Source organism: Streptomyces sp. NPDC043867 (assembly GCF_056435845.1).
The window spans coordinates 189,076-245,506 of record NZ_JBWKDS010000007.1; the positions used below are offsets into that span (position 1 = coordinate 189,076).

The following is a 56,431-nucleotide window of genomic DNA, read 5'->3' on the forward strand; positions in this document are numbered from 1 at the left end:
CCCGGCGTCTCCCCATTCACTCTCCTCCGCTTCCTCCTCCTTTCCCCCCCCCCCCCCCCCCCCCCCCCCCCCCCCCCCCCCCCCCCCCCCCCCCCCCCCGCGGGGCTCACGCCTCGTCGTCGTTGACCCAGCTCATGAGCTTGCGCAGCTCCTTGCCGGTGGTCTCCAGGAGGTGGTTCTCGTCCTGGGTCTTGTACTCGTTGTACTTCTTCAGGCCGCCGTGGTACTCGTCCATCCACTGCTGGGCGAACGTGCCGTCCTGGATCTCCGTGAGGACCTTCTTCATCTCCGCCTTGGTGGCGTCGGTGATGATCCGCGGGCCGGTGATGTAGTCGCCCCACTCGGCGGTCTCGGAGACCGACCAGCGCATCTTCTCCAGGCCGCCCTCGTACATCAGGTCGACGATGAGCTTCAGCTCGTGGAGGCACTCGAAGTACGCGATCTCCGGCTGGTAGCCGGCCTCGGTCAGCGTCTCGAAGCCCGCCTTGACCAGCGCGGCCGTACCACCGCAGAGAACGGCCTGCTCACCGAACAGGTCGGTCTCGGTCTCCTCGGTGAACGTCGTCTTGATGACGCCGGCGCGGGTGCCGCCGATGCCCTTGGCGTACGAGAGCGCCAGCGCGAACGCGTCGCCGGTGGCGTCCTGCTCGACGGCCGCGATGCAGGGAACGCCGCGGCCCTCCTCGTACTGACGACGCACCAGGTGGCCCGGGCCCTTCGGGGCGACCATGCACACGTCGATGCCGGCCGGGGGCTTGATGAAGCCGAAGCGGACGTTCAGGCCGTGGCCGAAGAACAGCGCGTCGCCGTCGTTCAGGTTGTCCTTGATGGACTCCTCGTAGACCTGGGCCTGGATCGGGTCCGGGACCAGGATCATGATGACGTCGGCCTCGGCCGCCGCCTCCGACGGCGTCACCACGCGCAGGCCCTGCTCCTCGGCCTTGGCCTTGGACTTGGAGCCCTCGTGCAGACCGACGCGGACGTCGACACCCGAGTCACGGAGCGACAGCGCGTGGGCGTGGCCCTGGCTGCCGTAACCGATGACCGCGACCTTGCGGCCCTGGATGATGGACAGGTCGGCATCGTCGTCGTAGAACAGCTCGGCCACTGGGGATCTCCTTGGTGTGCTGGTGTTGCGTCCCACCGTACGGCGGGCGAGGGAGGGGAAGTCTTCGGGTCTCGGAATACGGGCGGTCGGCGGCTGCGAACCGTCCGTTTCCGGTCGTACCGGAGCCGGGGACGGGCCGTCCCCGGCGCCGGCGGTCAGGCGGACCGGTCGAGGGCGCGCAGCGACCGGTCGGTGATCGAGCGGGCGCCGCGGCCGATGGCGATCGTGCCCGACTGGACGAGCTCCTTGATGCCGAACGGCTCCAGCATCTTGAGCATGGCCTCCAGCTTGTCGCTGCCGCCGGTGGCCTCGATGGTGACGGCCTCCGGGGAGACGTCGACGGTCTTGGCGCGGAACAGCTGGACGATCTCGGTGATCTGGGAGCGCGTCTCGTTGTCGGCGCGCACCTTCACCAGAACGAGTTCCCGCTGAACGGCGGAACCCGGCTCCAGTTCGACGATCTTCAGGACGTTGACGAGCTTGTTGAGCTGCTTGGTCACCTGCTCCAGCGGCAGGTCGGCGACGCTCACCACGATCGTGATGCGGGAGATGTCGGGGTGCTCGGTGACACCGACCGCGAGCGAGTCGATGTTGAAGCCGCGACGCGAGAACAGGGCGGTGATCCGGGCGAGGACACCCGGCTTGTTCTCGACCAGGACGGAGAGCGTGTGCTTGGACATGGGTCTCGTTCCTTTTCCTACGGCTCTCAGTCGTCTTCGTTGTCGCCGAAGTCGGGGCGGACGTCCCGGGCGGCCATGATCTCGTCGTTCGAGGTGCCGGCGGCGACCATCGGCCACACCATCGCGTCCTCGTGGACGATGAAGTCCACGACGACCGGGCGGTCGTTGACCGAGTTCGCCTCCTCGATGACCTTGTCGAGGTCGGCCGGGGACTCGCAGCGGATGGCGTAGCAGCCCATGGCCTCCGACAGCTTCACGAAGTCGGGGACGCGGGTGCCGGCGCTGGGCTCCTTGCCGCTCGCCCCGGGGCCGGAGTGCAGCACGGTGTTGGAGTACCGCTGGTTGTAGAAGAGGGTCTGCCACTGGCGGACCATCCCGAGGGCACCGTTGTTGATGATGGCGACCTTGATCGGGATGTTGTTCAGGGCGCAGGTGGTGAGTTCCTGGTTGGTCATCTGGAAGCAGCCGTCGCCGTCGATCGCCCAGACCGTCCGGTCCGGGACGCCGGCCTTGGCGCCCATCGCGGCCGGGACCGCGTAGCCCATCGTCCCGGCGCCGCCCGAGTTCAGCCAGGTCGCGGGCCGCTCGTACCGGATGTAGTGCGCGGCCCACATCTGGTGCTGGCCGACGCCCGCCGCGAAGACCGTTCCCTCGGGGGCGAGTTGGCCGATGCGCTCGATCACCTGCTGCGGCGACAGCGAGCCGTTGTCGGGCTGCTCGTAGCCCAGCGGGTACGTCTCGCGCCAGCGGTTGAGGTCCTTCCACCAGGCGGTGTAGTCGCCCTGGTGGCCGTCGCTGTGCTCCTTCTGGACGGCCTGGACCAGGTCGGCGATGACCTCGCGGGCGTCACCGACGATCGGCACGTCGGCGGCGCGGTTCTTGCCGATCTCGGCCGGGTCGATGTCGGCGTGGACGATCTTGGCGAACGGGGCGAAGCTGTCCAGCTTGCCGGTGACGCGGTCGTCGAAGCGGGCTCCGAGGGCGACGATCAGGTCGGCCTTCTGCAGCGCGGTGACGGCGGTGACCGCACCGTGCATGCCCGGCATCCCCACGTGCAGCGGGTGGCTGTCGGGGAATGCGCCGAGCGCCATCAGGGTGGTGGTGACGGGCGCTCCGGTGAGTTCGGCGAGGACCTTCAGCTCGGCGGTGGCCCGTGCCTTCAGGACGCCGCCGCCGACGTACAGGACCGGCCGCTTCGCGGCGGTGATCAGCTTGGCGGCCTCGCGGATCTGCTTGGCGTGCGGCTTGGTCACCGGGCGGTAGCCGGGCAGGTCCTGGGTGGGCGGCCAGCTGAAGGTGGTCTGTGCCTGGAGGGCGTCCTTGGCGATGTCGACGAGGACGGGACCGGGGCGGCCGGTGGAGGCGATGTGGAACGCCTCCGCGATCGTCCGCGGGATGTCCTCGGCCTTGGTCACCAGGAAGTTGTGCTTGGTGATCGGCATCGTGATGCCGACGATGTCGGCCTCCTGGAAGGCGTCCGTGCCGATCGCCTTGGAGGCGACCTGGCCGGTGATGGCGACCATCGGCACGGAGTCCATGTGGGCGTCGGCGATCGGCGTGACCAGGTTGGTGGCGCCCGGTCCGGACGTCGCCATGCAGACGCCGACCCTGCCGGTGGCCTGCGCGTAGCCGGTGGCCGCGTGACCGGCACCCTGCTCGTGACGGACGAGCACGTGCCGCACGCGCGTCGAGTCCATCAGGGGGTCGTAGGCCGGAAGGATCGCACCGCCGGGAATGCCGAATACCGTGTCGGCCCCGACCTCCTCCAGAGAACGGATGAGGGACTGCGCACCCGTGACGCGCTCGGGGGCGGACTGATGTCCTCCGGAACGGGGCCGCGGCTGCGGATGGTGGGCCCCGGTGGCCTGGTCGGTCATCGGCATTCTCTTCTCGATGCTGAGGGTTTTTGCGAGGTTTGTACGGTGTACGACAGGTGCCTGTGCAACAAAAAACCCCTCGTGCCGTGAGGCAAGCGAGGGGAGCGCGCCGGGTGCGGTCGCTGGGTGTTTCCGGATCGTCCTCCGGTGTGCCCCAGCTTCAGCCGACGCGCTTTCCAAGTACGAGAATTCGGGTGCGCATGGCATTGACCCTCCCTCCGGCACGCACCGGCTGTCAAGTGGGTGGGACGGGAGTCTCATTATGTGAACGCAGCACGGTGCCGCCCCCGAAGCCGACGGGGAGGCCGCCGCCGAACATCGCGGCGCCCTTGCCGGCGAACGCGGGCTCCACCGGGCCGTGCGGCACCGGACAGTGGCCGCGGGACAGCGCGCGGCGCAGCCGGTACTCGTCGAGGGGCCCGGAGAAGGCCATCCCCTGTCCGTGCGTGCAGCCCATCGCGCGCAGGGCGATGACCTGCTCGGGCAGATCCACCCCGTCGGCCACGGACTGCAGCCCGAGGTCGGTGGCGATGCGCAGCAGCCCGCTGGTGATCTTGTGCAGCCGCGCGGACTCGACGACCCCCTCGATCAGGCCGCGGTCGAGTTTCAGTACGTCGACGGGGAGCCGGCGCAGGGCGGTGATGGCCGCGTAGCCGCTGCCGAAGCCGTCCAGGGCGATCCGGACGCCCATGCGCCGCAAGGCGTTCAGGCGGCGCTCCAGCTCGTCCAGGGAGACCCGGGGGTCCATGTCGGACAGCTCGACGACCAGGCCGCCCGAGGCGAGGCCGTGCCGGGTGAGCAGCGCCTCGACGGAGCCGAGCGGCATCGAGCGGTCCAGCAGCCTGCGGGCGCCCATCCGGACGGCGACGGGCACGGACAGGCCGGTGGCGGCGCGCTCGGCGGCGTGCTGGACGGCCTGCTCCAGCACCCAGCGGCCGAGCTCGGAGGTGCGGTCGCTGTCCTCGGCCACGCGCAGGAACTCGGCCGGGGTGAAGAAGACGCCCTGGGAGGAGCGCCAGCGCGCCTGGGCGGCGACCGAGGTGATCCGGCCGGTCTCCAGGGAGACCACCGGCTGGTGGAGCAGCGCGAACTCGCCGTCGTGCAGGGCGGCCCGCAGCCGTGTCGCCAGTTCCGCCTTGCGGACGACGTCCTGCTGCATCTGGGGTGCGTACAGCTCGACGCGGCCCTTGCCCGCGCCCTTGGCCCGGTACATGGCGAGGTCCGCGTTGCGCAGCAGCTCGCCCGCGCCGAGGCCCGGTTCGGCGAAGGCGACGCCGATGGAGGCGGCGACCCGGACATCGTTGCCGTCGATGGCGTACGGCTGGGACAGGGTGATCCTGAGCCGGTCGGCGAGCTCCATGATGTGGCGCTCGCGCGCGGTGCGGTCGCGGGCGCCGTCACCGACGATGAGGGCCGCGAACTCGTCGCCGCCGAGGCGGGCGGCCGTGTCGCCCTGCCGTACGGAGTCCTGGAGCCTGCGGGCGGCCTGGACGAGGAGCTCGTCGCCCGCCTGGTGCCCGATGGTGTCGTTCACCGCCTTGAAGCCGTCGAGGTCGATGAAGAGGACGGCGGTGCCGCGGTCGGAGGAGCGGCGGCCGGACAGCGCCTGCTGCACGCGCCGGGTGAACAGGGCGCGGTTGGGCAGGTCGGTGAGCGGGTCGTGCTCGGCGTTGTGCTGCAACTGCGCCTGGAGCCGCACCCTTTCGGTCACGTCACGGCTGTTGAAGATGAGGCCGCCGTGGTGGCGGTTGACGGTGGACTCCACGTTGAGCCAGCCGCCGTCACCCGACTTGAAGCGGCACTCGATCCGGGCGGTGGGTTCCTCGCTGTGGCCGGCGGCCAGGAAACGGCGCACCTCGTGCAGTACGCACCCGAGGTCCTCGGGGTGGATCAGGGCGGCCAGCTCGGAGCCGACGAGCTCCTCGGCGGGCCGGCCGTAGACCCCGGCGGCGGCCGGACTCACGTACCGCAGGATGCCGTTGGGCGCGGCGATCATGATGACATCGCTGGAGCCCTGGACCAGGGAGCGGAAGTGGTTCTCCTTCTGGGCCAGTTCCTGGGTGAGCGTGATGTTGTCGAGGAGCATGATGCCCTGGCGCACCACGAGGGCGAGGACGACCGTGCCGCCGGTGATCAGCACGACGCGGTCGACGCTGTGGCCGTTCAGCACGTTGTAGAGAATGCCCAGGGTGCAGACCGCGGCGGCCAGATAGGGCGTGAGCGCGGCCAGCGAACCGGTGATGGGCCGGGTGGCCGGATACCGTCCCCGGTCGCCGCCCGGCACGGATCCCGGGAGCGGAGCGTGTCCCGGAGCGGATGCCTGCCGCGGAGCGTGTCCCGGCGGCGGAGCGTGTCCCGGCGCGGGGAGAGGGCCCTGTCGCGGTCCGTGGACGGGACCGCCGGGACGCTGCCCGGGGACGTGCTCGTGGACCACGCGCGTGTACCCCTCGACGTCCGGGTGCCCGGGGCCGCCGCCGGCCCAGGGGGCGTAGGCGAGCAGCAGGGAACCGGCGAACCAGCCCGCGTCCAGGAGCTGTCCCGAGCGGTAGCCGTTGTGCAGCAGGGGCGAGGTGAACAGGGCGTCGCACATCACCGTGAGGGCGAGCGCGCCGATGGCGGTGTTCACCGCGGACCGGTTCACCGCCGACCGCCGGAAGTGCAGCGCGAGCACCATGCTGACCAGGGCGATGTCCAGGAGCGGGTACGCGAGGGAGAGCGCGGTGTGCGGGACGCTCGGCCCGCCCGTCCTGGCCGCCTGCGCGAGCGCCAGACTCCACGACAGGGTGAGCAGCGAGCCGCCGATCAGCCACGCGTCCAGGGCCAGGCAGACCCAGCCGGCCTTGGTCACCGGCCTCTTGGCCAGCACGAGCAGACCCACGATGGCCGGCGGCGCGAAGCACAGGAAGAACAGGTCCGCGTAGCTCGGGCTGGGCACGGCGATCCCGAGCACGACCTCGTACCACCCCCAGACCAGATTGCCCAGCGCGGCCATCACGGAGGACAGCGAGAACAGCAGCCAGGCCGGCCGGAAGCGGATGCGGCGCCTGCGGGCGTACAGGAAGCAGGAGACCGCGGCGGTCCCCGCGGCGGCGCTCAGCCCGAAGTCGCCCATGACGAGGGCGGCATGGGGGGAACCCCAGCCGAACGCGGAACCGACGGCGTACGCGGCGCACACCAGGGCCAGGGCGAGCTGCGCCCGCAGGCTCGCCCCGCCGCCCGGCGCGGGACCGCGGGTCAGCAGCGCCCCGAGGAGCCGCGGCGTGCGCAGCGGCCCGTCGAACGCGGCGGGCGGCGGCGGGGAACTCACCGCGCCCACCCGGTCCGTGCCGCTCCCGGGTCCCGCCGGTCCCGGTGCGCGGGATGTGTGTGCCTCCTGCGGCCGCTGGGCCTGCGGTGCTGGTGGTGACCGCCGCGGCCGGGTCCTCGCCTGCGCGTCATCGCGAGCCGGGGTCGCCGTCGGCGGCCCCGCCGCGTCGGATCGGTGGTCCATAGGCCGTGCATCGCCCGTCGCCCCCCTCGCAGTCCTGAACGCTCATCCCCGGCGCCGAACGGTCCGCGGCGCAGCCCCTGTCGGGACGATACACCAGTCTCGTCACTCAGGGACATAGTTCCTCTACGCTCTGTAACTACCAGCGGGAATGCCGGTACGCACCGCGTCCGGGGGACTCCGGAGGGTGCCCGAAGCGGACGGGGAGTGAACGGTACGCCGTTCAAGCGCCCGTCGTGCGGACGACGTTCACCAGCGGCTCCCCGCGCGCGAAGCGGTTCAGCTGTGCGACCAGGAGCCGCTTGGCGCGCGGCAGGAACGCGGACGTGGGCCCGCCTACGTGCGGGCTGACGAGCACACCCGGCGCGTGCCACAACGGGTGCCCCGGCGGCAGCGGTTCGGGGTCCGTCACGTCGAGGGCCGCGGTGATCCGCCCCGCCTCCAGTTCGGCGAGCAGGGCCTTGGTGTCCACGACGGGGCCGCGGGCGACGTTGACGAGGAGGGCGCCGTCCTTCATGCGGGCGAGGAAGTCCGCGCCGGCCAGGCCACGGGTGCTGTCGTCGAGCGGAGTGGACAGGATGACGACGTCGGCGTCGGGCAGCAGGGCGGGCAGATCGGTGAGCGGGTGCACCGGGCCGCGCTCCGTGGTGCGGGCGGAGCGCGCGACGCGTACGACCCGCGCGAGTTCGAAGGGCGCGAGCCGGTCCTCGATCGCGGCGCCGATCGACCCGTAACCCACGATGAGGACGGACTTGTCGGCCAGCGCCGGACGGAAGCCGGAGCGCCACTCCTCCCTGTCCTGTCCCCGGACGAAGTCGGGGATGCCGCGCAGCGAGGCAAGGACGAGCGTCAGGGCGAGTTCGCCGGTGCTGGCCTCGTGCACTCCGCGCGCGTTGCACAACCGCACGCCCGGGCGCAGGTGCGCGAGGCCCGGCTCGACGTGGTCGATGCCCGCGGACAGGGTCTGGACGGCCTGCACGGACGTCATTTGGGGCAGCGGGCGCACGGAGACCTCGGCGCCCTTCATGTACGGCACCACGTAGAAGGCGCATGCGGCGGGGTCCGCGGGAAAGTCCTGGTCGCCGTTCCAGAAGCGGTAGTCGAGGCCCGCGGGGAGGCCCTCGATCTCGTCCGCGCCGAACGGAAGCCACACATCGGAAGTCATGGTCAGGAGGCTATGCGAAGGCCGTGCCCGCCCATTGGTTAGTTTGGGGTGCCAGGAGAGGGAGGGTTCGGCCACGTGGAGCGCAGGACGATCGGTGCGGCGACGCTCGATGTGGGGGCCGTGGGCCTGGGGTGCATGCCGATGAGCTGGGCGTACAGCGGTTCGCGGCAGCGGGGTGAGGAGTCGCTGCGGACCGTGCACCGGGCTCTCGACGTGGGCTCGTCGCTGCTGGACACCGCCGACATGTACGGCCCGTTCACCAACGAGCTGCTGGTGGGGCGGGTGTTGAGGGAGCGGCGCGCCGAGGCGTTCGTGTCGACCAAGGTCGGGCTGCTGGTGGGCGAGCAGCACATCGTGGCCAACGGCCGTCCCGGCTACGTGAAACGGGCCTGCGACGCCTCGCTGCGCCGGCTGCAGACGGACGTGATCGATCTCTACCAGCTGCACCGCGCGGACCCGGAGATACCGGTCGAGGAGACCTGGGGCGCGATGGCGGAGCTGGTGGCGGCGGGGAAGGTGCGCGCGCTGGGGCTGTGTGCGGTGGGCGCGCGCTCCCGCCGCCGGGCGGGTGCCCGGCTGCACGACGGGACGATCCGGCAGCTGGAGCGGGTGCAGCAGGTGTTCCCGGTGAGCGCGGTGCAGGCCGAGCTGTCGGTGTGGTCGCCGGAGGCGCTGGACGCGCTGCTGCCGTGGTGCGCGGCACGCGGGGTGGGTTTCCTCGCCGCGATGCCGCTCGGCAACGGGTTCCTGACCGGGACGCTGACACCCGGCGAGGGCTTCGAACGGGACGACCTGCGCGCCCGGCACCCCCGCTTCACGGCCGAGATGATGGCCGCCAACCAGCCGATCGTCGTCGGACTGCGCCGGATCGCCGAACGGTACGGCGCCGGGGTGACCCCCGCGCAGGTGGCCCTGGCCTGGGTCCTGGCGCAGGGCCCGCACGTGGTGCCGGTGCCCGGCGCCAAGCGGGAGCGGTGGGTGACGGAGAACGCGGGCGCGGGGGAACTGCGGCTGACGGCAGAGGATCTGGCCCGGGTGGCGCGCCTGCCGGCGGCACAGGGATCCTGGGACTGACCGGAGTTCCCCGGCATCGGCCGCGGGTGATCGGGAACCTGTGGGCCGCGAGCGGTGTATGAACAGTAGGACCGCCGCTTCGAAGGGACCTTGATCGTGCAACGTCGAGCTGTGACGGCCGTGTTGGCCATGGCCGCGCTCCTGCTGACGGCCGGCTGTTCCTCCGGCGACGGAGGAGGGCCGGACGCCACCGCGAGCGCGTCACCGGGCAGGACGAGCCACGGGACCTCGTCCTCCGGGAAGCCCCCGCAGGACACCCCGCCCGCGAAGGGCTCGGTCGAGGTGGTGCGCACGGTCACCGAGGGTCTGAAGACCCCCTGGGGCCTGGCCCCGCTGCCGGGCGGCGACCTGCTCGTCTCCTCCCGCGACGAGGGCACGGTCACCCGGGTCGACGCGAGAACGGGCAGGAAGACGGAGCTGGGCCGGGTGCCGGGAGTGGCTGCGGAGGGCGAGGGCGGACTCCTGGGCCTCGCCCTGTCCCCCGAGTACGCCTCGGACCACATGGTCTACGCGTACTTCACCACCGCGTCGGACAACCGCATCGCCCGCATGCTGTACGAGGACAGGAAGCCGGCGGGCGAGCAGCTGGGCGCGCCGGACACGGTCTTCAGAGGCATCCCCAAGGGGTTCATCCACAACGGCGGGCGGATCGCGTTCGGCCCGGACAGGATGCTGTACGCGGGCACGGGCGAGACCGGCGACAAGGGCCTGGCCCAGGACAGGAAGTCACCGGCCGGCAAGATCCTGAGGATGACGCCGGAGGGCGAGCCGGCCCCGGGCAACCCCTTCGACGGCTCCGTCGTCTACTCGTACGGCCATCGCAACGTCCAGGGCCTCGCCTGGGACGACAAGCAGCGTCTGTGGGCGTCCGAGTTCGGCCAGGACACCTGGGACGAGCTGAACCACATCGGTCCCGGTGACAACGACGGCTGGCCCGGCGCCGAGGGCCGCAGCGACGACGGCAGGTTCAAGAACCCGGTCGCCCAGTGGCACACGGACGAGGCCTCCCCCAGCGGCATCGCCCTGGCGGAGGGCTCGGTCTGGATGGCGGGCCTGCGCGGCCGGTGCCTGTGGCGGATCCCCCTGGCGGGCGTCAAGGCCTCGGCGAAGCCGCAGGCGTTCCTCAAGGGCGAGTACGGCCGGCTGCGCACGGTGGTCTCCGCGGGCGGCGACAGGCTGTGGCTGGTGACGAGCGAGACGGACGGCCGCGGGTCCCCCGGCGCCGGGGACGACAGGATCCTGGAGCTGGAGGTGAAGTAGGCGAAGGCGTCAGCCGGCGCCGGGCCGCTCGTGCGCCGGGTCGGCGCCGGCGACCCCGTCGTCCTTCGTGGCGGCCGAGGCGGCGTCCTCGGGGGAGGCCGAGACCGCCTCCTCGGGGGAGGGTCCTTCCGCGGTCGCGTCCCGCTCCGGTGTCTGCTGCGCGCGGACGACCACCTTGCCCGAGGACAGGTCTATGGGCCCGCGCCCCGGGTCGCCGTCGTTCAGGTCGACACGGGTCAGCTCCAGCCGCTTGCGTTCGTCGTTGGTGTGCTTGCGGCCCGGTGCGAACAGCTCCTCGAACATGTTGAACACGGCGCCTCCCTCGGCCCGGATCCTTACAGCGTAGGCCCCTGTCCCACCGCGTGGGTGGCCGGTGTCTCCGGGGGGAAGAGCCGCAGCCGGTGCGCCAGCGCCGCCGCCTCGCCGCGGCCGGAGACACCGAGCTTGGCGAGGATGTTGGAGACGTGGACGCTGGCCGTCTTGGGCGAGATGAACAGCCGCTCGGCGATCTGGCGGTTGCTGCGGCCCACGGCGACCAGGCGCAGCACGTCGCGCTCGCGGCTGGTCAGGCCGAGTGCTTCGACGGGGTCGGCGGCCGCCCGGGGGGTCCCGGCGGGGGCGTGGGTGAGCGTGAGACGGGCGCGCCGGGCGAGCACGGCGACGGAGTCGGCGAGGGGACGGGCGCCGAGATGGAGGGCGGCCGCCCGGGCCAGCCGCAACAGCTCCGTGGCACGGGCCCGTTCGTCGTCGCCCGCGCCGGAGGCGAGCAGCGCCTCGGCGAGCCGGTGCCGGACGCGGGCCAGGTCGTAGGGGCGCGCCAGGGGTTCTACAGCGGTGACGACGTCGGACCAGGCATGCGGGTCCGACGCTCCTTCGGCGCGGCGCAGTTCCGCGCGCACCCACTGCTCGTACGCCTGCCAGATGGGTGCCCCGGTGGCGAGGGACCGGGCGGCCCCGCGGATGCGGTCGAGGACCTCAGCGCGGCCCGGTGCCGCCTGGGGCAGGCCGCGGGCGTCGGCCTCGGCCGTGGTGCCGGCCAGCAGCAGCGGCCAGCCGTAGCGCTGGGTGCCGGGCGGGAAACCGGCGTCCAGGGCCTCGTGCAGCGCGGTGCGGGCGTCCAGGAGACGGCCCTCGCAGGCGGCGACGCCGATGGTGATGCGCAGCAGGGGCAGGGAGTTCTGGGGCATCGGGTCGTGGGTGCCGTAGAAGCCGCGGGCGGCGGCCAGGTGGCGGGCGGCCCCGGCCATGTCGCCCCGGGCGAGGGCGATGTGGGCGAGCCGGGTGGATCCGCCGCCGCGGGGCTTGGCGCTCTGGCCGGTGGTGTGCGCGTTCGTCGCGGCCTCCGTCGCCTCGTCCCAGCGGCCGAGCGAGTAGAGCGACTCGGAGAGGTTGGTCCACACCCAGGCCTCGGAGTCCAGCAGGCCCATCCGCTGGGTGAGTTGTATCCCTTCGCGGAGGATGGCGACCGACTCCTCGGAGCGGCCGACGCCCTCCAGGACGGACGGCAGGTTCACATGGCTGCGGCCCACGACATGGGTGACGCCGCGCTCGACGACCCGGTCCCTGACCTCGTACATCTCGGCGAGACCGGCCTCGACGTCACCGGCGTCGACCATCAGGCCGCCGAGGGTGAGCCGGGCGTTCAGCTCGATGTCGTCGGCGCCGACCATGCGCGCGTACTCGACGGCGCGCTGGGCGTCGGAGAGCGCGTCGGGTCCCGGTTCGTGCAGCATGGACCAGCCGGCGACCATGGCGAGGACCTCGGCGTGCACCTCCGAGGGCGGCAGACCCCGTACCAGCTCCTGCGCGGTGGCGAGTTCCTTCCAGCCGTCGCCGCGGGCCTGGCCCTGGACGAGACGGGAGCGCTGGACCCAGAACCAGGCCGCGCGCAGCGGGTCCTGCTCGTCCTCGAGGAGGCGCAGCGCCCGCTTGGTGATCTTCATGGCGCGCTCGCGCTCCCCGCACAGCCGCCCCGCGACGGCGGCCTCGGCCATCAGGTCGAGATAGCGCAGGGGCGTGGTGGCCGGGTCGCAGCCGCAGGGAGGGTACACCTCGGTGTAGTCGACGGGACGCAGTCCGGCCCGTACGGCGTCGGGGGCGACGTCCCACAGCTCCATCGCCCGCTCCAGGAGCCGCAGTTGCTCCGAGGGGGCGTGCCGGCGGCGGGCCTCGACCGAGGCGTGGAGGACGGCCGGCAGGGCCTTGGCGGCGTCATGGGCGTGGTACCAGTAGCTCGCCAGCCGGGTGGCGCGCTGGTCGGCCGGTACGAGCTCCGGGCGGGCCTCCAGGGCTTCGGCGTACCGGCGGTTGAGGCGCGAGCGCTCGCCGGGCAGCAGGTCGTCGCTGACGGCCTCGCGGACCAGGGAGTGACGGAAGCGGTAGCCGTCGCCACCGGGCGCGGGCAGCAGGATGTTGGCGCCGACGGCCGCGCGCAGCGCTTCGATCAGGTCGTCCTCGGCGAGCCGGGCCACGGCGGCGAGGAGCGGGTGCTCGACGGTGGAGCCGCCCTCGGCGACGATCCGGGCGACCCGCTGGGCGTCCTCGGGGAGCCCTTCGACGCGGACGAGCAGGAGGTCGCGGAGCGAGTCGGTGAGACCGGCGCAGCAGTCCTCGGGGGAGGCGACGGCGAGTTCCTCGACGAAGAAGGCGTTCCCGTCGGAGCGTTCGAAGATCTGGTCGACCTGGGCGGGGTCGGGTTCGTGGGCGAGGATCCCGGCGATCTGGCGGCCGACCTCGGCGCGGCTGAAGCGGCCCAGTTCGATCCGGCGGACCGTGCGGAGCCGGTCGAGCTCGGCGAGCAGGGGACGCAGGGGGTGACGCCGGTGGATGTCGTCGGCGCGGTAGGTGGCGACGACGACGAGGCGGCCGCTGCGCAGGGTGCGGAAGAGGTAGGCGAGGAGGTGCCGGGTGGAGGCGTCGGCCCAGTGCAGGTCCTCCAGGGCGAGGACGACCGTGCGGTCGGCGGCGACGCGCTCCAGAAGGCGGGCGGTGAGCTCGAAGAGGCGGGCCATGCCGTTCTCGTCGTGTCCCCGTCCGCGGGTGGCCTCGCCGAGTTCCGGCAGGAGCCTGGCCAGTTCCTCCTCCTGTCCGGCGGCCGCCGCGGCGAGTTCGCCGGGAAGCTCGCGGCGCAGGGCGCGCAGCGCGCTGGAGAAGGGGGCGAAGGGCAGTCCGTCGGCGCCGATCTCGACGCAGCCGCCGACTGCGACGACGGCTCCCTCGGCGCCGGCCGCGGTGGCGAACTCCTCGAGGAGGCGGGTCTTGCCGACACCGGCCTCGCCGCCGAGCAGCAACGCCTGGGGCTCGCCCGCGGCGGCGCGGGCGAGCGCATCGTGCAGCGCGTCCAGTTCGTCGGCTCGACCGATGAACACCGGGCTGACAGACCTGGTTTCCACAGCGCCGAGCATCGCACAGGGGTCCGACAGAGCGGCACCGGTTATCGGTGGCGTGCCCGCGGGACGCCTCTCGCGGACGGTGTCCGGCACGCCGCCGGCAGCGGCGGGAACGGCCGTCGTCCCGGCAGCCTGGCCGGCTGCCGGGACGACGGCGTTCTCCCCGTGAGGGCGGCCGACCCCCGTACGGCCGCCCCCTCCCGCCCGGACGCTCACGCGGCCCGGGCGAACCGGTGCCCGCGGGGGCGGTCGGTATGGGACCGCCCTCCGGCTTCGTGGAGTGCCGACTCCTGCGCGGCGGCGCGGCGGGCGGCGCGGCGGCCGCGGAGGGCCTCCCGCACCAGGCGGTGGTTCTCGGCCCGGCGGATCAGGTCGGCGGAACGGGTCTGGTGGATCTCGTACTCGTACATCTCGTGTCCCCTGGTGAAGAGTCGGTCTCGGCCTCGCTCTGTGCGATGACTCAACCTTCGTCTCCCAGGGGGGTCCGGCACATCGGGAGAGTTCCGCATCTTGAACGCGCGAGGGGCCTTAGACCGGCCGTGAACGGCTCACGGCGGCTCTAAGGCCCCTCAGGTGATGCGGGCTTCGCGGTGTCTCAGCTCGTGGAGGGCAGTCCGAGCAGCAGGTCGGAGTACTTGGCGACGGCGAGCAGCAGTCCGAGGACGCCGAGCGCGACGCCCGCCCAGGCGACCGACTTGATCCAGGGGGCCTGGGGCCTGCCGGGGGCGCCGAAGGCGGGCCGGGCCAGCACCACGGCGCCGACGATCAGGGCCGCCAGCGCGAAGAGGCCGCCGATCAGCGCGGTGGCCTGCCAGGCGTCCCCGTAGACCTCCTGGACCTGCTTGGCGACGCTCGCGGACGAGGAGGTCTGCAGCTGGCCGACGAGGGTCTCGCGCGCGGCGGCCACGGTGGCGACCCAGCTGCCGGTGAGCGAGACGACACCGAGTCCGGCGGAGACGACGGCGGCGGCGCCCTGGCCCACGCCGGACGCGGGCCCGGCGGCTTCCGGGGGCTCGGCGGCTTCGGGAGTCCCGGCGGCTTCCCGGTCCTCGGCCTGCGCCTCGGTCCCGTCCCGGTCCTGCTCCTCGGTCACCACCGGCACGGCGGTCTTGGTGACGTCCACGGTCTTCTCGTCGCTCTGCGCCTCGGTGCCGGTCTCGGTCCCGGCGTCGTCGGCTGTCTTGGTTCCCATGCGGGGCACGGTACGGACGGAGTCTGAGAGGTTTCTTAATGTTGTCTGTGTCCGTACATAACGATCGGCGCACGAGGTGACGCGGCCGACCCGGCCGTCCCCCGGCGCCGTCCCGTACGTCCGTCCTCACCCGGCACGTGCCGCCGTACGTCCGTCCTCACCCGGCACGTGCCGCCGTGCGTCCGTCGTCACCTGGCGGCGTCCGCCGCGTCCTGCCGCCGCTCGGCCGCCCGTGCGCCGGTCGGCGTGCGGTCGTCCGTGCGGCTCCCCGGGACGGCCGCACGGGAGACATGGGCGGCGCGGCACTCGGGCGGTTCGATGCTGATGCGCGGCAGCCGTCTGTCGAGCCAGCCCGGCAGCCACCAGTTGGCGCCGCCCAGCAGGTGCATCAGGGCGGGGACGAGCAGGGTGCGCAGGACGAAGGCGTCGAGGGCGACGGCCGCGGCGAGGGCGATGCCGAACATCGCGATGACGCGGTCGCCGCTGAGCACGAAGGCGAGGAAGACCGAGATCATGATGACGGCGGCCGAGTTGATGACACGGCTGGTCTCGGCGAGGCCGACCCGGACGGCCCGCCGGTTGTCGCCGGTCTCCAGCCACTCCTCGTACATCCGGCTGACCAGGAAGACCTGGTAGTCCATGGAGAGCCCGAAGAGGACCGAGACCATGATCACGGGCAGGAAGGGCTCGATCGGCCCGGCCCTGCCCAGTCCGAGCAGTTCGCTGCCCCAGCCCCACTGGAAGATCGCCACCACCACGCCGAAGGCCGCGGCCACGGCGGCGATGTTCATGACGGCGGCCTTCAGGGGGATGCCGAGGGACCGGAAGGCGACCAGGAGCAGGAGGCAGCCGAGTCCGATCACGACGCCCACGAACAGCGGGAGTTTGCCGACGATGACGTCCGCGAAGTCGTCGTAGCTCGCCGTCACCCCGCCGACGTGCAGATCTAGCGAGGTGCCCGTCCCGGCGCGCGGCAGCACCTCGCCCCGCAGCCGGTCGACGAGTTCGCTGGTCCGCCGGGACTGCGGCGCCGACTCCGGGACGACGGTGAGGTACGCGGTGTCGCCCGCGGAGTTGTACGTCGCCGGTGTCACCGCCGCGACGCCCTCGGTGGACCGGAGCGTGGCGTCGAGGTTGTCGAGCGCCAGCCGGTCCGCGCCGCCGCCGACGGGCGTGACGATGGTCAGCGGGCCGTTCCGGCCGGGCCCGAAGCCGTCGCCGATGAGGTCGTAGGCCTGCCGGGTGGTCGACGACGTGGGGCCGTTTCCCTGGTCGGAGGTGCCCAGGTGCAGGGAGAACGCGGGCAGCGCGAGCAGCGCCATGACGACGACGGCGAGGCCGCCGAGCAGCTTCGGCCGGCGCTCCACGAAGGCGGACCAGCGGGCGGCCAGTCCGGTCGGGATCTCCGGCTCGGGTCCGTGCTCGGACAGTCGTCGCCGCTCGCGCCGGTTCAGGGCGCGCGGGCCGATGAAGGACAGGAGGGCCGGCAGCAGGGTCACCGAGGCGGCGACGGTGAGGACCACGGTCAGGGAGGCCGCGACGGCCACTCCGTTGAGGAAACCGAGCCGCAGGATGAGCATGCCGAGCAGGGCGATGCAGACGGTGGCGCCCGCGAAGACGACCGCCCGGCCGGTGGTGGCCACGGCGTTCTGCGCGGCCTCGGCCACCGGGAGCCCGCGTCTGAGGCCCCGCCGGTGCCGGGTCACGATGAACAGCGCGTAGTCGATGCCCACCCCGAGCCCGACCAGCATGCCCAGCATGGGGGCGAAGTCGGCGACGGTCATGGCGTGCCCGAGGAGCACGATCGCGGCGTACGCGGTGCCGACGCCGACGAGCGCGGTGGCGATGGGCAGCATGGAGGCGGCGAACGAACCGAAGGCCAGGAAGAGGACCACGGCGGCGACGAGCACGCCGACGACCTCGGCGAGATGCCCGCCCGCCGGCTCGGTGGCCGCGACGGCGGTGCCGCCCAGTTCCACCTGGAGCCCGTCGGTCGCTGCGGCTCTGGCGGTGTCCACGACGGCCTGCGCCTCGGCCTTGCCGACGGTCTCGGCCCGGCCGTCGAAGGTGACCGCCGCGTACGCCGTACGTCCGTCGGCGCTGATCTGTCCGCTGTGCCGTCCCTCGTACGGGCTGACGACCGAGGCGACGCCGGGCAGGTCCGCGATCCGGTCCAGGGCGCGGGTCATCGTCTGCTCGACGTCGGCGGAGCGCACGGTGCCCGGGGTCGTGCGCCACACCACGGTGTCGCTGTCGCCGCCGAGGCCCGGGAAGCCGTCCCGCAGGAGCTGGAACGCGCGGCCGGACTCGGTGCCGGGGACCTCGTAGTCGTTCGAGTACGCGGAGCCCGTGACGGCGGCGGCCGCGGTGGTGCCGCCGAGGGCGAGAAGCCACAGCAGGACGGCGACGAGGCGGTGCCGGACACACCAGCGCGCAAGGGCTGCCACGGACGTGCTCCCTGAATGATGTACAAGTCTTTGATCGGGAACAGCCGACAATGTAACTGAACAGCCCGCAAAGAACGTATGAGCAATGTTCAGACACTCTTACAGCCGGAAAAGATCCTTTGTCCGTTTCGTGGGCTTACTCACAGGGCGGCGAGCCACCTCACAGGCCACGTCAGCGGGCTCGGTCGCTCACCGTGACGGCCGAGGACGCACCGAGGGGGACGCACCGGGATCGGCGCGTCCCCCTCGGGTCTACGGAGTTGTGGAACTCAGCCCTCGCCGACGCCCAGCTTCTCCAGGATCAGCTCCTTGACGCGGGCCGCGTCTGCCTGGCCCCGGGTGGCCTTCATGACCGCGCCGACGAGCGCGCCCGCGGCCTGGACCTTGCCGCCGCGGATCTTGTCGGCGATGCCCGGGTTGCCGGCGATGGCCTCCTCGACGGCCGCCGTCAGCGCGCCCTCGTCGGAGACGACCTTCAGACCGCGCTTGTCGACGACCTCGTCCGGGGTGCCCTCGCCGGCGAGGACGCCCTCGATGACCTGGCGGGCGAGCTTGTCGTTCAGGTCGCCGGCGGCGACCAGCTGCGCCACCCGGGCGACCTGCGCCGGGGTGATCGGGAGGTCCTCCAGGGGCCGGCCCGACTCGTTGGCGCTGCGGGCCAGTTCGCCCATCCACCACTTGCGGGCGGAGGCGGCGTCGGCACCGGCCTCGATCGTGGCGACGATCGGGTCGATCGCGCCCGCGTTGAGGATCGACTGCATGTCGTGGGCGTTCACGCCCCACTCCTCGCGCAGCCGGTTGCGGCGGGCCAGCGGCTGCTCGGGCAGCCCCGCGCGCAGTTCCTCGACCCACTCGCGGGACGGGGCGACGGGGACGAGGTCGGGCTCCGGGAAGTACCGGTAGTCCTCGGCCTCCTCCTTCACCCGGCCCGAGGTCGTGGACCCCGTGTCCTCGTGGAAGTGGCGGGTCTCCTGGATGATCGTGCCGCCGGAGGAGAGGACAGCGGCGTGGCGCTGGATCTCGTACCGGGCCGCACGCTCCACGGAGCGCAGCGAGTTGACGTTCTTCGTCTCGCTGCGCGTGCCGAACTTCTCCCGGCCGTGCGGGCGCAGCGACAGGTTGACGTCGCAGCGCATCTGGCCCATCTCCATGCGGGCCTCCGACACACCGAGCGCCTTGATGAGCTCGCGCAGCTCCGCGACGTACGCCTTGGCGACCTCGGGAGCGCGCTCGCCCGCGCCCTCGATCGGCTTGGTGACGATCTCGATGAGCGGGATGCCGGCGCGGTTGTAGTCGAGGAGCGAGTGGGAGGCGCCGTGGATGCGGCCGGTGGCACCGCCCACGTGCGTGGACTTGCCGGTGTCCTCCTCCATGTGGGCGCGCTCGATCTCCACGCGGAAGACCTCGCCGTCCTCCAGCTGGACGTCCAGATAGCCGTTGAAGGCGATCGGCTCGTCGTACTGGGAGGTCTGGAAGTTCTTCGGCATGTCCGGATAGAAGTAGTTCTTCCGGGCGAAGCGGCACCACTCGGCGATCTCGCAGTGCAGGGCGAGGCCGATCTTGATGGCGGACTCGACACCGATCGCGTTCACCACGGGCAGCGCGCCGGGCATGCCGAGGCAGGTCGGGCAGGTCTGCGCGTTGGGCTCGGCGCCCAGCGTGGTGGAACAGCCGCAGAACATCTTCGTCTTGGTGCCGAGTTCGACATGGACTTCGAGGCCCATGACGGGGTCGTACGACGCCAGCGCGTCCTCGTACGACACCAGGTCGGTCGTGGTGGTCACGGTGAAAACTTCCCTCTCAGCCCAGCAGGACGTCGTCGTCGCCCAGGCGCTTGAGCTCCCGGTAGAGGATGGCGAGGCCGGTGACGATGGCGGCGGCGGACACGGCCGCGTCGATCAGCCGCAGGGTGTCGCTCTCGAGCCGGGCCTTTTTGGCCTGCTTGGCGACACTCAGGGCGCCGAACGCGGTGGTCGCGATGGACAGGTACGTGCCGGACTTGGACTTCTTGAAGCCCTTGGCCTTGGTCAGTGCGGTCACAGCGACGGAGCCTCCTCGATCAGTGGGTGCCCCCACCTTTCCACGAAGGCGGCCTCGACGGCGGCGCCGACCTTGTACAGCCTGTCGTCCTTCATCGCGGGGGCGATGATCTGCAGGCCGACCGGGAGGTTGTCCTCCGGCGCGAGACCGCAGGGCAGGGACATGGCCGCGTTGCCCGCCAGGTTGGTCGGGATGGTGCACAGGTCCGCGAGGTACATCGCCATCGGGTCGTCGGCGCGCTCGCCGATCGGGAAGGCGGTGGTGGGCGTGGTCGGCGAGACGATCACGTCGACCTGCTCGAACGCCTTCTCGAAGTCGCGCGTGATGAGCGTGCGGACCTTCTGGGCGCTGCCGTAGTAGGCGTCGTAGTAGCCGCTGGACAGCGCGTACGTGCCGAGCATGATGCGGCGCTTGACCTCGTCGCCGAAGCCCGCCTCACGGGTGACGGCGGTGACGTCCTCGGCCGAGCGGGTGCCGTCGTCACCGACGCGCAGGCCGTAGCGCAGGCCGTCGAAGCGCGCGAGGTTCGAGGAGCACTCGGAGGGCGCGATCAGGTAGTACGCCGACAGGGCGAGGTCGAAGGACGGGCAGTCCAGCTCGACGATCTCGGCGCCGAGCTCCTTCAGCAGGGCGACCGACTCGGTGAACCGCTGGACGACACCGGCCTGGTAGCCCTCGCCGGAGAACTGCCTGACGACACCGACACGCATGCCGGCCACGCTGCCGTTGCGGGCGGCCTCGACGACCGGCGGGACCGGCGCGTCGATGGAGGTGGAGTCGAGCGGGTCGTGCCCGGCGATGACCTCGTGCAGCAGGGCCGCGTCCAGGACCGTACGGGCGCAGGGGCCGCCCTGGTCGAGGGAGCTGGAGAAGGCGACCATGCCGTAGCGCGAGACGCCGCCGTACGTCGGCTTGACGCCGACGGTGCCGGTGACGGCCGCAGGCTGGCGGATCGAGCCGCCCGTGTCCGTGCCGATGGCCAGCGGCGCCTGGAAGGAGGCGAGCGCCGCGGACGAACCGCCGCCGGAGCCGCCCGGGATGCGGGTGAGGTCCCACGGGTTGCCGGTCGGGCCGTACGCGCTGTTCTCGGTGGAGGACCCCATGGCGAACTCGTCCATGTTGGTCTTGCCGAGGATGACGACGTCGGCGTCCTTCAGCCGCTTGGTGACGGTCGCGTCGTACGGCGGGATCCAGCCCTCGAGCATCTTGGAGCCGACCGTGGTCGGGACGCCCTCGGTGGTGAAGATGTCCTTGAGCGCGAGGGGCACGCCGGCGAGGGGGCCGAGCCGCTCGCCCCGCTCCCGCTTGGCGTCGACGGCGCGGGCCTGGGCCAGCGCGCCCTCGCGGTCGATGTGCAGGAAGGCGTGGACCTTCTCGTCGACCGCGCCGATGCGGGCGAGGTGGGCCTCGGTGACCTCGACGGCGGTGAGCTCACCGGCGGCGATCCTGCCGGCGATCTCCGCGGCGGTCAGCCTGATGATGTTGACGTTGGTGTCCGTCATGGTGATTAGTCCTCCCCCAGGATCTGCGGCACCTTGAAACGCCGCTGCTCCTGGGCCGGGGCGCCGGAGAGCGCCTGCTCGGGGGTGAGCGACGGACGGACCTCGTCCGCACGCATGACGTTCGTCAGCGGCAGCGGGTGAGAGGTCGGCGGTACGTCTTGGTCGGCGACCTCGCTGACGCGGGCGACCGCGCCGATGATGTCGTCGAGCTGGCCTGCGAAGTGGTCGAGCTCTTCGCCCTTCAGCTCCAGACGCGCCAGCCGTGCGAGGTGGGCGACCTCCTCGCGCGTGATGCCAGGCATGCAGATCCTCTGGGGTGAGTGAGTGTGGTGTGGCCCCAATCCTATGGCGCCGGTACGGGTGCCCGCGCACGGGTTTCCCCGGGACCCCGGCAGGGACACGGAGGCGGCACGGACGCAGGCCACCGACGACGGACGGACGCCGACGGCGAGCAGGCCCCCCGAGAGAGCCCGACCTGTCGGGAGACGGTCAGGGGCGGCGCGCGGGACAAGACCACTCACGAACGGACGGACGCCGACGGCGATGAGGCCCCACGAGAGAGCCCGACCTGTCGGGAGACGGTCACGGGCGGCGCGCGGGACAAGACCACTCACGAACGAACGGACGCCGACGGCGATGAGGCCCCACGAGAGAGCCCAGCCTGCCGGAAGTCGGTCACGGGCGGCGCGCGGGACAAGACCACTCACGAACGGACGGACGCCGACGGCGATGAGGCCCCACGAGAGAGCCCGACCTGTCGGGAGACGGTCACGGGCGGCGCGCGGGACAGGACCACTCACGAACGGACGGACGCCGACGGCGATGAGGCCCCACGAGAGAGCCCAGCCTGCCGGAAGTCGGTCACGGGCGGCGCGCGGGACAAGACCACTCACGAACGGACGGACGCCGACGGCGATGAGGCCCCACGAGAGAGCCCGACCTGTCGGGAGACGGTTACGGGTGGTGCGTGGGCGGGCAACAACCCGGCCGAAGGCCGGCAGGACGCGCACCCGCGGACAAGGGAGACCTACTCCGCCGCGGGCAACGCGGCGCGAGGCCGCTGCCACCCCCGGACCCCCCGCGCGAGCAACCACGCCGTGGCCTCCTCCGGAGGCATCGCCGCAGCGACCAGCCACCCCTGAACGGCATCGCAGCCGAGGTCCCGCAACCGCTCCCACGTCTCGTCGTCCTCGACCCCCTCGGCGACGACGAGCAGCCCGAGCGAATGCGCGAGGTCCACGGTGCAGCGCACGATCGCCGCGTCCTCGGCGTCGACGGCCAGCCGCGCGACGAACGACCGGTCGATCTTCAGTTCGCTGACGGGCAGCCGCCGCAGGTGCACCAGCGAGGAGTAGCCGGTGCCGAAGTCGTCGAGCGACATCTTCACGCCGTGCCCGGTGAGCGCGGCCAGCGTGTCGGCGGCACGTTGCGGGTCCTCGAGCAGCACGTGTTCCGTGATCTCCAGCTGGAGAGCCCCGGCGGGCACCCCGTGCCGGGCGAGCCGGGCGGCGACCGAGCCGGCGAACCCGGGCGTGTGGACGTCGCGCGGCGACACGTTCACCGCGACCGGCACGTACAGTCCCTGCGCCCGCCAGCGCGCGACCTGCGCGAGGGCCGTCTCCAGCACGTACTCCGTGAGGTGCGGCATCAGCCCGGACGACTCGGCGATGGCGATGAACTCGTCCGGCGGCACCTTCCCCCGCTCGGGATGCACCCAGCGGACCAGGGCCTCGAGCCCGGCCACCTGCCCGTCGAAGCGGACCTTGGGCTGGTAGTGCAGTTCGACGTCACCGGTGTCCAGGGCCCGGCGCAGGTCGCCCAGCAGGCCCAGCCGGTCCGGGGTGTTCGAGTCCCGCTTGGACTCGTAGACCTCGACGCCGGTGCGGTCCCGCTTGGCCTGGTACATCGCGACGTCCGCGCGGCGCAGCAGCCCCTCCGCGTCGAGTGCGTGGTCGGGGAAGACGGCGAGGCCGGCGCTGGCCTCCAGGACGAGGGTGAGCCCGTCGAGGTCGAGCGGCGAGCCGAGGGCGGCGACGAGCCCGCGGGCGACCCGCGTGGCGGACGTCGTGGAGTCCGCGACCGGCAGTAACACGGCGAACTCGTCCCCGCCGAGGCGTGCGGCCTCCGCGCCGCGCGGCAGGGCGAGCCGCAGCCGGTCGGCGATCTGCAGCAGCAGCCGGTCCCCGGCGAGATGCCCCAGCGTGTCGTTGACCGAGCGGAAACGGTCGAGGTCGATCAGCATCAGGGCGGCACGGGCCCCGATCCGCTCGGCGTCGTCCAGCGCGGTCCAGGTCCGTTCGAGGAGCCACTGCCGGTTGGGGAGCCCGGTCAGCGGGTCGCGCAGCTGCTCCTCCGCGCGGGCGCGGGCGATCCACAGGGTGGAGTCGAGCGCGATGAGCGGGATCGAGAACAGCGGCAGCAGCAGCGGGAGTGCTTGTGCGACCACGCATATGAGGGGTGCGATGCCCAGCAGGGCGACCGCGACGAGACCCTGCCGGGCCAGGGCGGTGCGCGCGACGGTGGGCAGCCCGCCGGTGCGGGGCGCGTGCAGGTACCAGAGCAGGGCGCGGGTGACGGCGAGATAGCCGCCGGCGACGAGGACCACCTGGGGTGCCGCGTAGAGGGTCCAGGTCTGCGGGTCCCAGGGCGTCTCGACGGACGGGACCCGGCCGAAGGCGGCCAGGACCAGGGCGCCGGCGCCGATGCCGAGGATGTCGATTGCGCCGTGCAGGACGCCCTGCCGCCAGCGGTTGCGGCGGGCGATGCCGACGAGCACGACCACGGTGAGGCTGACCATGCCGGCCGGCACCCAGCCGTACAGCAGCAGGACGGCGAGGGTGAGGGCGGCGCCGGAACCCGTGCCGCCCCACCAGCGGGAGCGGCCGAGGGCGACGAGGTGGCCGACGATGACACCGGTCAGCACCGCCAGCGACCAGCCCGCGGTGCCGGACGGGAAGAGGGCGTGCTGCCCGCTGAACGCGCGGTAGAAGCCGGCGCCGAGGACGAGAACGGCCACCGCGACGACCGCGGGCGGCAGGGGCGGCCAGGACCGGTGTCGCTCGGTCTCCTGGCCGGGCAGGCCGGTGCCGCGCGCGGTGGTGTGCCCGTAGGAACTCGGGGAGTCCCCGACGGTGAGCTGGGCGACGCCGCGGGCGTCCGTGCTCGCACCCGCCGACGGCCGCCCCGTCCGGAGTCCGGCCAGCCAGGCGCCGGACATCCGGCGCAGGCGCAGCCGGGAGCCCGGAGCGGCGCTCTCGGTCGGTTCCATTCCCGTCCCTCTCACAGCCGGCGGTGCCCACGCCACGCGGTCCGGTGCGGGCGAACCCCAGCGGTACCGCGTCGGAAAACCCTTCCCCGGCTCCTGAGGAGCGCGGGGACGCGCCGGCCGCAACCGGGCACGGCGGGCGCGCATCTCAACAGTAGGCCGCGGAAGGCTTCCACGGGCAGCGGTCGTCGACGGTTGCCCGAATGCGACCCGGCCACCCGTATGCATCTGATATGCGCCGAACGGGTGGCCCTCAACCGCTACTCCTCGGTCGGAAGTGCGAGTTCAGCGGCGGCTTCCGGCCCTTGTCCGAGCAGGACCGCGAAACCTTCCTCGTTCAGAACCGGAACCTTCAGCTGCATTGCCTTGTCGTATTTCGACCCGGGGTTGTCGCCCACCACGACGAAGGACGTCTTTTTCGAGACGGAACCGGTCACTTTCGCGCCCCGGCTCTGCAGTGCCTCCTTCGCGCCGTCCCGCGTGTGGTGTTCGAGGGTGCCGGTGACGACGACCACCAGGCCCTGCAGGGGGCGCGGCCCCTCCTCCTCGCCGGAGCCCTCCTCCTCCATGCGCACCCCGGCGGCCCGCCACTTGCGGAGGATCTCCTGGTGCCAGTCGACCGCGAACCACTGCTTCAGCGAGGCCGCGATGATCCCGCCCACGCCGTCGGTGCCGGCCAGCTCCGCCTCCGTGGCCTGTTCGATGCGGTCGATCGAGCGGAACTCGCGGGCCAGGGCCTCGGCCGCGACCGGTCCGACATGACGGATCGACAGGCCGGTGAGCACGCGGGCGAGCGGGCGCTGCTTGGCCGCGGCGATGTTCTCCAGCATGGCGAGGGCGTTCTTCTTCGGCTCGCCCAGCTGGTTGGCGAAGACGGTGACGACCTTCTCCTCGCCCGTCTTCGGGTCGCGCTTGGGCAGACCGCTGTCCTGGTCGAGGACGTACGCCTTGATGGGCAGCAGCTGCTCGATGGTGAGGTCGAAGAGGTCGCCCTCGTCCACGAGCGGCGGCTCGGCGGGCTCCAGCGGCTTGGTGAGGGCCGCGGCGGCGACGTAGCCGAAGTTCTCGATGTCGAAGCTCTTGCGACCGGCCAGGTAGAAGAGGCGCTCGCGCAACTGGGCGGGGCAGGTGCGGCTGTTCGGGCAGCGCAGGTCGATGTCGCCCTCCTTGGCGGGCGCCAGCGGCGTGCCGCACTCGGGGCACTCGGCCGGCATCACGAACTCCCGCTCGCTGCCGTCGCGCAGGTCGACGACCGGCCCGAGGATCTCCGGGATCACGTCACCCGCCTTGCGCAGCACCACCGTGTCCCCGATGAGGACGCCCTTGGCCTTCACCACGTCCTGGTTGTGCAGGGTCGCGAACTCGACCTCGGAACCGGCCACGGTCACGGGCTCGACCTGCGCGTACGGCGTGACGCGTCCCGTGCGGCCGACGCCGACCCGGATGTTGACGAGCTTGGTGTTGACCTCTTCGGGCGCGTACTTCCAGGCGATGGCCCAGCGGGGGGCGCGCGAGGTGGAGCCGAGGCGTCCCTGGAGCGGGATCTCGTCGAGCTTGACGACCACGCCGTCGATCTCGTGCTGCACGGAGTGGCGGTTCTCGCCGAAGTCCGCGATGAACTCCCGTACGCCGTCGAGGTCGTCGACCACCCTGTTGTGCTGGGCGGTGGGCAGGCCCCAGGTCTTCAGCAGCTCGTACGCCTCCGACAGACGGGTCATGCCGTCGAAGCCCTCGAGGGCGCCGATGCCGTGCACCACCATGTGGAGCGGCAGGGTCGCGGTGACCTTGGGGTCCTTCTGGCGCAGCGAACCCGAGGCGGAGTTGCGGGGGTTGGCGTACGGCTTCTCGCCCGCGGCCAGCCGGCGGGCGTTGAGGTCCTGGAAGGCCTCCATCGGGAAGTAGACCTCGCCGCGGATCTCCACGAGCCGTGGGACGCGGTCACCCTTCAGCCGGTGCGGGATCTCCGAGATCGTCATCACGTTGGGTGTGATGTCCTCGCCGGTCCGGCCGGTGCCGCGGGTGGCCGCGCGGGTGAGCCGGCCGTCCTCATAGGTGAGGTTCACCGCGAGGCCGTCGACCTTGAGTTCGCACAGCAGGTGGTAGTCGGGCGTACCGACGTCCTTGGCCACCCGCTCGGCCCAAGCCGCGAGCCCCGCGTCGTCGAAGACGTTGTCGAGGGAGAGCATGCGTTCGCGGTGCTCCACCTCGGCCAGTTCGGTCTCGTACTCGACGGCGACCTTCTGGGTCGGGGAGTCCGGCGTCCGCAGCTCCGGATACTCCTCCTCCAGCGCCTCGAGGGACCGCAGCAGCTCGTCGAACTCCGCGTCGCTGACGACGGGAGCGTCCTTCACGTAGTACCGGAAGCGGTGCTCCTCGATCTGCTCGGCGAGCTGCGCGTGCTTCTCCCGTGCCTCGGTGGGCGGGGCTTGCGCGGTCGAGGCGGTCTGTGCGTCCTGGTCGCCGGCCACCGTGTCGTCCTCCCGTTACTCAGGGTTGTCCGCGAGGGATCTCGCCGCCCGGGCGCAGTGGGCGAGCGCCGTGCGCGCGTACTCGGGGGAGGCCCCCGCGAGCCCGCACGACGGAGTGATCGTGACCGTCTCCGTGAGAAGCCCCGGATTCAGTCCCAGCCTGCGCCACAGCGTCCTGACACCCATGACGCTACCGGCAGGGTCCGACAATGGGGCGTCCGTGCCCGGCACGACGCCGGCGAAGAGCCGGGTGCCGCCTTCCACCGCTTCCCCGATCGCGTCGTCGTCACGCTCGGTGAGCAGCGAGAGGTCGAAGGAGATCGCCGCGGCGCCCGCCCGGCGCAGGAGCGCGAACGGCACGTCGGGTGCGCACGCGTGCACGACGACCGGTCCCCCGTCGTGCACGCCGATGACGTCACGCAGGGTGGACTCGATGACCTGGCGGTCGACGGCGCGGTGCGTGCGGTATCCGCTGGCGCTCTTCACCCGGCCGCGCAGTACGGCGATGAGGGAGGGCTCGTCGAGCTGGAGGACGACGTCGGCGCCCGGTACGCGCCGCCGGACCTCGGCGAGGTGTGTCCGCAGCCCCTCGGCGAGTGATCCGGCGAGGTCCCGGCAGGCTCCCGGGTCGGAGAGCGCCACCTCGCCGTTGCGCAGTTCCAGCGCGGCGGCCAGGGTCCAGGGCCCGACGGCCTGCACCTTCAGCGGCCCCGTGTAGCCCTGGGTGAACTCCTCGAAGGCGTCCAGGTCCTCGCCGAGCCAGGACCTCGCCCGCCTGGTGTCCCGTCCGGGCCGGTCGCCGATGCGCCAGCCGCTGGGCTCCACGCGCGCGTACAGCTCGACGAGCATCCCGGCGGTCCGCCCGATCATGTCGGCGCCGGGGCCCCGCGCGGGCAGTTCGGGCAGGAACGGGAAGTCCTCGGACGACCCGACGACGGTCTTGGCGGCCTCTCGGGGGTCGCCGCCCGGCATGGATCCGACGCCGGTCGCCGGCCCGGACCTGAACACGCTGTTTTCGCTCACCCCGGCAGCCTACGGAATCCCTCTGCCGAGGTCAGCGGCCCGGTCGTACCGTCAGGTCGTTGACCTCGGCATCGCGCGGAAGGTCGAGGGCCATGACGATCGCCGTGGCGACCGACTCCGGGTCGATCCAGCGGGCGGCCTCGTACTCCTTGCCCTCCTGCCGGTGCACCTTGGCCTGCATGGGGCTGGCCGTGCGGCCGGGGTAGACCGAGGTGACGCGGACGCCGTTGTCGTGCTCCTCGTGCCGCAGGGCGTCGGCCAGCGCCTTCAGGCCGTGCTTGGAGGCCGCGTACGCGGACCAGTCGGCGTGCGCGCTCAGTCCGGCGCCGGAGTTGACGAACACCACGTGCCCCTGGGCGAGCCGGAGCTGGGGCAGGAAGTGGCGGGTCAGCTCGGCGGGGGCGATCAGGTTGACGTTGAGCTGGTGGCGCCAGGACTTGGGGGTCAGCTCGCCGACGGGGCCGAGGTCGACCACGCCGGCGATGTGCAGGAGCGAGTCGATCCGGTCGGGGAGCGACTGGTGCGAGAAGGCCCAGGAGAGCTTGTCCGGGTCCGCGAGGTCGCCGACCAGGGTGCGCGACCCCGGGTACTCCCCCGCGAGTTCCTTCGCGCGGCCCGCGTCGCGCGCGTGCAGCACGAGTTCGTCCCCGCGCGCGTGGAGGCGGCGCGCGACGGCCGCGCCGATGCCGGAGCCCGCCCCGGTGATCAGATGTGTAGGCATGTCCGCCATGCTCGCATCACTGCGTGCCCAGGCTCTCCTCGAGGTAGGCGAGCGCGCCCACCGGCTCCTCGGCGAAGAAGACCAGGTCGGTGAGGGGCCGGGGCAGGAAGCCCTCGTCCTCCATGCGCCGGAACTGCTCCTTGAGGCCGTCGTAGAAGCCCGCGGTGTTGAGCAGCACCACCGGCATCTCCGTCATGCCGTGTTTCTTCATCTCCAGGATCTCGGTCGCCTCGTCGAGGGTCCCCGTGCCGCCGACCATGATCACGACGGCGTCCGCCTTGTTCAGGAGCAGCGCCTTGCGTTCGGCGAGGTCACGCGCGACGACCATCTCGTCGGCGCCCTCGCGTGCCTTGGCCGACAGGAAGCCGACGGAGACGCCCAGCAGCCGCCCTCCGGCCTCCTGCACGCCGTCGGCGACCACCTTCATCAGGCCGACGTCGGAGCCGCCCCACACGAGGGTGTGGCCGCCCTTGCCGAGCAGTTCCGCGAACTCGCGCGCGGGGCGGGTGTAGCGGTCGTCGAGGTCGGCGGCGGAGAGGAAGACGCAGATGTTCATGGGTCCACCGTACGAGGGGGAAGAACTCCGGTCCCGCGGGTGCTGTCCGGGTATGACTGAAGGACACACGATCACGATCGAGCAAGGCACGGAACGCGTACGCGTCGTGCACGGCGGCCGGGTCCTGGCGGAGAGCGAACGGCCGCTGCTGCTGCGCGAGACGGGCTGTCCCGTGCGCTACTACCTCCCGCCGGAGGACGTCCGCCTCGACCTGCTGACGCCCTCGCGGACCCACACGCACTGCCCGTTCAAGGGGACGGCGTCGTACTGGTCGCTGCCTGACGCGCCCGATCTGGTGTGGGCGTACCCCGATCCCAGGCCGGAAGTCGCGCGGATCAAGGACCACCTCTGCTTCTACGAGGTGGAGGCCGGCTGACCCGGGAGGGAACGGGACCGGCCGCCCGCGGGTCGGTCCGCGGGCGGCCGGCGATCATGGGGGAGCGGGGCGGCCGTCAGACGGCGGCCCTCGTCGCGCGCGTGGTCGTCGCGATCGTCGCCGAGCCGACCACGCGTGTGCCGTCGTACAGGACGACGGCCTGGCCGGGCGCGACGCCCCGGACGGGCTCCGTGAACGTGACCTCCAGCGTGCCGTCGACCAGTTCGGCCGCCACCTCGGTCTCTCCGCCGTGGGCGCGGAGCTGGGCGGTGTACGTGCCGGGGCCGGCCGGCGCGGCGCCGCACCAGCGGGGCTTTATGGCCGTCAGGGCGGTGACGTCCAGGGCGTCCGCAGGGCCGACCGTCACCGTGTTGTCCACCGGCGAGATGTCCAGGACATAGCGGGGCTTGCCGTCGGGGGCCGGGGTGCCGATGCGCAGGCCCTTGCGCTGGCCGATGGTGAAGCCGTACGCGCCCTCGTGCGTGCCGAGCCTGGCGCCGGACTCGTCGACGATGTCGCCCTCCGCCCTGCCCAGGCGGGCGGCCAGGAAGCCCTGGGTGTCGCCGTCGGCGATGAAGCAGATGTCGTGCGAGTCGGGCTTCTTGGCCACCGCCAGGCCCCGGCGCTCGGCCTCGGCGCGGATCTCGTCCTTCGTCGTGACGGTGTCGCCGAGCGGGAAGAGCGCGTGCGCCAGCTGGCGGTCGTCGAGCACACCGAGGACGTACGACTGGTCCTTGGCCATGTCGGAGGCGCGGTGCAGCTCGCGCGTGCCGTCCTCGCGGACGATCACCTGGGCGTAGTGGCCGGTGCAGACGGCGTCGAAGCCGAGGGCGAGGGCCTTGTCGAGGAGCGCCGCGAACTTGATCTTCTCGTTGCAGCGCAGGCAGGGGTTCGGGGTGCGCCCGGCCTCGTACTCGGCGACGAAGTCCTCGACCACGTCCTCGCGGAAGCGGTCGGCGAGGTCCCACACGTAGAACGGGATGCCGATGACGTCCGCGGCGCGGCGGGCGTCGCGCGAGTCCTCGATGGTGCAGCAGCCGCGCGCGCCCGTGCGGAAGGACTGCGGGTTCGCCGACAGGGCGAGGTGCACTCCGGTGACGTCGTGCCCGGCCTCGGCGGCGCGGGCGGCGGCGACGGCGGAGTCCACGCCGCCGGACATGGCGGCGAGTACGCGAAGGGGGCGGGGGCGCTGCGGGGTCTCAGTCATAGCTCCTCCAGGGTACGGGGCGCCGGGAACCGAAGCTCGCGCGTATCCGTTGAAGATCGCATGGGGGAGACGAGCGGCGGGCCCGGCGGGGGCCGCGCGGACGCAGACCGGCGCCTGGGGCGCCGGGCCCTGCTCATCGGCGGCACGGCGGCCGCGGTGGGCAGCCTCGCGCTGGCCCGCGACGAGCTGGCGCATCTGTGGTGGCGGCTGCCCGGGGTGGAGAAGCCGCGCGAGGCGGGCGCGGTCGACTTCGCGGGCGCCCGCTGGGTGGCGGCGTCACCGGCGAACTGGCGGCGCGCCGACCGGCCCGACGACTACGGCATCGACCGGGTGGTCGTGCATGTCACGCAGGGCAGTTTCCGGGACGCGGTGAAGGTCTTCCAGGATCCGGGGCACGGCGCGGCCGCGCACTACGTGGTGCGCAGGGACGGGCAGGTCACGCAGATGATCCGCGAGCTGGACGTGGCCTTCCACGCGGGCAACCGCGACTACAAGGAACGCAGCGTCGGCATCGAGCACGAGGGGTTCGTCGACCGCGCCGCGTCCTTCACGGACGCGATGTACGCCGCCTCGGCGCGGCTGGCGGCCGGGATCTGCGAGCGGTACGGGATACCCGTGGACCGGGAGCACCTCGTCGGGCACGTCGAGGTCCCGGGCACGGATCACACGGACCCGGGGCCGCTCTGGGACTGGGACCGGTACCTGCGGCTGGTGCGGCGCGCGCGGGCGGCGACGGCCTGACGCGCGCCCCTCGCTGCCGGCCGGGGTCTCTAGGGCCTGTCGTTTGGATCATGCCGGCGTCGCGGGGTCTGGCACGCACATCTGCGGCGTTGTCGTCGGTCGCCGACGCTCCGCGTCGACTCCCTCCTCCGCCTTGCAGCTGCACGCGCCAGACCCCGCTCGGGTCGGTCAGGACGAACCGGCGGTCACAGCCAGCCTGATCCAAACGACAGGCCCTAGCTGAGTCCCGCCGTACGGGCGCGTTCCACCGCCGGGCCGATCGCCCGGGCCACGGCTTGGACGTCGGCCTCCGTCGAGGTGTGGCCGAGGGAGAAGCGCAGGGTGCCGCGGGCCAGGTCGGGATCGGTGCCGGTGGCCAGGAGGACGTGGCTGGGCTGGGCGACGCCCGCGGTGCACGCCGAACCGGTGGAGCACTCGATGCCCTGGGCGTCGAGCAGGAGCAGCAGAGAGTCGCCTTCGCAGCCCGGGAAGGTGAAGTGCGCGTTGGCCGGCAGCCGGCCGGCGGCCGCGGGGTCGCCGCCGAGCAGGGCGTCCGGCACGGCCTTGCGGACGGCGTCCACGAGGTCGTCGCGCAGGGCCCCGATCTCCCGCGCGAACCACTCACGCCGCTCGGCGGCCAGCCGCCCGGCGACGGCGAAGGAGGCGATGGCGGGCACGTCGAGGGTTCCGGAGCGCACGTGCCGCTCCTGGCCGCCGCCGTGCAGGACGGGTACGGGGGTGTACTCGCGGCCCAGCAGCAGCGCGCCGATGCCGTAGGGCCCGCCGATCTTGTGGCCCGACACCGTCATCGCGGCGAGCCCGGAGGCGCCGAAGTCGACGGGGACCTGACCGAAGGCCTGGACGGCGTCCGCGTGCAGCGGGACGTCGAACTCGGCGGCGACGTCGGCCAGTTCACGGACCGGCATGACCGTACCGATCTCGTTGTTGGCCCACATGACGGTGGCGAGCGCGACGTCGTCGGGATTGCGGGCGACGGCCTCGCGCAGCGCGTCGGGGTGGACGCGGCCGTACGCGTCGACCGGGAGGTATTCCACGGTGGCGCCCTCGTGCTCGCCGAGCCAGTGGACGGCGTCGAGGACGGCGTGGTGCTCGACCGGGCTCGCGAGAACGCGGGTGCGGGCGGGGTCGGCGTCGCGGCGGGCCCAGTACAGGCCCTTGACGGCGAGGTTGTCGGCCTCGGTGCCGCCGGCGGTGAGGACCACCTCGCTGGGGCGTGCGCCGAGGGCGTCCGCCAGGGTCTCGCGGGATTCCTCGACCGTCCGCCGGGCGCGGCGGCCGGCGGCGTGCAGGGAGGAGGCGTTGCCCGTGATGCCGAGCTGGGCGGTCAGGGCCTCTGCCGCCTCGGGAAGCATCGGGGTGGTCGCGGCGTGGTCGAGGTAAGCCATGGTGGGCCCGATTCTACGGGCCCGTCGTCCGGCGGCTCGGTCCGGCGGTGTGCGGCCGTCCCGGTGGGCGCTCAGAAGCTCCAGGACACCGTGTTGTCGGCGTGCATGAACGCCAGCAGGACGATCAGGTCGGCGGCGCCGAGGCCCAGGCCGAGCAGGGCGCGGCCCTTGCGGGCGGTGCCGCGCCACAGGGCGACGGAGGCGAGGATGATGGCGATCGGGCCCAGGAAGAGGTTCAGGACCAGCAGGCCGACGAGGCCGAGGATGAACGAGGCGACGGCCATGCCGTCGGTGTCCCGGGCTCCGGTGCGGTGGGTGGGTCCGGCGGTGAGTTCCATGAGGTGGGTCAGCTCCCAGCGGTCGGTGGGCGGGGTCGGGGCGCGGCCGGTCGGAAGGGCGCTCGTCAGTGGGCGGAGGTGCCGCGTCGGCGGGAGTGCCGCTCGCGGGCCGCGAAGACGGCCAGCCAGAGGCCGATGACGGCGGCGGCGACGAGGGTCAGGGACAGCGGCGCGTGGGCCACGGTGCCCATGACGACGCCGAGCAGCAGCAGGGCGGCGACGAGGATCAGCATGACGTTCCTCTCGTGGGGTGGGGCAACACCGCGGATGTTTCGCGGACTTGACGCTCCAGTGAACAGTTGTAGTTACAGTTGTTCACTGACTTAGGAGTCTAGCGCGTCCGGCGGCTTTTCAATTCCAGAGAACAGTTGTTAACTGCATGGCATGAGTCACACCCTCGGCATCCGGCAGGCGCAGAAGCAGAAGACCCGGCAGGCGCTCCTGGACGCGGCGCTCGGCCTGCTGGAGGAGCAGAGCCTGAGCAGCCTCGGGCTGCGCGAGGTCACCCGCGCGGTCGGCGTCGCCCCGACCGCGTTCTACCGGCACTTCCGCTCCACCGCGGATCTCGGGGTGGCGCTGGTGGAGGAGGCGCTGGGCAGCCTGCACCCGATGATCGGGCACACGGTGTCCGCGGCCGACGACAGCGACGAACGCATAGCGCGCGCGGTCGGCCTGATCGCCCGTCACGTGGAGTCGTTCCCGGCGCACGTCCGCTTCATCGCGCGGGAGCGGCACGGCGGCGTGCAGCCCGTGCGCGAGGCCATCAGCAGTCAACTGGCCCGTTTCTCGGAGGAAGTGCGGACGGAACTGGCCAAACACGCCGAGTCCGCGGGGTGGAGCGATGACGACCTGCTGATGCTCGCGGCGCTGTACGTGGACCAGATGCTGATGACCGCCTCGCTCTTCCTGGAGGCGCTGGAGGCGTCCGAGGAGGAGCGGGACCGGGTGGCGCGCGTCGCGAGCCGTCAGATGCGGCTGATCAGCATCGGCCGCCGCCACTGGCTGGGCTGACCGCCACGGGCGGCGCACCCCGGGCACGCCGCCCGCTGCTCGCCGCCGCCTCCTCGCCGCCGGTCCCGGTCTCGTGCCCGTGCCCGCGTCCGCGTCCGGGCACGGGCACGGGCACGAGTACGGCTACGGGTACGGGTAGCGGTCAGCCCTGTCCCGCCTGGCCGCCCTGCCCCTGCTGCCCGCCGCCGGGACCCCCGCAGCCGCCGCCGGGGCCGCCGCTCGGCGCACCGGACGGCATGCCCGTCGGGGCACCGGAGGGGGCCTTGCCCGTGGGGGTGCCGGTGGGCGCCCCGGACGAGGCACCCGAGGGCGCCTTGCCGGTGGGCGCCCCGGACGGTCCCCCGCCCGGCATGCCGGGAGGCCGACCGCAGCTCTGCTGACCGGAGTCGCCCTTCGTCGAGGACGACGAGTCGTCCGAGCCGCAGGCCGCCAGCAGGGGCGACAGCACGAGCAGGGTGACGGCGGGGACGAGGCGTAGGCGCTTCATGTGGAGCAACCCGGAAGATGAAGGGTTTCTGAGAGGCGTATGCAAGCAACCGCCCATGGGCCCGGGATGGGTTCGCGCTGTGCCCGGCCTGTGGTTCGGGCAAAGCCGGTCCCAACAGGCCCGGTTGACCTGCCCCTTTACGAACCCGCCCCGCTCTCCGTCCGGTACAGCTCCGTGACGGCGGCCGCCGCGGCGGCCAGCTCCGCACGCACCTCGGGCGGTGACAGCACCTCGATCCGGTCGGCGAAGGCGAGCAGGGAGCGGGCCTCCTGGACGACGCCGTACGACAGTCTGGCGGTCACCCACTCGCTCTCGCCGTCGTCCTCGGGCAGCTCCCTGAGGGCCGCCGCGTGGAGACGCAGGAACATGTCGAGGCGGGACCGCAGCACCCGGACCGTGACGTCGACGCCGCCCGGCCGCTCCTCCACCTGGCGGCGCACCACGTCCCAGGCGTCGGCGAGTTCCACGCCGGGGCGGCGCCTGACCGGATCGGCCAGGAGCGTGGCCGAGCGCACCCGGTCCGCGCGGAACAGCCGCGGCTCTCCGCGCCGGTCGGCGACGAGGTACCAGACGCCCGCCTTGGACACGAGCCCGTAGGGATCGACGGTGTACCGGCTCGGCTCGGTCCGTCCGCTGTGCCGGTAGCGCAGCAGCAGCCGGCGGTCGGCGAACACCGCGTCCTGCAGCACGTCCAGGTCGACGGCCGGCTGCGGTCCGCCCTTCCAGCGGGTCGCGTCGACCAGCACGCGCCGGCTGGTGGCCTCGGCGGCCGGCCGGTGCGGGGCGGGCAGCGCCGCCATCACCTTGCGCAGGGCCGAGCCGAGCGCGGCGTCCAGCCCGAGCGCCGCGTGCGCCCCCTGGGCGGCCAGGATGAACAGCGCGCGGGACTCGTCGGCGGTCAGCCCGGTGACGTCCGTACGGAATCCGGCGAGCAGTTCGATGCCGCCGTGCCGGCCGCGCTCGGCGTACACCGGGACACCGGAGGCCGACAGCGCCTCGATGTCCCGGTAGATGGTGCGCACCGACACCTCCAGCCGGCCGGCGAGTTCGCGCGCGGGGACCCGGCCGCGGGTCTGCAGCAGCAGCAGGATGGAGAGCAGGCGGTCCGACTTCACCGGCCCAGGATTCCGCGCCGCCCGGTCCGCCGCAAATGCTGACGGAGACTGTCAGGTTATGCGGGGAGAGTCGGCACATCGGCTCCCGGAGCCGGTACATCGGGCCCCGGTGAGATCCGGACGGTCCCTGCGGCATCCACGGCACGCCGAACGGCACCCGCGGAGCACGGCGGGATCACACCGGCCCGACGTCATCCGAACGCGACACGACGAGAGGTGCGCCATGAACGCCGCCCCCGACCCCCGCCCCCTGTACGCCCGCGCCGCGGAGCAGATCGCCGCGCTGATCGGGACGGTCGGCGCGGACCGGCTGACCGGGCCGACGCCGTGCGCCGAGTACGACGTGCGGCGGCTGCTGTCGCACATGGTCGGCGGCACCCGTCGGATCGCCCTGATCGGTGAGGGCGGCGACGGACTCGCCCTGAGCCCGTACGCCGACGAGGTCCCGGACGACGGCTGGAGCGCCGCGTACGCCGAGGCCGCCGAGCGGGTACGGCGGGCCTGGGCCGAGGACGCCCGTCTGGACGCCGTGGTGCGGGTGCCCTGGGGCGAGGCTCCGGGACGCGCCGCCCTGTCGGGTTACGTGATGGAGGCCGTCACGCACGCCTGGGATCTCTCGGAGTCCCTCGGCCGCCCGCTCGAACTCGACCCGGAGCTCGCCGAGTTCGCCCTCGCCGTGGCCCGCCGGGTGCTGCCCGAGGGGCAGCGTGCGGACGGCGAGCACTTCGGGTCGGCGGTACCGGTCCCCGAAGGAACCGACACCTACGGGCAGTTGGCGGCCTGGCTGGGCCGCCGCCCCCTGGTCACCGCGTGAGCGGGCTCAGCCGAGCCTGACGCGGGCGAGCTGACGGGACTGCGCGACCAGCCGGTCCGCGCTGTCCCACACCTCGGCGTCCTCCTCCAGGAAGCCGCCGGCGAGGTTGCGGGTGGTGATGGAGACCCGCAGGGGTCCCGGCGCCGGAAGGCACCGCACGTGCGCCGTCAGCTCGACCGTCGGCACCCAGCCGGACAGGCCCAGCTCGAAGGCGGTCGGCGGCAGCGCGTCGACCGCGAGGAGCAGCGAGAAGGGGTCGGCGTCGCGGCCGTCGGCGAGACCGAACCAGGACCGCATCTCCCCCTTGCCGGACGGCGATCCGAGGGCCCAGCCCAGCGTCGAGGGGTCGAGCTTGAGCATCAGCCGGTCGGTGATGGCGGAGCTGCCGGGCACGGGCGCCGGACCGTCCTCGGGCCCGAAGCACTGCTCCATGGGCGGGATGGCGGGCGGTCGCGCCGTCGTGCGGACGTCCTCGGGCAGCGCGCCCAGGTCCCCGTACGAGGCGAGCACGCGGATCCGCTCGACCTCGCGCCCCTCGTCGTCGTACTGGAAGAGGGAGGCCTGGCCGGTCGACAGGGTGCGGCCGGTCCGTACGACGTCCGTGCGGACGACCGCCGGGCCCGGCTGGGACGCGGTCAGGTAGTGCGCGGAGATCGTGAACGGGTGGGGGTGCGGCAGGGCGTCCCCGAGCGCGCGGCCGAGGACGGCCAGCAGATAACCGCCGTTGACGGCGCTGATGATCGTCCACCCGGCGGACAGGTCGATGTCGTAGACGCCGGGTTCGCGCAGGGTCACCGCGGTGTCGCGGTCGAACTCGCTGTCGCCGACCGTGGCTCGCGTGGCCTGTACGGAAGCTGCTTCTGACATACCTGAACCGTACAACAGGAGATTACTAAGCAGTAGCTTTTTCGTTGAGATCCCGTGGAACGTGCACTCAGTCGTCCGTCTCCTGCACGGTCGAGCGCCGGTTCCAGGCGCGCGGCGCCCGCCAGTGGAACCGCATCGCGAGCAGCCGCAGCACGAACGCGGTCACCACGGCCAGCCCGCTGGTGAACGGCGACAGCGCGTCGTAGCGGATGCACAGGGCCACCATCGTGGCGCCGACGATGGCCGGCACCGCGTACAGGTCGCGGTCCCAGCGGAGCAGCGAGGGCACCTCGTTGGCCAGGACGTCGCGCAGCACGCCGCCGCCGACCGCCGTGGCCAGCCCCAGCGCCGCGGACGGCGTGAGGCCGAGGCCGTACGTGTACGCCTTCGTCGTGCCGGCGACGCAGAAGAGGCCGAGTCCGGCCGCGTCGAAGACGTTCACCCCGGCCTGGATCCGCTCCACCTGCGGGTGGAGGAAGAAGACGAGCAGGGCGGCGAGCAGCGGGGTGATGAAGTACCCCAGGTCCGTGAAGGCTGCCGGCGGCACCGCCCCGATGATCAGGTCGCGGAACAGCCCGCCGCCCAGCGCGGTGACCTCGGCGAGCACGGCGATGCCGAAGACGTCGAAGTTCTTGCGGACGGCCAGCAGGGCGCCGGAGATGGCGAAGACGAAGATGCCGACCAGGTCGAGCGTGTGCTGGACGGAGGGGCTGAACAGTTGCTGAAGCACCCGACATTCTTACGCACGGCGAAAGGGACGGGAGAGCGCGCCCGCGCTCTCCCGTCCCTTCGCACGCGCGGGACTACTCCTTGACGGGAGTGTCCCCGCCGTCGTCCGCGCCCGTGGCGGCCGCGGGCTTCGCACCGTCCGGCTCCCCGGTCACGGGCTTCGCCGTCGCGGGCTTCGCGGTGGCGGGCTTGCCGGGTTCCGGCTCCGTGGCGTCCGGCTCGGCGGCGGGGACCGTGGCAGCGGGCTCCGACTCCGTGCCGGGCACCGTGGCGGCGGGCTTCGCCGTTCCCGGCTCCGTGGCGTCCGGCCCAGCAGCGTCCGGCTTCGCGGCGGCGGGCTTCACGGCCGGCTCCGCGGTCGCGGGCTCCACCGTCTCCGCGTCCGCGGCGTCCGACGCCGTGAGCGCGGGCCCCGCGGTCACGGGCTCTGCCGTTTCCGTCTCCGCAGCGTCCGGCTGCACCGCCGGCCCGGGCACATCCGCCGCGGCCTTCGCCGCCACGGGCTCCGCCGTGGCGGACGGCGCCTCGGAGGCCACCGGGCTTTCGACCACCGGGGTGTCCTCGGACGGCTTCGCGGCCTCGCCGGTCGCCGGCGCGGAGCCGGCGCCCTTCAGGGAGGCCTGCACCGCGACCGACGACGTCTCCGCCAGCACCGCGTCCGGCACCAGCTCGACCGCCTCCCGCGCCACCGACAGCAGCACCGTGTCCTGCGGCGCCTGGTCCTCGGCGTTCTCCGGGTGGTGGCAGGCGACCTGCTGGCCGACCTTGAGCTCCAGGAGCGGCGGTTCGGTCGTCTTGCAGATCTCCGTCGCCTTCCAGCACCGCGTGTGGAAGCGGCAGCCGCTCGGCGGCGAGATCGGCGAGGGCACGTCGCCCTTGAGCAGGATGCGCTCGCTCTTGGCGTTGCGCCGCGCCGGGTCGGGGATCGGCACGGCCGACATCAGCGCCTTGGTGTACGGGTGCATCGGCGCCTTGTAGAGCGACTCGCGGTCCGCCAGCTCGACGATCTTGCCGAGGTACATCACCGCGATCCGGTCCGAGACGTGCCGCACCACCGAGAGGTCGTGCGCGATGATCACGTACGTCAGGCCCAGCTCCTGCTGGAGGTCGTCCAACAGGTTGACGACCTGCGCCTGGATCGACACGTCGAGCGCCGAGACCGGCTCGTCCGCCACGACCAGCTTCGGGTTGAGCGCGAGCGCGCGGGCGATGCCGATGCGCTGGCGCTGGCCGCCGGAGAACTCGTGCGGATAGCGGTTGTAGTGCTCGGGGTTGAGACCCACGACCGACAGCAGCCGCTGGACTTCCTTCTTGATGCCGCCCTCGGGCGTGACGCCCTGGAGCTTGAAGGGAGCGCCGACGATCGTGCCGATGGTGTGGCGCGGGTTCAGCGACGAGTACGGGTCCTGGAAGATCATCTGGACGTCACGCCGCATCGGCCGCATACCGGCGACGCCGAGGTGTGTGATGTCCCTGCCCTGGAACTCGACCTTGCCCGCGGTCGGTTCGAGCAGCCGCGTGATCAGCCGGCCCATCGTCGACTTGCCGCAGCCCGACTCGCCCACCACGCCCAGGGTCTCCCCCGCGCGCACCTCGAAGTCAATGCCGTCGACGGCCCGCACCGCGCCGACCTGACGCTGCAGAAGGCCCTTCCGGATGGGGAAGTGCTTCGTGAGGCCGGTCACCTTGAGCAGGGTCTCGCCGGGGGCGGCGCCCTTCGTGAGGGTCGCGCCGCCGCTCTGTGCAGGGATGCTCACTGCCTTGTCCTCTGCGTTCTCACTCACAGCTTGGGCGCAATCTCTTCGGTCCAGATCCGCTCCCGCTGCTCCTGCGTCATGTGGCAGGCGGCCCAGTGCCTGCTGCCCACCTCGGACAGCTCGGGGCGGACCGTGCGGGTGACGTTGTCCTTGGGGACGTCCGCGTACGGGCAGCGCGGGTTGAAGGCGCAGCCGGACGGGATGTTGATGAGCGAGGGCGGGGAACCCTTGACCGGGATGAGGCGCTCCGTCTGTTCGCGGTCCAGCCGCGGCATCGAGCCGAGCAGCCCCCAGGTGTAGGGGTGCCGGGGCTCGTAGAACACCTTCTCCGCCGGACCGCGCTCGACGCAGCGGCCGCCGTACATCACCAGGAGGTCGTCGGACAGCTCGGCGACGACGCCCAGGTCGTGGGTGATCACGATGACCGCGGAGCCGAACTCCTTCTGCAGATCCCGGATGAGGTCGAGGATCTGCGCCTGGACGGTGACGTCCAGAGCGGTCGTCGGCTCGTCCGCGATGAGCAGTTCGGGGTTGTTGACCAGCGACATCGCGATCATCGCGCGCTGGCGCATACCGCCGGAGAACTCGTGCGGGTAGCTGTCGACGCGCTTGTCCGGCTGCGGGATGCCGACGCGGTCGAGCATCTCGACGGCGCGGCGCTTCGCGGTCTTCTTGTCGACGTCGTGGTGGATGCGGTACGCCTCCACGATCTGCTGGCCGATCGTGTAGTACGGGTGCAGCGCCGACAGCGGGTCCTGGAAGATCATCGCCATCTCGCGGCCACGCAGCTTGCGCACGTAGTCCGGGTCCGCCGACAGCAGTTCCGTGCCGTTCAGCCAGATCTCGCCGGAGATCTGGGCCTTGCGCTTGCCGTACTGGCCGGCGGTGTGCAGGCCCATGATGCCGAGCGAGGTCACCGACTTGCCGGAACCGGACTCGCCCACGATGCCGAGGGTCTTGCCCTTCTCCAGCGTGAAGCTGAGCCCGTCGACGGACTTGACCAGGCCGTCGTCGGTCGGGAAGTGGACCTTCAGGTCGCGGACTTCGAGGAAGGCGGACGGTGCGGGCGAGTTCGTGACGGGCTCGCCGACCGCTGCTCCGCTCTTGCTGAGTTCGGTCATGCGAGCCTCACTCGGGGGTCGATCACGGCGTACAGGATGTCCACGACGAGGTTGGCGACGATCACCGCGAGAGAGGTGATCAGCGTGACCCCGAGGATGACCGGCAGGTCCTTGTCGCTGATCGCCTTCAGCACCGCCTGCCCGAGGCCGGGGAGGCTGAACGTGGTCTCGGTGAGGATCGCGCCGCCGATGAGGGCGCCGAGGTCCATGCCGAGCATGGTGAGGATCGGCGTCATCGTGGAGCGCATGGCGTGCTTGCCGATGACGGTCGGCTCGGCCAGTCCCTTGGCACGGGCGGTACGGATGTAGTCCTCGCCCATGACCTCGAGCATCGTGGCCCGGGTGATCCGGGCGTACATCGCCGCGTAGAGGAAGGCGAGCGTGACCCAGGGCAGGAGCATGCCGCCGAACCAGCCGCCGAAGCCGTCCGCGATCGGGACGTACTGGGCGTCGAGCCAGCCGAGCCCGTAACTGAAGATCGCCAGGGACAGCAGACCGGTGAAGTAGATGGGGAGCGAGACACCGGCGAGGGCGACGATCATCGCGCCGCGGTCCCAGAAGGAGCCGCGCTTGAGCGCGGAGAGCACACCCGCCGCGACACCGAAGATCAGCCACAGAACGGCGGCACCGAGCGCGAGAGCCAGGGTCACTGGGAAGCGGTCGGTGATCTGCGGCCAGATGGCCTGCTCGCTGCGGAAGGAGTAGCCGAAGCACGGCGCGGCGCAGTTCGTGACGTCACCGCCGGACGCGTACGTGCGTCCCGCGAAGATGCCCTTGAAGAACTCCCACACCTGGACGAAGATCGGGTCGCCCAGACCGAGCTTCTCCCGCACGCCTTCGATGGCTGCGGGGTCGGCCTGCTTGCCCACGAACATCGTGGCCGGGTCGACGCCCGCCCACCGTGGGACGAGGAAGAAGATGCCGAAGACCACCAGAATGATGACCACCAGCATCACTGCGGCGGCGAAGAGCCGCCTGATGAGGTAAGCGAGCACTGCTCTCGGCCCGACGGCGGGGCCGTGGGCCACCGGAGGTCTTCCGGTGGCCCACGGTTCACGCCGCTCCGGCCTTCACCTGCCTTTCGTGCCTTATGGCGGGTGCGCCGGTCGGGATTACTTCACGCCGAGGTTGACGAAGTCGAACTGACCGCTGTAGTTGTCCGTCGTGTAGACGTTGGTCAGCCGGTTCGAGCGCCAGTTGATGAACTTCTCGAAGACGAAGGGCAGGTAGTAACCGCCCTCCATGACCTTGTGGTTGATCTCCGTGGCCAGCTCGGTCTTCTTGCCCTCGTCGAGCTCGTTCACGTAGTCGTCGAAGAGACCGTTGATGGTCTTGTCGTCGATCATCGCGAAGTTGTTGTTGCCGCTCTCCAGGATGTACTTGCCGGACCACAGCGGCAGACCGAAGCCCTGGACGGTCGGGAAGTCCGGACCCCAGCCCATGATGATGATGCCGAAGCCCTTCTTCTTCACGTTCGAAGGGCTGCCGATGATGCCGGTGGTCTGGGCGCCGTCGAACTGCTCGATGTCGACGGTGATGCCGATCTTCTTCAGCGACGCCTGGAGGGACTCGGCGGTCGCGACCTCGACGGGCTTGTTGTTGCGGACCGCGATCGTGGTCTTGAAGCCGTTCGGCTTGCCGCAGGCCTTGAGCTCTTCCTTGGCCTTGGTGATGTCCGCGGCGCCGTCGTTCTTGGTGGCGCCGTACGGGTCGTACTTCTGGCCCTCGGAGCCCGGGACGGACGGCGGGAGCATGTTGGTGCCGATGTCACCGCCGGCGACCGGGCCACCGCGCGCGGTCTGCAGCGACTTGTGGTCGGCGCCGTAGATCACGGCCTTGCGGCAGTGCTCGTTGTCGAACGGCTTGACCGTCTGCGGGAAGACCGCGTAACGGATGTAGCCGGAGACCGGGTTGTCCAGGTTGCCCTTGTGCTGCTTCAGGGCGGTGGTGCGGCCCTGCGGCGACAGACCGGTCTGGGCGAGGTCCAGGTCGTAGTCGCCGGCGATCAGACGCTGGTCCAGGTCGTTGGCGTTGGTGAAGAACTTGATCGAGATCTTGTCCGGCAGCGCCTTGCGGATCGGGTCCGAGGACTGCTTCCACTCGGTGTTGCGGACCAGCGTCAGGCTCTTGTTCGGGGTGTAGCCCTCGAACTTGTAGGGGCCCGAGGAGAACGGGTGCAGGCCGTACTTGGACTTGGTGTCCTTGTCCTGGCGCACCGGTGCGGACGAGGCCAGCGCGAGCATGTCCTCGAAGTCCGAGTTCGCCTTGGGCAGCTTGAAGACGATCGTCTTGTCGTCGGGCGTCTCGATCGCCTTCAGGCCGAGCTTGTCCTTGGACTTGTCCTTGTAGGGGCCCTTGTACTCGCTCTTCGGGTCCAGGATGTCCTTCACGTAGACCGGGCCGCCCGACAGCACGTCCTGCGCCCACTGGCGCTCGATGCCGTACTTGACGTCCTTGGAGGTGATGGGCTTGCCATCCTCCCAGGTGACCCCGTCACGCAGCGTGTACGTGTAGGTCTTGCCGCCGTCCGTGACCTTGCCGAGGCCCGTGGCGAGGTCCGGGGTGAGTTCGGCACCCGCCTTGCCCGGCTCGGCCTTGCCCGTGATGAGCGTGCGGCTGTAGTAGCGCATGAAGTTCCACGCCATGCCGTAGTAGCCGCGCGTGGTGTCCCACGAGTCGGCGTCCTGGGCGCTGGCGAACTTCAGCTCGCCGCCCTTCTTCGACGAGGCGTTGGCGACCTTGTTGTTACCGGCGTTGAAGCCGGCCGCGCCGCCGCTCTTGCCGTCGTCCTTGCTGTCGCCGCCGCCGCACGCAGCCGTGCTCAGCAGTGCTGCGACCACGGCAGCTGCGGCCACGGCCTGCTTGCGCCGCCCTGAGGTGCGTTGGGTAGTCACGATCTCGGATCCTCCGAAATGATGTAGGCGGCCTGTGAATGAGTCACAGGCCCCGGGGGTACGGCTGTTCAGCGGGAAGCCTTCGGGTCCAGCGCGTCACGCACGCCGTCGCCGAAGAGATTGAAGGCGAGCACGGTGATGAAGATCGCCACACCGGGGATCACCATGTACATGGGATCCGAGTCGTAGTAGTCGATCGCCGAGGAGAGCATCTGTCCCCACGAGGCGGTCGGCGGCTTGACGCCGACGCCCAGGAAGCTGAGCGCCGCCTCGGTGAGGATGTTGGTCGGGATCATCATCGTCGTGTACACGATGATGGGCGCGATGAGGTTGGGCAGCAGCTCCTTGAACAGGATGTAGAACCGCCCGGCGCCCAGGCTCCGCGCCGCCTCCACGTACTCGCGCTCGCGCAGCGAGAGCGTCTGGCCGCGCACGACACGTCCGACGTAGGGCCAGCCGAAGAAGCCGATCACCAGGATCATGACGAACAGGCGCACGCCGGTACCCGTCAGGCCCAGCATCTCGTTCGGCATGACCGAGACGAGGGCGATGATGAACAGCAGCTGCGGGAAGGCCAGGAGACCGTCCATCACGCGGCTGATGGCCGCGTCCACCCAGCCTCCGAAGAAGCCCGCCAGGATGCCGAGGACGGTCCCGAGGACCACGGCGACCAGGGCGGACAGGAAGCCCACGAGGAGCGAGATGCGGGCTCCGTAGATGATGCGGGCGAAGATGTCGCGGCCGCTCACCGGTTCGACGCCGAAGAGGTGGTCGCCGCTGATGCCGCCCAGCGAGCCGGTGGGCGTGGAGAACAGCGGGTCGATCAGGTCCTCGTGGTGGGACTCGGGATCCTGGCCGATCAGGTTGGCGATCACGGGGGCGAGGATCGCGACCGCGATGAGCAGGAGGACGACGACACCGCCCGTGAGTGCGAGCTTGTCCCGCTTGAGGCGCTCCCAGGCGATCCGGCCGAGGGAGCGTCCTTGAACCGCCTTCGGATCGGCGCTGACCACCGCCGCTTCCTCGGCCGCGCTCGGGGCCGCTTCAGCGGTCGGCTCGTGCAATGGTGCCGTCATCTGGCAGGGACCCCTCTCAACCGGCGGTAGCCGGCCCACACGTGCCGCTGTAGCGGCATGATCAGTCCGTCGTACAAAGGGGCGAACACCCCTGGACCGGGAGTCTTTAACGCCTCGGCGATCTGTTGCCAGACTTGGCGGTGAATGGATGCCTAAACGTGATGCGGGCAGGGGGGTTCCGTTATCCGGACGGCGGGTAACGGGGGCCGGACACGGGGCAATTGGGCCGCAAGGGTCCACGAGGGCCCTTATCCCGTCGCCTCGTCCGCAACGCGGACATCACGCCCTTTCGCCTTCGGGCACGCTGGTCAGCGCCCGGTGGCACGTCGAAGGGACGCGGCCGGGCGCCGTTCTCGCGACGGCTTTCGGGGTCAGTACGGCCGCGGCTGCGGGTAGCCGTACCCGCCGGCCGCCGGCGCCTGGGCGGGCGCCGCGTGCGCCTCACGGTCGTAGAAGGGCCGCGCCTTGGCGCGCAGCCACATCGCCACCGGGTCGTACTCGTCGGACATGGCGACGGTCGACACGGGCAGCCCGTCGGGGACCGCGCCGATCGACTGCTGCATCATCGCCCGCACCGAGTCGACGGCGGACGGGGAGGTGTCGTAGACGTCGAGACCGATGGCCAGGTAGGGCGCGCCGAGGGCGGGCTGCACCCAGGCGCGGCGCAGCGAGCGCACGGCGGAGGTGCGGTGCGCGTTCTGCGTGAGGAGGGCGTAGAACTGCGGGATCTCGATGCCCGGTTCCGACAGCCGCAGCGGTCCCGTCGGCTGGCGCTCGAGGCCGGTGGCGATGCGCCGCAGGTCCAGCCAGGGGATGCCGACGCCGCCGCCGGGGGCGTGCGGGTTCAGCCAGAGACCGAAGTGGTCGGGGTAGAGGGTGCGGGCGACGTCGAGGCCGTCGACGACCTCGTACGAGCGGTTCCAGCCGCTGGCGGACAGCTCCTGGGCCGAGGTCACGCAGGGGGCGTAGCCGTAGCCGCCGACCTCCATGTTCCCGTACTGGGCGTCCGGCGAGCCCGCCTGGCCGTGCCAGAGCAGCATCCAGATCTGGCCGTTCGACGGGTTCGCGAGCGCGCTGAGGAGCGCCTCGTAGGCGTCGTAACGCCCGGGCGTCACCTGGCGCAGCATGTGCTCGACCTGCCCGGCCGCGGCCGTGCCCGACGCGCTCACCCTCAACCGCCCCTTCGCGAACAGATCATCATGAACTCCCCCATCGCCCCCGGGGCGTTCGCACGGCATCCCGTCCGGGAGCGCGTCACCACCTCGACCGAGCCATGAAACCAGCTTAAGCGGCGTTCCTGACAGGAACTTGACGCACGCCTTCGCCGGCCGGCGTGGCGCCGGGTGCGCGGTCCGGCGCGGGTCCCGCCCGCTCAGTACTCCCGCAGGTAGAAGGGCCGCACCCGGGCGCGCATCCAGTCGCCCACCGGGTCCTGGGCGACGTCGAGGAGGACCAGGTTCACCGGCCGGTCCACCGGGACCCGGCCGAGCGCCCGGCCGAGCGCGTCCAGCGGGTACGTCCGTGCCGGGCCCTCCCATTCGGACAGTTCGACACCGACGAACATCACCGGGTCGCCGCCCTCGATGCTGGCCAGGCAGCGGCGGGCGGTCAGCACCACACCGGTGGCGGCGAACTCGGCCGAGGCCGCGGACAGGAAGTCGACCGGGTCGTCCTGCCAGTCGGGTTCGAACAGCCGGACCCGGCCGCCGCTCGCGGGTCCGTCCAGTGGGGTCCGCCCGGTGCGGCACAGTTCGGCGACGGCGGGCGGCGGGAGCGGCACGCCGACCACGCCGTCCGGGTTGACCGCGAGACCGACCTGCGGGGGCAGTCCGCGCGCGAACTCGACGGCGGGCGCGATCGTGTACGCCATGTGGGCACCGGCGACCTGGCGGAACTGCTCCTCCGAGCTGAAGACCGGGACGTACGCCTGCCCCTCGATCTCCAGCATGGGCAGGTCGAGCGGGCCGCTGTGCGGGCCGCCGCCGTTCGGCAGCGGGATCCACAGGAAGCTGCGGCCGAGGACCTCGACGATCCGGGCACCGGCCGACGGCACGCCGAGGGACGCGGAGAGGACCTCCTCCAGTTCGTTGCCTGGCCATCCGCCGTGCGGATGGGGGTGCGGGTACGCCTGTGCCGGGATGTCCATCTGTCTACCGCCTGCTGTGAACCGCTGTTCCGGCTGGAAACCCTAACCGGTGGGCGCGTACGGGGGGTCAGTCGCCGAAGTCGATCCGGCGCAGCACGTCCGCCGCCGCCCGGTCGATGAGGACCGCCGAGCCGCAGCCCTTCGGCAGATCCCCCTTCTCGACGGACCGCAGCAGCAGCCCGGCCGCCCGGCGGTGGCGGAGGAACGCGTAGCGCGAGACGCCGCGGCCGCGCTCGCGCTGGCCGTCCAGGGCGGTGTCCGGCGTGACGTCGAGGAGCAGCAGGTGCAGGGTGCCGCCCCGGCGGCGGGCCTCGCGGGCGAGCCAGCGGCGCACCCAGGTCTGTGTGCCGCAGTCGTGCACGACGACGCCGGCGCCCGAGCGCAGCGTGCGGTGCAGTCCGGTGTAGTGCGCGAGCCGGACGACGGGGCGGTAGAGCGCGTACGGCAGGAAGCGGGACAGGCGGGTGTCCCAGCGGTCGCGGGCGTCCTGGGAGTCGACGCGCGCGCCGCGCACGGCCCGGCGCATCAGCGTCGACTTGCCGCTGCCGGGCAGACCGGTCACCACGACGACGTCGGCGGCGCCGAAGGACAGGCCGTGCGGGCTGTGTCCCGCGCGCTCGCGCAGATCGCGGACGACGGGTCCCGGCATCGGTCCGCACGCCTCCCGGGCCGGGACACCGGGCTGTTCGGGCACCGCGAGTCCCGAACCCGTCGCGTACGCCGTGGTCCTATTCACCCTGATCGTCCTCCCCCTCGGATCCGGAGTCCCATCCCATTCGAGTGTAAAGAGAAGGTAATGCGGGACGCCTCTCGTTTCCGTCCTCGTCCTGCCACAGACCGGTCACAGGTCTTCCGCCGCCGGCCGGACGGGCCGCCCCTGCCGGGTTTCACGGATGCGTGCAATGATGTGCCCGCCAACTGCATACCGGCCGCTTGAATCCGCGCGGGAGAGTCCCGGGGCATCGGTCCCCGGGCGCCGAAGGAGCAAGTCCCTCCCTTGAATCTCTCAGGCCCCGATACCGCGCGGGCGAGGCACATCTGAAAAGCGGGCCGCTGACCAGTGGCTCCACCCACGGTGCAAGTCACGACCACCGGTTCGCCGGGTCGTGATGAACCTCTCAGGTTCCGATGACAGATGGGGAGGAACGACCTCGCCGTCATGCCTTGGGAGCCCCACCGATGAGCAGTAACGCCCCCCGTCACACCGCGCTCGACGCCCTGCACCGGTCGCTCGGCGCGACGATGACCGACTTCGCCGGCTGGGACATGCCCCTGCGCTACGGCTCCGAGCGCGACGAGCACCTCGCGGTGCGCACCCGGGCCGGTCTCTTCGACCTCTCCCACATGGGCGAGATCACGGTCACCGGACCGCAGGCCGCCGCCTTCCTGAACTTCGCCCTCGTCGGCAACATCGCCTCGGTCGGGGTCGGCCGCGCCCGCTACACGATGATCGTCCGCGCGGACGGCGGCATCCTCGACGACCTGATCGTGTACCGGCTCGGGGAGCAGGAGTACATGGTGGTCGCGAACGCCTCCAACGCCCAGGTGGTGCTGGACGCGCTGACGGAGCGGGCCGCCGGTTTCGACGCCGAGGTGCGCGACGACCGTGAGGCGTACGCGCTGATCGCGGTCCAGGGCCCGGAGTCCCCCGGCATCCTCAAGTCCCTCACCGACGCCGACCTCGACGGCCTCAAGTACTACGCGGGTCTGCCCGGCACGGTCGCGGGCGTCCCGGCGCTGATCGCGCGCACCGGCTACACCGGCGAGGACGGCTTCGAGCTGTTCGTGGCGCCGGCCGACGCCGAGAAGCTGTGGCAGGCGCTGACCGAGGCGGGAGCCCCGGCCGGGCTCGTCCCCTGCGGGCTGTCCTGCCGCGACACGCTCCGCCTGGAGGCGGGCATGCCGCTGTACGGGCACGAGCTGACGACGTCGCTCACCCCCTTCGACGCGGGCCTCGGACGGGTCGTGAAGTTCGAGAAGGAGGGCGACTTCGTGGGCCGGGAGGCCCTGTCCGCGGCCGCCGCCCGCGCGCAGGACGACCCGCCGCGCGTGCTCGTCGGGCTCGTCGCCGAGGGCCGCCGCGTGCCGCGCGCCGGCTACTCCGTCGTCGCCGGCGGTGAGGTCATCGGCGAGGTCACCTCCGGCGCGCCCTCCCCGACGCTCGGCAGGCCGGTCGCCATGGCGTACGTCGACGCCACGCACGCCGCTCCCGGCACGGCCGGTGTGGGTGTGGACATCCGGGGCAGCCACGAACCGTACGAGGTCGTGGCGCTGCCGTTCTACAAGCGCCAGAAGTGACACCGGTCCCCGCGCGCCTCACGTGACACCGGCCCGGGCGCCGGACACGACACCGGCCCGGGTACCGGACACGGCACCGGCCATGTGCCGGAAGTGACACCGGCCCGGGCACCGGGCCGGACACCTGCCCCGGGCGCCGGAAGCGGCGCCGGGCGCGTCCGTCCGGTTCAGCTACGTCCCCGCTTCATCAGCACTCCCCCGCGTACAGGAGAATTCAGGCCATGAGCAACCCCCAGCAGCTGCGTTACAGCAAGGAACACGAGTGGCTGTCGGCCGCCGAGGACGGCGTCTCGACGGTCGGCATCACGGAGCACGCGGCCAACGCGCTCGGCGATGTCGTGTTCGTCCAGCTCCCGGAGGTCGGTGACACCGTGACCGCGGGCGAGACCTGCGGCGAGCTGGAGTCGACCAAGTCGGTCAGCGACCTGTACGCCCCGGTCACCGGCGAGATCGTCGAGGCCAACCAGGACGTCGTGGACGACCCGTCCCTGGTGAACTCGGCTCCCTTCGAGGGTGGCTGGCTGTTCAAGGTGCGCGTCACGGACGAGCCGGCCGACCTGCTCTCCGCGGACGAGTACACCGAATTCACCGCAGGCTAAGGACTCCCGACTGATGTCGCTTCTGAACACGCCCCTTCATGAACTCGACCCGGACGTCGCCGCCGCGGTCGACGCCGAGCTGGACCGCCAGCAGTCCACCCTGGAGATGATCGCCTCGGAGAACTTCGCTCCGGTCGCGGTCATGGAGGCCCAGGGCTCGGTCCTCACCAACAAGTACGCCGAGGGCTACCCGGGCCGCCGTTACTACGGCGGCTGCGAGCACGTCGACGTGGTCGAGCAGATCGCCATCGACCGCGTGAAGGCGCTCTTCGGCGCCGAGCACGCCAACGTCCAGCCGCACTCGGGCGCCCAGGCCAACGCGGCCGCCATGTTCGCGCTGCTCAAGCCGGGCGACACGATCATGGGCCTGAACCTCGCGCACGGCGGGCACCTGACCCACGGCATGAAGATCAACTTCTCCGGCAAGCTCTACAACGTGGTCGCGTACCACGTCGACGACGCCACCGGTCGGGTCGACATGGCCGAGGTCGAGAAGCTGGCCAAGGAGTCCCGGCCGAAGCTGATCGTGGCCGGCTGGTCCGCGTACCCGCGTCAGCTCGACTTCGCCGCGTTCCGCCGGATCGCGGACGAGGTCGGCGCCTACCTGATGGTCGACATGGCGCACTTCGCCGGTCTGGTGGCGGCGGGGCTGCACCCGAACCCGGTGCCGCACGCGCACGTGGTCACCACCACCACGCACAAGACGCTGGGCGGCCCGCGCGGTGGCGTGATCCTGTCCACCGCCGAGCTGGCGAAGAAGATCAACTCCGCTGTCTTCCCCGGTCAGCAGGGCGGTCCGCTGGAGCACGTGATCGCCGCCAAGGCGGTCTCCTTCAAGGTCGCCGCCACGGACGACTTCAAGGAGCGCCAGCAGCGCACCCTGGACGGCGCCCGGATCCTGGCCGAGCGGCTGGTCCGGGACGACGTCAAGGCCGTCGGCGTCGACGTCCTCTCCGGCGGCACGGACGTCCACCTCGTCCTCGTCGACCTGCGCAACAGCGAGCTGGACGGGCAGCAGGCCGAGGACCGTCTCCACGAGGTCGGTATCACGGTCAACCGCAACGCCATCCCGAACGACCCGCGCCCGCCCATGGTCACCTCCGGCCTGCGCATCGGCACGCCCGCCCTCGCCACCCGCGGCTTCCGGGCCGAGGACTTCGCCGAGGTCGCGGACATCATCGCCGAGGCGCTCAAGCCGTCGTACGACGTGGACTCGCTCAAGGCCCGGGTGTCCGCTCTGGCCGCCAAGCACCCGCTGTACCCCGGCCTGAAGTAAATTCGTACGCTTTTTTGCCGTACGGGTCTTTTCGTGGCACCGTCTTCATTCGTACGAACGTCCGGGGCACCGCGCACACTGGAAGCTGAGCGCGGTGCCCCGCCGCATGCACCGCCCCGCACGACCGGCTGACAACGGCGTCCGCCGAAACCCCTAGGAGTCCTCCGTGGCCATCTCGGTCTTCGACCTGTTCTCGATCGGCATCGGCCCGTCCAGTTCCCACACGGTCGGCCCGATGCGCGCGGCCCGCATGTTCGCCCACCGGCTGCGCAACGAGGAGCTGCTCACCCCGACGGCCTCGATACGCGCCGAGCTGTACGGCTCCCTCGGCGCGACCGGCCACGGCCACGGCACTCCCAAGGCCGTGCTGCTCGGCCTCGAGGGCGCCTCCCCGCGGACGGTGGACGTGGAGGGCGCCGACGAGCGCGTCGAGGCGATCCGCACCGGTGGCCGTCTCGCGCTGCTCGGCGAGCACGAGATCGCCTTCTCCTTCGACGACGACCTGGTCCTGCACCGCCGCAAGGCCCTGCCGTACCACGCGAACGGCATGACGCTGTGGGCGTACGACGCCGACGGCAAGGAGCTGCTGTCGAAGACCTACTACTCCGTCGGCGGCGGTTTCGTGGTCGACGAGGACGCGGTGGGCGAGGACCGCATCAAGCTGGACGACACGGTCCTCAAGTACCCCTTCCGCACGGGTGACGAACTGCTGCGCCTGACGAAGGAGACCGGTCTGTCGATCTCCGCGCTGATGCTGGAGAACGAGCGGGCCTGGCGCACGGAGGAGGAGATCCGCGAGGGGCTCCTGGAGATCTGGCGGGTGATGCAGGCGTGCGTGTCGCGCGGCATGTCCCGCGAGGGCATCCTGCCGGGCGGCCTGAAGGTCCGCCGCCGGGCGGCCCTCTCGGCCCGGCAGCTGCGCGCCGAGGGCGACGCGCCGGCCCACGCCATGGAGTGGATCACCCTCTACGCGATGGCCGTGAACGAGGAGAACGCGGCCGGGGGCCGGGTCGTCACCGCGCCCACCAACGGCGCCGCCGGCATCATCCCGGCCGTCCTGCACTACTACGTCAACTTCGTGCCGGGCGCCGACGAGGAGGGAGTCGTGCGCTTCCTGCTCGCGGCCGGCGCCATCGGCATGCTCTTCAAGGAGAACGCCTCCATCTCCGGCGCCGAGGTCGGCTGCCAGGGCGAGGTCGGCTCCGCCTGCTCCATGGCCGCAGGTGCGTTCGCGGAGGTCCTCGGCGGCAGCCCCGAACAGGTCGAGAACGCCGCCGAGATCGGCATGGAGCACAACCTGGGCCTGACCTGCGACCCCGTCGGCGGCCTGGTCCAGATCCCGTGCATCGAGCGCAACGGCATGGCCGCGGTCAAGGCCGTGACCGCGGCGAAGATGGCCATGCGCGGCGACGGCTCCCACAAGGTCTCCCTCGACAAGGTCATCAAGACCATGAAGGAGACGGGCGCGGACATGTCCGTCAAGTACAAGGAGACGGCGCGCGGGGGGCTCGCGGTGAACATCATCGAGTGCTGAGCCCCGCCGGTGCGTACAGGGGTGGGCCCAAGGAAGTAAGGGAAAAACAAGGGAGTCGGCGCTTGTTCCGCCGCTCCCCCCGCTCCCCCTTCCTCCCCCCACGCACCAGGAGTCGCCATGCTGCGCGGCATCGACGTGAGCGCCTATCAGTCGTCGTCCTACTCCACCGACGGTCTGTCCTTCGTCTTCGTGAAGGCCACGGAAGGCCGTTCGTACGTCAATCCGAGGCTGAACGCCCAGGCGAAGCGGGCCCGGGACGCCGGCTGCGTCGTCGGGTTCTATCACTTCCTGTGGCCGGGCAACCTCACCGCGCAGGCCGAGTACTTCCTCGCCGAGGCTCCGGAACGGGCGGGCGACATCCTCGCCGTCGACTGGGAGAGCACGGGCGACGGGACCCACGCGAGCAACGCCGAGAAGGACCGCTTCCTGCGCATCCTGAAGGAACTGCGTCCCGGCCACCGCGTCGTCCTGTACTGCAACCGCAATTTCTGGCTCAACGTGGACACCACCTCGTACGCGGGCGACGGTCTGTGGATCGCCGACTACGTGACGGCGGGAAAGCCGCGGATCCGGGCCGACTGGACGTTCCACCAGTACACCGACCACCCCCTGGACAAGGACGTGGCGGACTTCACCAGCGCGGCCGACCTGCGGGAATGGGCCAACCCGTAGGCTTCCCGGCATGGGTGGGACAGTGACCGCGGTCAGCCGCAACGGGACGTATTCCTTCACCAAGCCGAACCGGGAGAGCATCACGCTGCTCGAGGGGCTCGGGGTCGAGGGGGACGTGCACGCGGGCGTGACCGTCAAGCACCGGTTCCGGATGCGGAAGGACCCCTCGCAGCCCAATCTGCGGCAGGTGCATCTCATCCACGAGGAACTGTTCGAGGAGCTCCGCGCGGCGGGTTTCACCGTCACGCCCGGGCAGCTCGGGGAGAACGTCACCACCCGCGGGATCGATCTGCTGGGCCTGCCGGCCGGGGCGCTGCTGCGGCTCGGGGACGAGGCCGTGGTCGAGATCACCGGGCTGCGCAATCCGTGCGCGCAGATCGACGGCTTCCAGAAGGGCCTGCTCAAGCAGGTGGCCGGGCGGGACGAGCACGGTGCGGCCGTCGTCAGGTCCGGCGTCATGAGCGTCGTACGGGCCGCAGGCGTGGTGCGGCCCGGGGACCCGATCGGGATCGAGTTGCCGGACGGGCCGCACCGGCCGTTGCGGATCGTCTGAACGGGAACGGGAACGGGCGCGGGCGCGGTCAGCCGCGGTGGTCCGCCGGGCGTTCCGCAGGGGCCTGAGCGAGCGCCTTCGTCACCTCGTCGACGCCCGCACGCAGCCCGTAGACCGGGGTGCCCGGCTGCTGGCGCCAGGAGTCGTCCAGGCCGCCGGCGTCGACGCTGTCGAAGCCGAGTTCGTCGACGAGGGTACGGACGACCCGCTTGGCGGCCTCGTCGTCCCCGGCCACCGGGAGGGCGATGCGGTCGGGGTCGCCCGCCGGGCGGCCGCGGTCCAGGATGTCCTGCGCGTAGGTGCCGTTGAAGACCTTGACGACGGTGTGGCCGAGCTGCTGGGCCGTCCAGCGGCTCTCGGTCAGGCCCTCGTCCTCGATCGCGGCGATCCGGCCGTCGCGCTGCTGCGGGTAGTAGTTGCCCGTGTCGATCACGGCGACGTCCTCGGCCGCGCCGTCGAGGACCCCGGACGGCAGGTCGGGCACCGCCTTGAGGGGGATGGTGACGACGACGACTTCGGCGCCGCGTGCCGCCTCCTCGACCGGTACGGGCGTCGCCCCGGTCTCCTCGGCGAGGGCGGTGAGGGTGTGCGGACCGCGGGAGTTCGCGACGGAGACCTCGTGTCCGAGGGCGGTGAGCCTGCGCGTGAGGTTGCCGCCGATGTTGCCCGCTCCGATGATGCCGATTTTCATGGCTCGCCCTTCCGGGGGTCGGATGTGTGCTGACGCGCACCAGTAACCCCCGGACGCGGGGCAGCTATTCCGAGGGGCGGGCGGACGGGTGACGGGAACAACCGGAAGGGGCGCCCCCGCGGTCGCGGTGGGCGCCCCTTCTCCGGCCGGCTCACTTGTTGAGGTGGGCCCAGAACTCGTCGAACGAGAGGAGCTTGTCCCCGTCGATGTCACGGGAGGCGATCACGGCCTCCGCGACCGACTCGGTGACGTTCCAGTCCCCGCCCTGGGCGAGAGCGGTCTTGAACTCGGCGGCCGTGACGAACCCGTCGCCGTCCGCGTCGATCCGCTCGAACGCCTTGCGTGCTTCCTCGATGTCCGCCACCGGATCCGCCCCTTCTTGGTGCTTCATGCAGGCCCATCGGCCCAACTGACGGAGGTCAGATTAACGGTCCGCCCGCGGACGCGGCGCGGCGCCCACCCGGGCCGGTGCCCGGGCGCGCGGGGCCGTGCCCGATCATGGGTGCGGGCCGGCCGTCGTGGTGGGCGGGGACGCGGTGCGAGCGGAAGGGGTGGCGGCATGGCCGGCACGCTGCGGGACATCCTGGACGCGGCGGCCCGCGGGGTCTTCCCGCCCACCGACGGCCGCACCACCGTCGTACCGCAGCACTCCGCCCGCGACGCGGGCGTCCTCGCCTTCACCGCGCACTCCGTCGTGTTCACCGACGAGGACCCGGCCTGGGTGCACGGGACCCTGCGCGCCCTGGACTGCGATCCGCTGGCGGCGACCATGAACCCGCGGTTCCTCGCCGCCTTCATGGACCGCACCGGGCGCTCCACGGACACGGTCGATCTGCTGACCGTGGCCGCGCCGCTGCCCGGGGAGCCGCCGCTCGCGCTGACGGAGATCGACGACCCCGGTCACCCCCGGGTGGTCCGGGCGCGCACGCGACGGGACGGCGTGCGGGTGTGGACGGCGGGCGGGGCCGTACTCGTGCTGGGGCGCGGGGTCGCGGGACGGCTGGAGGCCGCGGTCGAGGTGCCGGAGTCCGTACGGCACCAGGGGCTGGGGCGGGCCCTCGCGGCGGCGGCGCGGCACCTGAGCGCGGGTGAGCCGGTGTGGGCCCAGCAGGCGGCCGGGAACGCCCGCAGTGTGCGGGCGTTCCAGGCGGCCGGTTACCGCCCGGTCGGGGCGGAGGCTCTCTTCGCCGGCCGGTGAAGCGGGCCTTGGGCCCGGCCGGGCGGGCTCAGTGCCAGGGTTCGTAGTGCGGGTTGCTCTCGCAGTCGCTCATGATCTCGGTCCTGGTCTTCTTGTCAACGGGGCAGACGCCGACGACGTACTGCCGCGCGATGCCGCCGGGGAACGCGACCTCGGCCTGGTCGGCCCACCGGTGGGTGTCACCGATGGTCTTGTTGACGTCGATGCCGCCGGGGGCGTCGATGTAGTAGTTGTAGGCGCTCTTCCACGTCTTGTAGAGGTCGTGGTCGTAGCTCGTCGAGACGTACGGCGA

At 71.8% G+C, this 56,431-nt stretch carries 51 protein-coding genes and 2 riboswitches (1 of these 53 cut by a window edge); of the genes, 13 read left to right on the top strand and 38 right to left on the bottom strand.

From position 1 onward, the window contains the following. Nucleotides 1–106: 106 nt before the first annotated feature. The 5 genes from ilvC to AC069T_RS09785 all read right to left on the bottom strand — a co-directional run bounded on the left by ilvC (nucleotide 107) and on the right by AC069T_RS09785 (nucleotide 8,317). Nucleotides 107–1,108 (bottom strand): ketol-acid reductoisomerase, encoded by a 1,002-nt coding sequence (gene ilvC, locus AC069T_RS09765; protein ID WP_358855745.1) that lies wholly within the window; start codon nucleotides 1,106–1,108, stop codon nucleotides 107–109. 155 nt (nucleotides 1,109–1,263) lie between these two features. Continuing rightward, on the bottom strand, nucleotides 1,264–1,788 hold the full coding sequence (gene ilvN, locus AC069T_RS09770) for an acetolactate synthase small subunit (RefSeq protein ID WP_478782216.1): 525 nt from the start codon (nucleotides 1,786–1,788) through the stop codon (nucleotides 1,264–1,266). A gap of 26 nt (nucleotides 1,789–1,814) precedes the next feature. Continuing rightward, complete coding sequence (locus AC069T_RS09775) at nucleotides 1,815–3,671, bottom strand: acetolactate synthase large subunit (protein WP_478782217.1); 1,857 nt, start codon at nucleotides 3,669–3,671, stop codon at nucleotides 1,815–1,817. Nucleotides 3,672–3,900: 229 nt separating this feature from the next. Continuing rightward, entirely contained in the window at nucleotides 3,901–6,972 is a 3,072-nt protein-coding gene (locus AC069T_RS09780) for an EAL domain-containing protein (protein ID WP_478782218.1), read from the bottom strand. Between the two features lie 403 nt (nucleotides 6,973–7,375). Further along, nucleotides 7,376–8,317: a 2-hydroxyacid dehydrogenase gene (locus tag AC069T_RS09785; RefSeq protein ID WP_478782219.1), complete on the bottom strand. Its 942-nt coding sequence runs from the start codon at nucleotides 8,315–8,317 to the stop codon at nucleotides 7,376–7,378. A 75-nt stretch (nucleotides 8,318–8,392) separates the two neighbouring features. Between AC069T_RS09785 and AC069T_RS09790 the strand changes: the two genes are divergently transcribed. After that, the gene (locus AC069T_RS09790; protein WP_478782220.1) at nucleotides 8,393–9,391 is read left to right on the top strand and encodes an aldo/keto reductase; all 999 of its coding nucleotides are present in this window, start codon (nucleotides 8,393–8,395) and stop codon (nucleotides 9,389–9,391) included. 129 nt (nucleotides 9,392–9,520) lie between these two features. Next, a complete protein-coding gene (locus tag AC069T_RS09795) occupies nucleotides 9,521–10,651 on the top strand; it encodes a PQQ-dependent sugar dehydrogenase (protein ID WP_478782277.1) in 1,131 nt (376 codons plus the stop codon). Between the two features lie 9 nt (nucleotides 10,652–10,660). On the opposite strand, the gene AC069T_RS09800 is transcribed toward AC069T_RS09795, so the two are convergent. The 14 genes from AC069T_RS09800 to AC069T_RS09865 all read right to left on the bottom strand — a co-directional run bounded on the left by AC069T_RS09800 (nucleotide 10,661) and on the right by AC069T_RS09865 (nucleotide 29,254). Further along, the gene (locus AC069T_RS09800; RefSeq protein WP_478782278.1) at nucleotides 10,661–10,954 is read right to left on the bottom strand and encodes a DUF6191 domain-containing protein; all 294 of its coding nucleotides are present in this window, start codon (nucleotides 10,952–10,954) and stop codon (nucleotides 10,661–10,663) included. Nucleotides 10,955–10,986: 32 nt separating this feature from the next. Continuing rightward, on the bottom strand, nucleotides 10,987–14,055 hold the full coding sequence (locus AC069T_RS09805) for a helix-turn-helix transcriptional regulator (protein ID WP_478782221.1): 3,069 nt from the start codon (nucleotides 14,053–14,055) through the stop codon (nucleotides 10,987–10,989). Between the two features lie 197 nt (nucleotides 14,056–14,252). Beyond that, on the bottom strand, nucleotides 14,253–14,450 hold the full coding sequence (locus AC069T_RS09810; protein WP_478782222.1) for a hypothetical protein: 198 nt from the start codon (nucleotides 14,448–14,450) through the stop codon (nucleotides 14,253–14,255). A gap of 185 nt (nucleotides 14,451–14,635) precedes the next feature. Then, a complete protein-coding gene (locus AC069T_RS09815) occupies nucleotides 14,636–15,232 on the bottom strand; it encodes a hypothetical protein (protein WP_478782223.1) in 597 nt (198 codons plus the stop codon). 188 nt (nucleotides 15,233–15,420) lie between these two features. Next, the gene (locus tag AC069T_RS09820) at nucleotides 15,421–17,679 is read right to left on the bottom strand and encodes an MMPL family transporter (protein WP_478782224.1); all 2,259 of its coding nucleotides are present in this window, start codon (nucleotides 17,677–17,679) and stop codon (nucleotides 15,421–15,423) included. Between the two features lie 269 nt (nucleotides 17,680–17,948). Beyond that, nucleotides 17,949–19,463, bottom strand: coding sequence for an Asp-tRNA(Asn)/Glu-tRNA(Gln) amidotransferase subunit GatB (gatB, locus tag AC069T_RS09825; RefSeq protein WP_478782225.1), 1,515 nt, complete (start codon nucleotides 19,461–19,463; stop codon nucleotides 17,949–17,951). 16 nt (nucleotides 19,464–19,479) lie between these two features. Next, nucleotides 19,480–19,719, bottom strand: a complete 240-nt coding sequence (locus tag AC069T_RS09830; protein WP_478782226.1) for a hypothetical protein — start codon at nucleotides 19,717–19,719, stop codon at nucleotides 19,480–19,482. After that, nucleotides 19,716–21,221 carry an Asp-tRNA(Asn)/Glu-tRNA(Gln) amidotransferase subunit GatA gene (gatA, locus tag AC069T_RS09835; protein ID WP_478782227.1) on the bottom strand — a complete coding sequence of 502 codons (1,506 nt, stop codon included), beginning with the start codon at nucleotides 21,219–21,221 and terminating at the stop codon, nucleotides 19,716–19,718. Before gatA ends, AC069T_RS09830 begins: the two co-directional genes overlap by 4 nt. A gap of 5 nt (nucleotides 21,222–21,226) precedes the next feature. Continuing rightward, nucleotides 21,227–21,523, bottom strand: coding sequence for an Asp-tRNA(Asn)/Glu-tRNA(Gln) amidotransferase subunit GatC (gatC, locus tag AC069T_RS09840; protein WP_190154674.1), 297 nt, complete (start codon nucleotides 21,521–21,523; stop codon nucleotides 21,227–21,229). A 725-nt stretch (nucleotides 21,524–22,248) separates the two neighbouring features. Next, nucleotides 22,249–24,489 (bottom strand): putative bifunctional diguanylate cyclase/phosphodiesterase, encoded by a 2,241-nt coding sequence (locus tag AC069T_RS09845; RefSeq protein WP_478782228.1) that lies wholly within the window; start codon nucleotides 24,487–24,489, stop codon nucleotides 22,249–22,251. A gap of 257 nt (nucleotides 24,490–24,746) precedes the next feature. Continuing rightward, nucleotides 24,747–26,954 (bottom strand): NAD-dependent DNA ligase LigA, encoded by a 2,208-nt coding sequence (ligA, locus tag AC069T_RS09850; RefSeq protein WP_478782229.1) that lies wholly within the window; start codon nucleotides 26,952–26,954, stop codon nucleotides 24,747–24,749. Between the two features lie 15 nt (nucleotides 26,955–26,969). Further along, nucleotides 26,970–27,977 (bottom strand): methionine synthase, encoded by a 1,008-nt coding sequence (locus AC069T_RS09855; protein WP_478782230.1) that lies wholly within the window; start codon nucleotides 27,975–27,977, stop codon nucleotides 26,970–26,972. Between the two features lie 31 nt (nucleotides 27,978–28,008). Next, nucleotides 28,009–28,698, bottom strand: a complete 690-nt coding sequence (locus AC069T_RS09860; protein ID WP_478782231.1) for an SDR family oxidoreductase — start codon at nucleotides 28,696–28,698, stop codon at nucleotides 28,009–28,011. Nucleotides 28,699–28,714: 16 nt separating this feature from the next. Continuing rightward, nucleotides 28,715–29,254, bottom strand: coding sequence for an LOG family protein (locus AC069T_RS09865; protein WP_478782232.1), 540 nt, complete (start codon nucleotides 29,252–29,254; stop codon nucleotides 28,715–28,717). Nucleotides 29,255–29,306: 52 nt separating this feature from the next. Here AC069T_RS09865 and AC069T_RS09870 point away from each other — a divergent pair, with 52 nt between their 5' ends. Further along, a complete protein-coding gene (locus AC069T_RS09870) occupies nucleotides 29,307–29,630 on the top strand; it encodes a DUF427 domain-containing protein (protein ID WP_478782233.1) in 324 nt (107 codons plus the stop codon). Nucleotides 29,631–29,706: 76 nt separating this feature from the next. On the opposite strand, the gene mnmA is transcribed toward AC069T_RS09870, so the two are convergent. Next, nucleotides 29,707–30,837, bottom strand: a complete 1,131-nt coding sequence (gene mnmA, locus AC069T_RS09875) for a tRNA 2-thiouridine(34) synthase MnmA (protein ID WP_478782234.1) — start codon at nucleotides 30,835–30,837, stop codon at nucleotides 29,707–29,709. Nucleotides 30,838–30,897: 60 nt separating this feature from the next. On the opposite strand from mnmA, the gene AC069T_RS09880 reads away from it, so the two are divergent. Then, nucleotides 30,898–31,578 carry an N-acetylmuramoyl-L-alanine amidase gene (locus AC069T_RS09880; RefSeq protein WP_478782235.1) on the top strand — a complete coding sequence of 227 codons (681 nt, stop codon included), beginning with the start codon at nucleotides 30,898–30,900 and terminating at the stop codon, nucleotides 31,576–31,578. A gap of 215 nt (nucleotides 31,579–31,793) precedes the next feature. Here the strand turns inward: AC069T_RS09880 and AC069T_RS09885 are convergent, their stop codons facing one another. The 3 genes from AC069T_RS09885 to AC069T_RS09895 all read right to left on the bottom strand — a co-directional run bounded on the left by AC069T_RS09885 (nucleotide 31,794) and on the right by AC069T_RS09895 (nucleotide 33,534). Beyond that, nucleotides 31,794–32,963, bottom strand: a complete 1,170-nt coding sequence (locus AC069T_RS09885) for a cysteine desulfurase family protein (protein WP_358853632.1) — start codon at nucleotides 32,961–32,963, stop codon at nucleotides 31,794–31,796. A gap of 71 nt (nucleotides 32,964–33,034) precedes the next feature. Further along, the gene (locus AC069T_RS09890) at nucleotides 33,035–33,301 is read right to left on the bottom strand and encodes a DUF4190 domain-containing protein (RefSeq protein ID WP_358853631.1); all 267 of its coding nucleotides are present in this window, start codon (nucleotides 33,299–33,301) and stop codon (nucleotides 33,035–33,037) included. Nucleotides 33,302–33,366: 65 nt separating this feature from the next. Next, entirely contained in the window at nucleotides 33,367–33,534 is a 168-nt protein-coding gene (locus AC069T_RS09895) for a hypothetical protein (protein ID WP_478782236.1), read from the bottom strand. A gap of 151 nt (nucleotides 33,535–33,685) precedes the next feature. On the opposite strand from AC069T_RS09895, the gene AC069T_RS09900 reads away from it, so the two are divergent. After that, nucleotides 33,686–34,312, top strand: coding sequence for a TetR family transcriptional regulator (locus tag AC069T_RS09900; protein ID WP_478782237.1), 627 nt, complete (start codon nucleotides 33,686–33,688; stop codon nucleotides 34,310–34,312). A 142-nt stretch (nucleotides 34,313–34,454) separates the two neighbouring features. Here the strand turns inward: AC069T_RS09900 and AC069T_RS09905 are convergent, their stop codons facing one another. Next, entirely contained in the window at nucleotides 34,455–34,799 is a 345-nt protein-coding gene (locus AC069T_RS09905) for a hypothetical protein (RefSeq protein WP_478782238.1), read from the bottom strand. 137 nt (nucleotides 34,800–34,936) lie between these two features. Next, nucleotides 34,937–35,914 (bottom strand): helix-turn-helix transcriptional regulator, encoded by a 978-nt coding sequence (locus AC069T_RS09910; protein WP_478782239.1) that lies wholly within the window; start codon nucleotides 35,912–35,914, stop codon nucleotides 34,937–34,939. A gap of 223 nt (nucleotides 35,915–36,137) precedes the next feature. Between AC069T_RS09910 and AC069T_RS09915 the strand changes: the two genes are divergently transcribed. Beyond that, a complete protein-coding gene (locus AC069T_RS09915; RefSeq protein ID WP_478782240.1) occupies nucleotides 36,138–36,728 on the top strand; it encodes a TIGR03086 family metal-binding protein in 591 nt (196 codons plus the stop codon). Nucleotides 36,729–36,734: 6 nt separating this feature from the next. Here AC069T_RS09915 and AC069T_RS09920 read toward each other — a convergent pair whose 3' ends face one another. The 10 genes from AC069T_RS09920 to AC069T_RS09965 all read right to left on the bottom strand — a co-directional run bounded on the left by AC069T_RS09920 (nucleotide 36,735) and on the right by AC069T_RS09965 (nucleotide 48,060). Next, nucleotides 36,735–37,595, bottom strand: coding sequence for a thioesterase family protein (locus tag AC069T_RS09920; protein WP_478782241.1), 861 nt, complete (start codon nucleotides 37,593–37,595; stop codon nucleotides 36,735–36,737). Nucleotides 37,596–37,662: 67 nt separating this feature from the next. Next, on the bottom strand, nucleotides 37,663–38,325 hold the full coding sequence (locus tag AC069T_RS09925; RefSeq protein WP_358853624.1) for a trimeric intracellular cation channel family protein: 663 nt from the start codon (nucleotides 38,323–38,325) through the stop codon (nucleotides 37,663–37,665). A 73-nt stretch (nucleotides 38,326–38,398) separates the two neighbouring features. After that, nucleotides 38,399–40,081: an ABC transporter ATP-binding protein gene (locus tag AC069T_RS09930; protein WP_478782242.1), complete on the bottom strand. Its 1,683-nt coding sequence runs from the start codon at nucleotides 40,079–40,081 to the stop codon at nucleotides 38,399–38,401. Nucleotides 40,082–40,104: 23 nt separating this feature from the next. Continuing rightward, the gene (locus AC069T_RS09935; RefSeq protein ID WP_358853622.1) at nucleotides 40,105–41,202 is read right to left on the bottom strand and encodes an ABC transporter ATP-binding protein; all 1,098 of its coding nucleotides are present in this window, start codon (nucleotides 41,200–41,202) and stop codon (nucleotides 40,105–40,107) included. Further along, nucleotides 41,199–42,197: an ABC transporter permease gene (locus AC069T_RS09940; protein ID WP_478782243.1), complete on the bottom strand. Its 999-nt coding sequence runs from the start codon at nucleotides 42,195–42,197 to the stop codon at nucleotides 41,199–41,201. The genes AC069T_RS09935 and AC069T_RS09940 overlap by 4 nt, the downstream gene beginning before the upstream one ends. A gap of 117 nt (nucleotides 42,198–42,314) precedes the next feature. After that, nucleotides 42,315–44,096: an ABC transporter substrate-binding protein gene (locus AC069T_RS09945; protein ID WP_478782244.1), complete on the bottom strand. Its 1,782-nt coding sequence runs from the start codon at nucleotides 44,094–44,096 to the stop codon at nucleotides 42,315–42,317. A 68-nt stretch (nucleotides 44,097–44,164) separates the two neighbouring features. Then, a complete protein-coding gene (locus AC069T_RS09950) occupies nucleotides 44,165–45,172 on the bottom strand; it encodes an ABC transporter permease (RefSeq protein WP_358853619.1) in 1,008 nt (335 codons plus the stop codon). Nucleotides 45,173–45,543: 371 nt separating this feature from the next. Beyond that, complete coding sequence (locus AC069T_RS09955) at nucleotides 45,544–46,341, bottom strand: enhanced serine sensitivity protein SseB C-terminal domain-containing protein (protein ID WP_478782245.1); 798 nt, start codon at nucleotides 46,339–46,341, stop codon at nucleotides 45,544–45,546. Nucleotides 46,342–46,544: 203 nt separating this feature from the next. Beyond that, nucleotides 46,545–47,318, bottom strand: a complete 774-nt coding sequence (locus AC069T_RS09960; RefSeq protein ID WP_478782246.1) for an enhanced serine sensitivity protein SseB — start codon at nucleotides 47,316–47,318, stop codon at nucleotides 46,545–46,547. 67 nt (nucleotides 47,319–47,385) lie between these two features. After that, nucleotides 47,386–48,060: an AAA family ATPase gene (locus AC069T_RS09965; protein ID WP_478782279.1), complete on the bottom strand. Its 675-nt coding sequence runs from the start codon at nucleotides 48,058–48,060 to the stop codon at nucleotides 47,386–47,388. Between the two features lie 192 nt (nucleotides 48,061–48,252). Then, nucleotides 48,253–48,350: riboswitch (glycine riboswitch) on the top strand. Next, nucleotides 48,351–48,463: riboswitch (glycine riboswitch) on the top strand. Nucleotides 48,464–48,497: 34 nt separating this feature from the next. Here AC069T_RS09965 and gcvT point away from each other — a divergent pair. The 6 genes from gcvT (at nucleotide 48,498) to AC069T_RS09995 (ending at nucleotide 54,250) form a co-directional block, all read left to right on the top strand. Continuing rightward, a complete protein-coding gene (gcvT, locus tag AC069T_RS09970; protein WP_478782247.1) occupies nucleotides 48,498–49,616 on the top strand; it encodes a glycine cleavage system aminomethyltransferase GcvT in 1,119 nt (372 codons plus the stop codon). Nucleotides 49,617–49,837: 221 nt separating this feature from the next. Continuing rightward, a complete protein-coding gene (gcvH, locus tag AC069T_RS09975) occupies nucleotides 49,838–50,215 on the top strand; it encodes a glycine cleavage system protein GcvH (protein WP_476755112.1) in 378 nt (125 codons plus the stop codon). A 13-nt stretch (nucleotides 50,216–50,228) separates the two neighbouring features. Then, nucleotides 50,229–51,491: a serine hydroxymethyltransferase gene (gene glyA / locus AC069T_RS09980; RefSeq protein WP_478782248.1), complete on the top strand. Its 1,263-nt coding sequence runs from the start codon at nucleotides 50,229–50,231 to the stop codon at nucleotides 51,489–51,491. Nucleotides 51,492–51,657: 166 nt separating this feature from the next. After that, nucleotides 51,658–53,025: an L-serine ammonia-lyase gene (locus AC069T_RS09985; RefSeq protein WP_478782249.1), complete on the top strand. Its 1,368-nt coding sequence runs from the start codon at nucleotides 51,658–51,660 to the stop codon at nucleotides 53,023–53,025. A 117-nt stretch (nucleotides 53,026–53,142) separates the two neighbouring features. After that, entirely contained in the window at nucleotides 53,143–53,697 is a 555-nt protein-coding gene (locus AC069T_RS09990) for a glycoside hydrolase family 25 protein (protein ID WP_478782250.1), read from the top strand. Between the two features lie 10 nt (nucleotides 53,698–53,707). Next, nucleotides 53,708–54,250, top strand: a complete 543-nt coding sequence (locus AC069T_RS09995) for an MOSC domain-containing protein (RefSeq protein ID WP_478782251.1) — start codon at nucleotides 53,708–53,710, stop codon at nucleotides 54,248–54,250. A gap of 28 nt (nucleotides 54,251–54,278) precedes the next feature. Here AC069T_RS09995 and AC069T_RS10000 read toward each other — a convergent pair whose 3' ends face one another. Both AC069T_RS10000 and AC069T_RS10005 read right to left on the bottom strand, forming a co-directional pair. Next, on the bottom strand, nucleotides 54,279–55,154 hold the full coding sequence (locus tag AC069T_RS10000) for an NADPH-dependent F420 reductase (protein ID WP_478782252.1): 876 nt from the start codon (nucleotides 55,152–55,154) through the stop codon (nucleotides 54,279–54,281). Continuing rightward, nucleotides 55,093–55,305 (bottom strand): EF-hand domain-containing protein, encoded by a 213-nt coding sequence (locus AC069T_RS10005; protein ID WP_121406080.1) that lies wholly within the window; start codon nucleotides 55,303–55,305, stop codon nucleotides 55,093–55,095. Before AC069T_RS10005 ends, AC069T_RS10000 begins: the two co-directional genes overlap by 62 nt. A gap of 195 nt (nucleotides 55,306–55,500) precedes the next feature. On the opposite strand from AC069T_RS10005, the gene AC069T_RS10010 reads away from it, so the two are divergent. Beyond that, a complete protein-coding gene (locus AC069T_RS10010; RefSeq protein WP_478782253.1) occupies nucleotides 55,501–56,139 on the top strand; it encodes a GNAT family N-acetyltransferase in 639 nt (212 codons plus the stop codon). A gap of 28 nt (nucleotides 56,140–56,167) precedes the next feature. Here AC069T_RS10010 and AC069T_RS10015 read toward each other — a convergent pair whose 3' ends face one another. Next, a protein-coding gene (locus AC069T_RS10015) for an ADP-ribosyltransferase (RefSeq protein ID WP_478782254.1) crosses the window boundary here: on the bottom strand, nucleotides 56,168–56,431 show its final stretch. Its footprint extends 345 nt past the window's final position; 264 of the gene's 609 nt are visible here — the last part of the coding sequence; its start codon lies off the right edge, out of view; the stop codon is at nucleotides 56,168–56,170.

What these genes read in the sequence shown, in the direction of transcription:
- AC069T_RS09795 (WP_478782277.1), top strand. Translation starts at nt 9,521, where the DNA reads ATGGCCGCGCTCCTGCTGACGGCCGGCTGTTCCTCCGGCGACGGAGGA.
- AC069T_RS09845 (WP_478782228.1), bottom strand. Translation starts at nt 24,489, where the DNA reads ATGGAACCGACCGAGAGCGCCGCTCCGGGCTCCCGGCTGCGCCTGCGC.
- AC069T_RS09895 (WP_478782236.1), bottom strand. Translation starts at nt 33,534, where the DNA reads ATGCTGATCCTCGTCGCCGCCCTGCTGCTGCTCGGCGTCGTCATGGGC.
- gcvH (WP_476755112.1), top strand. Translation starts at nt 49,838, where the DNA reads ATGAGCAACCCCCAGCAGCTGCGTTACAGCAAGGAACACGAGTGGCTG.
- AC069T_RS09800 (WP_478782278.1), bottom strand. Translation starts at nt 10,954, where the DNA reads ATGTTCGAGGAGCTGTTCGCACCGGGCCGCAAGCACACCAACGACGAA.
- AC069T_RS09785 (WP_478782219.1), bottom strand. Translation starts at nt 8,317, where the DNA reads ATGACTTCCGATGTGTGGCTTCCGTTCGGCGCGGACGAGATCGAGGGC.
- AC069T_RS09815 (WP_478782223.1), bottom strand. Translation starts at nt 15,232, where the DNA reads ATGGGAACCAAGACAGCCGACGACGCCGGGACCGAGACCGGCACCGAG.
- AC069T_RS09960 (WP_478782246.1), bottom strand. Translation starts at nt 47,318, where the DNA reads ATGGACATCCCGGCACAGGCGTACCCGCACCCCCATCCGCACGGCGGA.
- AC069T_RS09805 (WP_478782221.1), bottom strand. Translation starts at nt 14,055, where the DNA reads ATGCTCGGCGCTGTGGAAACCAGGTCTGTCAGCCCGGTGTTCATCGGT.
- AC069T_RS09880 (WP_478782235.1), top strand. Translation starts at nt 30,898, where the DNA reads ATGGGGGAGACGAGCGGCGGGCCCGGCGGGGGCCGCGCGGACGCAGAC.
- AC069T_RS10010 (WP_478782253.1), top strand. Translation starts at nt 55,501, where the DNA reads ATGGCCGGCACGCTGCGGGACATCCTGGACGCGGCGGCCCGCGGGGTC.
- AC069T_RS09865 (WP_478782232.1), bottom strand. Translation starts at nt 29,254, where the DNA reads ATGAACATCTGCGTCTTCCTCTCCGCCGCCGACCTCGACGACCGCTAC.
- AC069T_RS09900 (WP_478782237.1), top strand. Translation starts at nt 33,686, where the DNA reads ATGAGTCACACCCTCGGCATCCGGCAGGCGCAGAAGCAGAAGACCCGG.
- gatA (WP_478782227.1), bottom strand. Translation starts at nt 21,221, where the DNA reads ATGACGGACACCAACGTCAACATCATCAGGCTGACCGCCGCGGAGATC.
- AC069T_RS09890 (WP_358853631.1), bottom strand. Translation starts at nt 33,301, where the DNA reads ATGGAACTCACCGCCGGACCCACCCACCGCACCGGAGCCCGGGACACC.
- AC069T_RS09870 (WP_478782233.1), top strand. Translation starts at nt 29,307, where the DNA reads ATGACTGAAGGACACACGATCACGATCGAGCAAGGCACGGAACGCGTA.
- AC069T_RS09775 (WP_478782217.1), bottom strand. Translation starts at nt 3,671, where the DNA reads ATGCCGATGACCGACCAGGCCACCGGGGCCCACCATCCGCAGCCGCGG.
- AC069T_RS09885 (WP_358853632.1), bottom strand. Translation starts at nt 32,963, where the DNA reads ATGGCTTACCTCGACCACGCCGCGACCACCCCGATGCTTCCCGAGGCG.
- AC069T_RS09995 (WP_478782251.1), top strand. Translation starts at nt 53,708, where the DNA reads ATGGGTGGGACAGTGACCGCGGTCAGCCGCAACGGGACGTATTCCTTC.
- mnmA (WP_478782234.1), bottom strand. Translation starts at nt 30,837, where the DNA reads ATGACTGAGACCCCGCAGCGCCCCCGCCCCCTTCGCGTACTCGCCGCC.
- glyA (WP_478782248.1), top strand. Translation starts at nt 50,229, where the DNA reads ATGTCGCTTCTGAACACGCCCCTTCATGAACTCGACCCGGACGTCGCC.
- AC069T_RS09915 (WP_478782240.1), top strand. Translation starts at nt 36,138, where the DNA reads ATGAACGCCGCCCCCGACCCCCGCCCCCTGTACGCCCGCGCCGCGGAG.
- gatC (WP_190154674.1), bottom strand. Translation starts at nt 21,523, where the DNA reads ATGCCTGGCATCACGCGCGAGGAGGTCGCCCACCTCGCACGGCTGGCG.
- AC069T_RS09860 (WP_478782231.1), bottom strand. Translation starts at nt 28,698, where the DNA reads ATGCCTACACATCTGATCACCGGGGCGGGCTCCGGCATCGGCGCGGCC.
- AC069T_RS09950 (WP_358853619.1), bottom strand. Translation starts at nt 45,172, where the DNA reads ATGACGGCACCATTGCACGAGCCGACCGCTGAAGCGGCCCCGAGCGCG.
- AC069T_RS09935 (WP_358853622.1), bottom strand. Translation starts at nt 41,202, where the DNA reads ATGACCGAACTCAGCAAGAGCGGAGCAGCGGTCGGCGAGCCCGTCACG.
- AC069T_RS09810 (WP_478782222.1), bottom strand. Translation starts at nt 14,450, where the DNA reads ATGTACGAGTACGAGATCCACCAGACCCGTTCCGCCGACCTGATCCGC.
- AC069T_RS09905 (WP_478782238.1), bottom strand. Translation starts at nt 34,799, where the DNA reads ATGAAGCGCCTACGCCTCGTCCCCGCCGTCACCCTGCTCGTGCTGTCG.
- gcvT (WP_478782247.1), top strand. Translation starts at nt 48,498, where the DNA reads ATGAGCAGTAACGCCCCCCGTCACACCGCGCTCGACGCCCTGCACCGG.
- AC069T_RS09920 (WP_478782241.1), bottom strand. Translation starts at nt 37,595, where the DNA reads ATGTCAGAAGCAGCTTCCGTACAGGCCACGCGAGCCACGGTCGGCGAC.
- ilvN (WP_478782216.1), bottom strand. Translation starts at nt 1,788, where the DNA reads ATGTCCAAGCACACGCTCTCCGTCCTGGTCGAGAACAAGCCGGGTGTC.
- AC069T_RS09990 (WP_478782250.1), top strand. Translation starts at nt 53,143, where the DNA reads ATGCTGCGCGGCATCGACGTGAGCGCCTATCAGTCGTCGTCCTACTCC.